This is a genomic window from Aeromicrobium sp. Leaf291 (assembly GCF_001423365.1).
In the GTDB taxonomy this organism is placed as follows: Bacteria; Actinomycetota; Actinomycetes; order Propionibacteriales; family Nocardioidaceae; genus Aeromicrobium.
On sequence record NZ_LMNM01000001.1, the window covers coordinates 1,629,470 to 1,684,226 of the forward strand.

The following is a 54,757-nucleotide window of genomic DNA, read 5'->3' on the forward strand; positions in this document are numbered from 1 at the left end:
ACCTGCCCGGCGCGCAGCCGGAGAAGTACGCCGAGGAGATCGCCGGCATCATCGGCGGCGACCCCGACGACGTGCTCCGGGTCTCGGCCAAGACCGGGCAGGGCGTCGAGGCCCTCCTCAACCTCATCGTCGACGAGGTGCCGCCGCCCGTCGGTGACGCCGACGGCCCCCCGCGTGCCCTGATCTTCGACTCCGTCTACGACACGTACCGCGGCGTCATCACCTACGTCCGCGTGGTCGACGGCAAGCTCAGCCACCGCGACAAGATCAAGATGATGTCCACCGGCGCGGTGCACGAGATGCTCGAGGTGGGCGTCATCAGCCCCGAGGCCGTGAAGGCCGACCACCTCGGCGTCGGCGAGGTCGGCTACCTCATCACGGGCGTGAAGGAGGTCCGGCAGTCGCGGGTGGGCGACACCGTGACGTCGAACACCCACGGTGCCGAGGAGCCCCTCGGTGGCTACGCACACCCGAACCCCATGGTCTTCTCGGGTCTGTACCCGATCGACGGCGACGACTTCTCGACGTTGCGCGAGGCCCTCGAGAAGCTGCAGCTCAACGACGCCGCGCTCGTGTACGAGCCGGAGTCCTCGGGTGCGCTCGGCTTCGGGTTCCGCATCGGCTTCCTCGGCCTGCTGCACCTGGAGATCGTCCGCGAGCGCCTGGAGCGCGAGTTCGACCTCGACCTGATCTCGACGGCCCCCAACGTTGTCTACCGCGTGGTGATGGAGGACGGTCGCGAGATCGTCGTGACCAACCCGAGCGAGTACCCGGCGGACGGCAAGATCGCGTCGGTGCACGAGCCGGTGGTCTCGGCCACGATCCTGGCGCCGAGCGAGTACATCGGCGTCATCATGGAGCTGTGCCAGGCCCGTCGCGGCCAGCTCGGCGGCATGGACTACCTGTCCGAGGACCGCGTGGAGATCCGCTACACGCTGCCCATGGGCGAGATCATGTTCGACTTCTTCGACGCCCTCAAGAGCCGCACGAAGGGCTACGCGTCGCTGAACTACGAGGTGTCCGGCGAGCAGAAGGCCGACCTCGTGAAGGTCGACATCATGCTGCAGGGCGAGATCGTCGACGCCTTCAGCGCGATCGTCCACCGCGACTCCGCCTACGCGTACGGCGTGATGCTGGCCGGCAAGCTCAAGGAGCTCATCCCGCGCCAGCAGTTCGAGGTGCCCATCCAGGCCGCGATCGGCGCCCGCATCATCGCCCGCGAGAACATCCGCGCCATGCGCAAGGACGTGCTCGCCAAGTGCTACGGCGGCGACATCAGCCGCAAGCGCAAGCTGCTGGAGAAGCAGAAGGAGGGCAAGAAGCGGATGAAGAACATCGGCCGCGTCGAGGTCCCCCAGGAGGCGTTCATCGCCGCCCTCTCCACCGGTGACTCCACCCCGAAGTAGTCCGCCGCTCCCTTCGGATCAGCGCGCGCCGAGGGCCGCGGCCACCTCGTCGGCGGCTCGCGTGCCCGAGGTCAGCGCCCCTTGGATGGAGGGTGTCTCGCGGTGGTCGCCGCAGACGAAGACGCCGCCGCCGACGTCGGCGGGTCGCCGCAGCTGCAGGGGCGCGAGGGCCCTCGGCAGCGCCCGGCCGATGTCGTGGCGCACCAGCAGGTCCCACGCGCCGACGTCGGTGCGCCACAGGCGGGCCGCCTGCGTCAGCGCCGCTGCGTCGGAGAGACCGGCCCCGGCGAGCGCGGTCACCTGCACCAGGTCGCGCCCCGGCGGGGCGTAGCCGGGGGCGGCCGCCGAGACGACGGCCGTGTTGACCACGGGCCCGCGGTCGCCGTCGACGACCAGCAGACGGTCCTGGGGCATGCCGGTGGGCGCACCGAACCACCACGTCACGAGCCCGCCCACGGGAGGCACCTCGGGCACCGCTTCCAGACCGGCCGCGTCGTGGACGTCGGTGGCGACGACGGCGGCGCGGGCCTCGATGGACCCGGACCCCGTGCGGACCGTGGTGCCCTGCGGGCTGCGGTCGACGCCCACCACCCGCACGCCCGTCTCGGCCGGACGTTGCAGTCCGGCGGCGAGCTGGGCGGGCAGGGCGCGCATGCCGTCGCCCGGCACGGCGGGGGTGCCGAGCAGGAACCACCGGACCAGCAGCCGTGCGTACCGGGACGAGGTGGCGCCGGTGTCGTCGGCCAGGACACCGGCCAGGAAGGGCTCCAGCACCTGTCGGCGCAGAGGCCCGCGCACCCCGGCGGAGTCGAGGGACTCCGCCAGGGTGTCGTCGGCCCGGCTCATGATGCGCTTCTCGCCGCCCAGGATCGGGGCCGCCCAGCGCGCGAGGGCCGCCAGCTCTCGCGGACGCAGCAGACCACTGCGCAGCGTGGAGGGGAGGAGGCCGGGCTCGCGACGCGGGTCGCCGATGGTCGCCACCGAGGCTCCGCGGCGTACTCGCACCCCGGCTGCGAACGGCTTCAGGTCCAGCGCCTCGAGGTCGACCAGGTCGCGCAGAGCAGGGTAGGCCGGGTTGAGCAGCTGGAAGCCGACGTCGCAGAGGTGGCCGTCGACGACGTCGGTGCGCACGCGGCCGCCCACGTCGTCCGCGGCCTCCAGCAGACGCGCATCGATGCCCATGCGCTGCAGCCGCGTCGCGCACGCCAGCCCGGCAAGCCCTGCTCCCACCACCACCACGTCGGTCCGCTCTGCCATGGACCCACGATCCCATCCCTGCTCGGGTCCGGCAGGGTTCGTCGCCTGGCCCGCTCTGCCGCTAGCCTCCCTCCCGTGGCAGCGCACCTCCTGTCGGTCAACGTGGGCCGGGTCGTCGACGTCCCGTGGGGGAAGCTCGGGCGGTCGGGGATCGACAAGCGTCCCGTCGCCGGACCGGTCCAGGTCCACCGCCTCGGCCTCGAGGGTGACGAGATCGCCGACACCAAGCACCACGGCGGTCCGGACCAGGCGGTCTACGCCTACGCCGCCGAGGACCTCGAGCGCTGGTCCGATCTGGCCGGTTGCACGTTCGTGGCCGGACAGTTCGGCGAGAACCTCACCACGCGCGGGCTCGACGTGCAGGACGCGCGGCTGGGGGAGCGGTGGGCGGTCGGCTCGACGCTCCTCGAGGTGTGCGACGTGCGCATCCCCTGTGCGGTCTTCCAGGGGTTCGTCGACGAGCCTCGTTGGGTGAGGCGCTTCGCCGAGCACGGGGTCGTCGGTGCGTACCTCAGGGTCGTGCAGGAGGGCGTCGTCCAGGCGGGCGACCCGGTGCGGGTCGTCGAACGTCGCGACCACGACCTCACCGTCGGGGCGGCCTTCCGTGCCCTCACGACGGATCGGGCGAGACTGCCGTCGTTCCAGGCCGAACCGAGGGTCTCGGCCAAGATCGCGCGGCAGATCGATGAGGTGCGCAACCACTCGTCCGGTGCCCCGAGAAGCGACCGACCAGTAGGTTAGGGTGAGCGGCACCACATTCCCCCGGAACGTCGTGTGAGGACATCCATGCCTGTGACCGCCACCCCCGAGCAGCTCAAGATCGTCGAGGACCGTGCGCCCAACGTGGCCCGCATGTTCTACGACCGTGTGGAGCAGACCCCGAACCGGGAGGCCTACCGCTACCCCGACGAGAACGAGGTCTGGCACTCGCTGACCTGGGCCCAGACCGGCGAGCAGGTGACGGCGCTCGCGGCCGGCCTGCTGGCACTCGGCATCGGCCCGGAGGAGCGCGTGGCCATCGCGTCCGGCACCCGTGTGGAGTGGATCTTCTCCGACCTCGCCGTGCTGGCTGCCGGTGCCGCCACCACCACCGTGTACCCGACCACGATGGCCAGCGACGTCGCCTACATCCTGGCCGACTCCGACAGCCGCATCGTCTTCGCCGAGGACGACGAGCAGGTCGCCAAGCTGCGCGAGAAGCACTCCGAGCTCCCCTCCGTCACGAAGGTCGTCGTCTACGACGGCACGCCCGACGGCGACTGGGTCATCGGCTTCGACGACCTCGAGCAGCTCGGCCGCGACCACCTCGCCGCCAACCCGGACGCCGTCAAGGACCGGGTCGCGGCCATCACGCCGCAGTCGCTCGCGACGCTCATCTACACGTCCGGCACGACCGGCCGTCCGAAGGGCGTGCGTCTCCTGCACGACGGCTGGACCTACGAGGGCGCGTGCATCGCCGCAGGCGGCTACCTGACCGCCGACGACCTGCAGTTCCTCTGGCTGCCGATGGCGCACTCCTTCGGCAAGGTGCTCCTCTCGACCCAGCTGCAGATCGGCTTCGCCACGGCCATCGACGGGCGCGTGCCGAAGATCGTCGACAACCTGGCGATCGTCAAGCCGACGTTCATGGGTGCGGCGCCCCGCATCTTCGAGAAGGCCTACGGCCGCATCGTCGGCATGACCGAGGCCGAGGGCGGCGCGAAGCTCAAGATCTTCAAGTGGGCCGAGAAGGTGGGCATCGAGCACTCGCGCGCGGTGCGCGCCGGCAAGCCGATTTCGCCGGTCCTCAAGGCCAAGCACGGTGTGGCCGACAAGCTCGTGTTCTCGAAGGTGCGCGACCGCTTCGGCGGCCGCGTGCGGTTCTTCATCTCCGGTGCCGCGGCGCTCTCGCCCGACATCGCCGAGTGGTTCCACGCCGCCGGCGTCCTCATCCTCGAGGGCTACGGGCTCACCGAGAACTCCGCCGGCGCCACGGTCAACCACCCGACCGACTTCAAGCTCGGCTCGGTCGGCATCCCGATGCCCGGCAGCGAGATCCGCATCGCCGAGGACGGCGAGGTCCTCGTCAAGGGCCCGCACGTCATGCAGGGCTACCACAACCTCGACTCCGAGAGCGCCTCGTCGCTCACCGAGGACGGGTGGCTGCACACCGGCGACGAGGGCCGTCTCGACGAGGACGGCTTCCTCTACATCACGGGCCGCAAGAAGGAGCTCTTCAAGACCTCCGGCGGCAAGTACGTGGCTCCGCCGCACATCGAGGGCATCTTCAAGGGCATCAGCTCGCTGACCAGCCAGATCGTGGTGCACGGCAACGAGCGCAACTTCTGCTCCGCGCTCATCACGCTCGATCCCGACGCGGTCGCCGAGTGGGCCACGGCGCACGGTATGGAGGGCAAGTCCTACTCCGAGGTCGTCTCCTCGCCGCAGATGCACGAGGTGATCTCCGGCCAGATCGACGAGCTCAACTCCAAGATCAACCGCTGGGAGACGATCAAGAAGTTCGCCATCCTGGACCACGACCTGTCGATCGAGTCCGGCGAGATCACGCCGAGCATGAAGGTCAAGCGCAACGTGGTGGAGTCGAACTACAAGCACATCCTGGACGGCTTCTACGCTTAGTCCATGACCTCGACCGAACGGCCCGCTCCCGACACCGGGGGCGGGCCGTTCGGCGTGCCCGCGACGGCAGCCGGATTCGGTGTGTACGTCCACGTCCCGTTCTGCTCGGTTCGCTGCGGCTACTGCGACTTCAACACCTACACCGCCGACGAGCTCGGCGAGGGTGCCACCCGCGCGACGTACGCCTCCTCGGCGCTGCAGGAGGTGCGGCGCATGGCCGAGGCCGTCGGGCCCCGGCCGGTCGAGACGGTCTTCTTCGGGGGAGGCACCCCCACCCAGCTCCCCGCCGACGACCTCGTCGGCGTGCTCCGGTCGATCGACGAGCACCTCGGGCTGCGCCCGGGTGCCGAGGTGACCACGGAGGCCAACCCAGACAGCGTCACGCCGGCGTCGCTGGCACGCCTGCGCGAGGGCGGCTTCACCCGCATCTCCTTCGGGGTGCAGTCCGCCGTGCCGCACGTGCTCGCCACGCTGGACCGGACGCACGACCCCGCCCGCGTCCCCGACGCGGTGCGCTGGGCCCGGGAGGCCGGGTTCGAGCAGGTGAGCCTCGACCTCATCTACGGCACCCCGGGTGAGTCGATGGACGACTGGCGGACCAGCCTGGACCAGGCGGTCTCCCTCGAGCCCGACCACGTCAGCGCCTACGCGCTCATCGTGGAGGACGGGACGGCCTTCGCGCGCAAGGTCCGGCGCGGCGAGGTGGTCATGCCCGACGACGACGAGACCGCCGACAAGTACCTGCTCGCCGACGCGACCCTCACCGCAGCGGGCCTGGGTTGGTACGAGCTGTCGAACTGGGCCCGCGACGAGGCCGCGCAGTGCCGCCACAACCTGCTGTACTGGCACGGCGCCGAGTGGTGGGGCGTGGGTCCGGGCGCGCACTCCTACGTCGACCGGCGGCGCTGGTGGAACGTCAAGCATCCTGCCGCCTACGCACAGCGACTGGCTGCGGGCGAGCCTGTCGAGGCCGACGGTGAGGACATCGACGCCCCCACGGCCGCTCTCGAACGGATCATGCTGGAGATCCGGCTGAGGTCCGGTCTGCCCCTGGCGGCGCTCGACCCCTCGGTGGGGGCGCAGGTGCCGGTGCTCGCCGCACGCGGTCTGCTCGACATCGTGGACGAGCGTCTCGTGCTCACCCTGGAGGGCCGCCTGCTCGCCGACGCCGTGGTCCGGGACCTCACGGACTAGGACGCCCGCCCCAGTCCGAAGGGACTTTCGTCATTCGGATGGCATGACCTAGGACACAGTCCTACGGTGCTCCTGGGAGCAAGGAACGACTCGGGGGAGTTGGCGAGGGAGCAATGCGCATCGCGCATTGGCCAGCTCTGATCAGCATGCTGATCGGCATGGCCATCATCAGTGTGCCGACGTCTGCGGACGCGGCACCACGCACCGTGCTGTGCACGGGGTACAAGCAGTGCGCCGCCAAGGGGTACACCCACGGCGGCTACGCGTCGGTCCGGTCGCGGTCGTACTGGAACATGACGCCCGGTCGCAGCTGCACGAACTACGTCGCGTACCGACTCACCAAGAACCGACTGGTCGCGCGACCGCCCGGCACCGACGCCGCCCTCACGTGGGGCGCGGCCGCGCGAGCCGCCGGACTGCGGGTCAGCACGTCGGCACCACGCCGCGGCGACGTGGCCTGGTGGAAGGCCAACCGAGCACTCGCCGGCAAGAAGGGGCACGTCGCCGTCGTGGAGCGGGTTCGTGCGGACGGTTCCATCGTCGTCTCCGAGGACAACATGGACCGGACCTTCATGTGGCGCACCGTGCGACGAGGCTCGGGGTGGCCGTCCGGCTTCATCCGCTACCCCACGTCAGACGGGTCGCCGTCGGGCGTCCTGGAGTCGCTCGAGGCGACGGACGGCATGGTGGCGGTGCGCGGTGCGGCGAGCGAGCCCGACCGGTGGGGGCGTCCGGTCGCCTACACGGTCGCGCTGGGGGCGCCGCTGGACCGGGCGCCGACGGAGACCTTCACGTTCTCCTCCGCCTACTTCCGGTTCTCGTGGCGACGCACCGTCCAGGTGCGCGGCGAGCTGCGCGCCTACCTGTACGCCCACAACGCCTCAGGCACCAGGGGCAAGGACGTGCTGCTCGGCGTGGCCGACCTGGAGGTGCGGGACGACGGAACCACCCGGGGCGTCGCCGTTCCACGAGCGGACTGGCTCGACGACGTGGTCGCCCCGGTGCTCGGGCCGGGCTGACGGTCCCCGTCGGTGGGCCTCGCGAGACGACCAGCGCTCAGGGAGCGGTGACGAAGTCGATGAGCTCCTCGACGCGGCCCAGGAACTCCGGCTCCAGGTCGGTCCACGACCGGACGCGCGAGAGGATGTGCTGCCACGCGCGAGCGATGTCGGCCTGCTCGGCGTGCGGCCATCCGAAGGCCGCGCAGATCCCACGCTTCCACTCGATGCTGCGCGGGACCACGGGCCAGGCGTCCACGCCGAGACGACCCGGCTTCACGGCCTGCCACACGTCGACGTAGGGGTGCCCGACGACGAGCACGTGGTCGCGGTCCGAGAGCCTCGCGGCGATGCGCGACTCCTTGGACCCCGGGACGAGGTGGTCGACGAGGATGCCGAGGCGACGGTCGGGACCGGGGTCGAAGTCGTCGACGACCCCGACGAGGTCGTCGACGCCGTGCAGCATCTCCACGGCCACGCCCTCCACCCGCAGGTCGTCACCCCACACCTTCTCGACGAGCTCGGCGTCGTGCTTGCCCTCGACGAGGATCCGGCTGGGCAGGGCGACCCGCGCACGCTGTCCGGTGACCGCACGCGACCCGGACGCGGTGCGGGCCACGGCCTTGGGTGCCGCCGCGACCGGAGCGACGAGGACGACCGGCTTTCCCTCCAGGAGGAAGCCCGGACCGAGCGGGAACGACTTGCGGCGCAGGTGGCGGTCCTCCAGCATCACCATGCCGAGGTCGCGCTCCACGCGGACGACCTCGCCGACCCACCCCGAGGTGACCTCCTCGACCACGATGCCGAGGTCGGCGGGGGCCTCGGTGGAGCGACCGCGCGGGGGAGCCTTCCAGTCGCCGGCCAGCACGTCCTGTCCGTAGCGCCCCGGGTGCCTGGCCTCAGCCATGCAGCACCCCGAGCAGCGTCTGGTGGAAGTCCTCCAGGTCCTCGCGGGTGATGGGTCCGCTGCTGGTGAGGATGCGGGTCGACGGGCGGGTGAGCCCGACGGCGAGGTCCACGGCGGCCGGCCAGCTGGGCGTGACGGCCGACGGGACCGCGTCGAGCGGGGGGACGAGGTCCCCGAGCGCCACCACGTCGCCGTCGGGGACGACCAGCACCAGCTCGCCGCCCAGGGGGCCGTGGCCCAGGTGCACCACCTCGACGAACAGGTCGCCGAGGTCGGCGGCCCAGACCGAGCTGAGGGTGCCGCCGCGCGACTCGTGCATGAGGAAGGTGCCGTCGGAGAGGGTGACCCGACGAGGTCGGTAGGTGAGGGTACGCGTGGTGCCCGTGACCGAGACGACCTCTCCCTCGCTCCCGATTGCTCCCACCTCGTTAGACTGGCACTTGCCCTGGGTGAGTGCCAAAGCGCCACGCCGCGTCGTCGTGCCCCGTCTGCGCGCCCCGGGGCCGTCGCGACCCAGCAGGCCCGATCAGCAGAGAGGAGACCGCCGTGCCGGAGGACCGAAGACTCGCCTCTGACGACCGTCGCCTCGAGGTGCTGCGCGCCATCGTCGAGGACTACGTCGAGACCCAGGAGCCCGTGGGCTCCCGGGCGCTCGTGGAGCGGCACCAGCTCGGTGTCTCGCCGGCGACCATCCGCAACGACATGGCGGCCCTGGAGGACGAGGGCTACATCGCGCAGCCGCACACGAGCGCGGGCCGGGTGCCCACCGACAAGGGCTACCGGCTGTTCGTCGACCGGCTGTCCCAGGTGAAGGCGCTCTCGACGCCCGAGCGACGCGCCATCGAGACCTTCCTCGGGGGAGCGGTCGACGTCGACGACGTCGTGCAGCGCAGCGTCAAGGTGCTGGCCCAGCTGACCAACCAGGTCGCGATCGTGCAGTACCCGTCGCTGACCCGCTCCACCGTGCGCCACGTCGAGGTCGTCGCGCTCGAGCACGCACGCGTGCTGCTCGTGGTGATCACCAGCAGCGGCCGGGTGGAGCAGCGCGTCGTCGAGCTCGAGTCCACGCCGGGCGACGTGCTGCTGTCCGACGTGCGCTCACGCATCATGACCGCCACCATCGGGCAGCGGCTGCCCGAGGCGTCGCTGCGCCTGGCCGAGGTGATCGGCACGTTCGCCGAGACCGACCGGCCTCTCGTCACGTCGGTGGTCACCACGCTCACGCACGTGTTCTCCGACGAGCGGTCCGACGAGCGCATCGCCGTCGGCGGCACCGCCAACCTGGCGCGCTTCGGCCGCGACTTCGACTCCTCGATCCGCCCCGTCCTCGAGGCGCTCGAGGAGCAGGTCGTGCTCCTGAAGCTCCTCGGCGAGGCGACCACCGACCCCACCGTGCGCATCGGCCTCGAGACCGGTAGTGAGGGACTGGCGGGCACCGCCGTCGTCTCCTCGGCGTACGGCACCCCCGAGCAGGCGCTCGCCACGTTGGGCACGCTCGGACCCACCCGCATGGACTATCCAGGAACCATGGCCGCCGTCGGCGCGGTCGCCCGCTACGTCGGGCGACAGCTGGCGGACGGCTGAACAGGACGAGGACCAATGGCACAGGACTACTACGAGCTGCTGGGCGTGTCCCGGTCGGCGACGCCCGAGGAGCTCAAGAAGGCGTACCGCCGGCTCGCGCGCCAGCTGCACCCCGACGTGAACGACGCACCCGACGCGGCCGACCGTTTCAAGGAGGTCACCACCGCCTACGAGGTGCTCTCCGACCCGCAGAAGAAGTCGGTCTACGACCGCGGCGGCAACCCGCTCGGCGGCGGGGGCGGCGCGGGCGGCTTCGCCGGCGGCGGCTTCAGCTTCGACGACATCATGGACGCGTTCTTCGGCGGCGGGGGCAACACCCGCGGGCCGCGATCGCGCGTCCAGCGCGGGCAGGACGCCCTGCTGCGCCTGCAGGTCGACCTCGCGGAGGCCGCGTTCGGCGTCACCCACGACATCAAGGTCGACACGGCGGTCGTGTGCACGCGCTGCGACGGCAGCGGGGCCGAGGACGACTCCGAGGCCGTCACCTGCGGCACGTGCCACGGGCACGGCGAGGTGCAGCACGTGCAGCGCACGCCGCTGGGCAGCGTCCGGACCGCCCGCCCGTGCCCGACCTGCCACGGGTTCGGCTCGGTCATCCCCGACCCGTGCCACGAGTGCAACGGCGACGGCCGGGTCCGGTCGCGTCGCTCGCTGACCGTCTCGATCCCTGCCGGCGTCGACCAGGGCACCCGCATCCAGCTGGCCGGCGAGGGCGAGGTCGGCCCCGGCGGAGGACCCCCCGGCGACCTCTACATCGAGGTCGAGGTGGCCCGTCACCCCGTCTTCACCCGCAAGGGCGACCAGCTGCGCTGCCAGGTCACCCTGCCGATGACCGCTGCGGCCCTCGGCACGCACGTCGACCTGCCGACGCTCGAGGCCGACCTGGCCGACCAGGACGGGCCCGACACCGTGGGCCTGGAGGTGCCGGCCGGAACGCAGTCCGGCGAGACCCTGACGCTGCGTGGCCAGGGCGTGCCGCGGCTGCGCGGCCCCGGTCGCGGCGACCTCGTGGTCGAGATGGTCGTCGAGACCCCGGACCGGCTCGACGACGAGCAGCGCGAGCTGCTCAAGCAGCTGGCCGAGCTGCGCGGCGAGGACCGTCCCGAGGCACAGATGGGCTCGACGCACCGGCACGGCATGTTCGGGCGCATCAAGGACGCCTTCCGCTGAGGTGCGGTAGGAAGGGACCATGAGCCAAGACGACTGCCTGTTCTGCGCGATCGTCGCCGGTCGGGTTCCCGCCGACGTGGTGGCCGAGGACGAGCACGCGCTCGCGTTCCGCGACATCAGCCCGCAGGCGCCCACCCACGTGCTGGTGATCCCGCGGGTCCACCAGCCCGACGTCGGCAGCCTCGCCGAGGCCGAGCCGGAGGCGGCGGTCGGGCTGCTGCGGCTCGCGCGTCGCGTGGCGCAGGAGGCGGGCGGCTCCTACCGACTCGTGTTCAACACCGGCGCCGACGCCCACCAGACCGTCTTCCACTGCCACGGTCACGTCCTCGCCGGGCGTGCGCTGGGCTGGCCCCCAGGCTGACGTCCCCGGGTTCCGGGTCCTCGTCGGCCACGGGACGAGCCCGCGACGCCGGTCGTGGGTTGCGCGCGTGTCGCCTGCCCCCCGTACGATGGTGGACAGACATGACTTCTGACTTGCCCGGGGACCAGCGACCCCACACCTTCACCGTCCCGACCAGCATCGACACCGTCGCCCTCTACGGTCCGGCCGACGCGTTCCTGCGCATCGTCGAGGACGCCTTCGACGCCACCGTGCACGCGCGCGGCAACGTCGTGACCGTCACCGGCGAGCCCGGCGAGGTGGCCCTCGTGGAGCGGCTGCTCGACGAGCTCGTCGCCATCGTGCGCACCGGCCAGGGCCTCACGGCCGAGACGGTCGAGCGCAGCATCTCGATGCTCCGCACCGAGACGCAGGAGCGCCCGGCCGAGGTGCTCAGCCTGAACATCCTGAGCAACCGTGGCCGCACCATCCGGCCCAAGACGCTCAACCAGAAGAAGTACGTCGACGCGATCGACAAGCACACGATCGTCTTCGGCATCGGCCCGGCCGGCACCGGCAAGACCTACCTCGCCATGGCCAAGGCCGTGCAGGCGCTGCAGGCCAAGGAGATCACCCGCATCATCCTCACGCGGCCCGCGGTCGAGGCGGGGGAGCGGCTGGGATACCTGCCCGGCACGCTCAGCGAGAAGATCGATCCGTACCTGCGTCCGCTCTACGACGCGCTGCACGACATGCTCGATCCCGAGACGATCCCCAAGCTGCTCACCAGCGGGACCATCGAGATCGCGCCGCTGGCGTACATGCGCGGCCGCACCCTGCAGGACGCGTTCATCATCCTCGACGAGGCGCAGAACACCACCCCCGAGCAGATGAAGATGTTCCTCACCCGGCTCGGCTTCGGCTCCCAGATCGTCGTCACCGGCGACGTCAGCCAGGTCGACCTGCCGTCGGGCCAGAAGAGCGGTCTGCGCGTCGTGCGCGACATCCTCGCCGACGTCAAGGACATCCACTTCTCCACGCTCACGTCGCAGGACGTCGTCCGCCACAAGCTGGTCGGTCGCATCGTCGCCGCCTACGACGCCTTCGAGTCGGCGTCGGGCCCGGGGCAGGTGGACCATGAACGTCGACGTCCTCGATGAGTCGGGGCAGGGCGTCGACGTCGTCGCCCTCACCCGGCTCTGCCGGTTCGTCATGCGCCGCATGCGGCTGCACCCGGCCACCGAGCTGACCGTCCGCCTGGTCGACACCGACACCATCGCCGTGCTCAACGAGCAGTGGATGGGCAAGAAGGGCCCCACCGACGTGCTCTCCTTCCCCATGGACGAGCTCTCGCCGGGCCGGCAGGACCGCGAGCCCGAGGAGGAGCCCGAGGGCTACCTCGGCGACATCGCGCTCTGCCCCCAGGTGGCGGCGCAGCAGGCTCCGGCGGCCGGGCACGATCCGTCCGACGAGATCGAGCTGCTCACCGTCCACGGCATCCTCCACCTGCTGGGCTACGACCACGCCACCGCCGAGGAGCACGCCGAGATGTTCGGCATCCAGGGACGTCTGCTCCTGGAGTGGCAGCGAGCGGCTGCCGGCACGGACGTCGAGGAGGGCTCCCTGGCCACCGGGTCCGGAGCCGTCGAGCCGAAGGACACGCCCCGATGACCGTGGCGATCGTCGCGTCGATCGTCCTGGCGATCCTCGCCGGTCTGTTCGCGAGCATCGACGCCGCTCTGTCCTCGTTCTCGCGCGCACGGGCGGCCGAGCTCGGCGACGAGGGTCGCGGTGGTGCGGCGGCGCTCAGCCGCATCCTCGAGGACCCCGCCCCGGCCCTGAACGCCGTGCTGCTGCTGCGGGTCGTGTGCGAGACGGCGGCCATCGTCCTGGTCGCCCTCGTGGTCGACGACTACGTCGACGGACTGTGGTGGCAGATCGGCGTGGCCGTGGCGATCATGGTCGTCGTCTCCTACGTCCTCATCGGCGTCGGACCCCGCACTCTCGGGCGTCAGCACAGCGAGTCGGTCGCGCTCGCGTCCGCCGGGCCCGTGCGCCTCATCACGGCCCTCCTGGGGCCGGTTCCGCGCCTGCTGATCGTCGTCGGCAACGCCCTGACGCCCGGACGTGGCTTCCGCGAGGGCCCGTTCGCCTCGGAGGTCGAGGTCCGCGAGCTGGTCGACCTGGCGGCGGCGAGCAGCGTCATCGAGTCCGACGAGTCCAAGATGATCCAGTCGGTCTTCGAGCTGGGAGACACGATCGTGCGCGAGGTGATGGTGCCGCGCCCCGACCTCGTGTTCATCGAGCACTCCAAGACGCTGCGCCAGGCCATGTCCCTCAGCCTGCGCAGCGGGTACTCGAGGGTGCCCGTGATCGGCGAGAACCTCGACGACGTCCTGGGGATGGCCTACCTGAAGGACGTCACCAAGCGCGTCTTCGACAACCACGTGGCCGAGTCCACCGAGAAGGTCGACTCGATCATGCGACCGTGCCTGTTCGTCCCCGACACCAAGCCGGCCGACGACCTCCTGAAGGAGATGCAGGCGCAGCGCACCCACGTCGCGATCGTCGTCGACGAGTTCGGCGGCACGTCGGGCATGGTCACCATCGAGGACATCCTCGAGGAGATCGTCGGCGAGATCACCGACGAGTACGACACCGAGCCCGACGAGCTCGAGGCGTTGTCGGACGGGTCCTACCGGGTGAGCGCACGCTACGACGTCGACGACCTGGGCGAGCTGTTCGACATCGACCTCGACGACGAGGACGTCGACTCGGTCGGCGGCCTGGTCGCCAAGCACCTCGGCAAGGTGCCGATCCCCGGCAGCACGGTCGAGATCGACGGTCTGAAGCTCGTGGCCGAGGCACCCAGCGGACGCCGCAACCGCATCGGACGCGTGCACGTGTCGCGCCTGGAGCCCGAGCCCGTGTCCGAGCCGAGCAACGGAGGATCCCGTGACTGACCGACCCGACAGCGACCCGGTGACCCTCGCCCCGGAGGACGCCAAGCTGGTGACCCTCGCACGAGCCACGCGAGCACGGACGCAGGCTCCCGCGGGGGCCGCCGTGCGTGACCTCGACGGGCGCACCTACGCGGCCGCCCAGGTCGACCTCCCGTCGTTCCGGGTCGGGGCGCTCGAGCTGGCCGTGGCCATGGCGGTGTCGTCGGGCGCGCGCGGCCTCGAGGCCGCCCTGGTGGTCGCCGACGACCTGCCCGACGTCGCGCCCGTGCGCGACCTCGCCGGCGACGGGGTGCCGGTGCTCCTGGCCGACCCGGCCGGTCGGGTCGTCGACAGGACGACCACATGAGCTTCCGGTCCGGCTTCGCCTGCTTCGTCGGTCGCCCCAACGCCGGCAAGTCCACGCTCACGAACGCGCTGGTGGGTGAGAAGGTCGCCATCACGTCGTCCAAGCCGCAGACCACGCGGCACGCCATCCGTGGGCTCGTGCACCGCCCCGACGCCCAGCTCGTGCTGGTCGACACGCCCGGTCTGCACCGTCCGCGGAACACGCTGGGACAACGCCTCAACGACATCGTCCGCACCACCTGGGCCGAGGTCGACACGATCGCGATGTGCTTCCCCGCCGACCAGAAGATCGGCCCCGGGGACCGCTTCCTCGTCGCCGAGCTGGCCAGGATCCGGCGGGCGCCCGTGCTGGCCGTGGTCACCAAGACCGACCTGGTGGCACCCGAGCGGGTCGGGGAGCAGCTGATGGCGGTGCAGGAGGCCGGTCGTGCCGCTGGTCTGGAGTGGCGCGAGATCGTGCCCGTCTCGGCCGTCAGCGGCGACCAGGTCGGCCTGTTGTCGGACCTGCTGGTGGCGACGCTGCCCGAGGGCCCGGCCCTGTACCCCGAGGGTCAGCTCACCGACGAGCCCGAGACGACGCTGGTCGCCGAGATCGTCCGCGAGGCCGCCCTGGAGGGTGTGCACGACGAGCTGCCGCACTCCATCGCCGTCGTGGTCGACGAGATGACCCCGCGCGAGGACCGTCCGGCCGACCGTCCGCTGCTCGACGTGCGGGTCAACGTGTACGTCGAGCGCGACAGCCAGAAGGGCATCGTGATCGGTCGCAAGGGTGCGCGACTCAAGGAGATCGGCACGACCTCCCGCGGCCAGATCGAGCGCCTCCTCGGCACGCCGGTGCACCTCGACCTGCACGTGAAGGTGGCCAAGGACTGGCAGCGCGACCCCAAGCAGCTGCGCAAGCTCGGCTTCTGAGCCGGGTCGGGGTCAGACGGTCCTGAAGCCCGACTCGCCCTGCGGGACCTCGTCGGTGACGACCACCTCGGTCACCGAGGCGCGCGGAGGCCCGCCACGGCACCAGGCGACCATCCGGTCGACGGCGGCCGGCTCACCCTCGAAGGCCGCCTCGACCGTGCCGTCGGGTCGGTTGGTGACCCAGCCGGCCAGGCCGAGGCGGCCCGCCTCCTGCTCGCACGAGGCGCGGAAGAAGACCCCCTGCACCCGACCGTGGACGACGACGCGACGGCGGACCATGGGAGGACCGTACCCGTGCACTGGCGGCGCCTCGGCGACCGCGACACGATGGCGTCATGGACCCCGTGTCGGCGCTCGACGAGATCGGCTTCTGGCTGGAGCGTTCCCGTGGGTCGACCTACCGGGTCGAGGCCTTCCGCAGGGCCGCCCGCACGCTCGCCTCGCGTGACGACGTCGAGCAGCTGGCCTCCGCGGGTCGGTTGCGGACGGTCGACGGCATCGGTGAGCGGACGGCCGGTGTCGTCGTCGAGGCGCTGCAGGGGAGGGTGCCCGCCTACCTCGTCGAGCTGCGGGAGCAGGGGGAGGGTCCGCTCGTCCCGGGCGGTGAGCAGGTGCGGGCGATGTTGCGTGGCGACCTGCACGCCCACACGGACTGGTCCGACGGCGGTTCACCGCTCGAGCTGATGGCTCGAACCGCGGCTCGGCTCGGGCATGAGTACCTCGCGATCACCGACCACTCGCCACGCCTGACGATCGCGAACGGGCTGACGGCCGACCGGCTCGAGGCGCAGCTGGAGCTCCTCGCCGAGGTGGACGCCGAGGTCGACGGCGTCAGGGTCCTCTCGGGCATCGAGGTCGACATCCTCAAGGACGGGTCGCTGGACCAGGACGACGTCCTGCTCGACCGGCTCGACGTCGTGGTGGCGAGCGTGCACTCGGACCTCCGGGCGGACAGCATCGCGATGACCCGGCGCATGCTCGGCGCGGTGCGGCACCCGGCCACGGACGTGCTCGGCCACTGCACCGGCCGGCTCGTGGAGGGCTCGCGGGGGAAGCGGCCGCAGAGCAGGTTCGACGCGAAGCGGGTCTTCGCGGCGTGCGCCGAGCACGGCGTGGCCGTCGAGATCAACGCCCGTCCCGAACGGGCGGACCCACCGGACGACCTGGTGGCCCTGGCGCTCGACGCGGGCTGCCTGTTCAGCATCGACTCCGACGCGCACGCCCCTGGTCAGCTCGACTTCCTGGACCACGGGTGCGCCCGCGCCGCCGCTCTGGGCGTGCCCACCGATCGCATCGTCAACACGTGGCCGGTCGACGACCTGCTCGCCTGGACGTCGCGCCGCGCCTGAACCCACCGCAGCCCGAGGGGCGAGCGGCACTAGGTCGCGGGGGAGCCCGCGGCCTCGCACACGTCGGCTGTGGCCGCCAGCGTCCTCAGGTAGTCGGCGTGCACGTCGGCGGCCTCGGTGCCGGTCGGGGTCGTCGCCACTGCGGCAGCCGCACGGGCCAGCGGTCGGAGCTCGGCGGCGTCGGACGTCGACAGGGTGTCGGCCTCCGCCGTGAGGGCGTCGGCGAACGTGCGCATCGCTGCGACGTCGTCCCGTGCGACGTCGCGGTCCACGTGCTCCTCGACGAGGTCGCACCCCGCTGCGAGGGGGTCGGCGCCACCGGCCGCATTCCTGTCAGCGCCCGCCGAGCACCCTGCCAGCAGCACCACGACCGCGAGGGTGGCCCACGCCCTGGACGTCATCGTCGTCGTGAGCCAGGGCTCACAGGTGGGCGGCGAGGGTGCGGGCGTCGCGTGGCGAGACGGGGTCGGGGACGCGGCCGGTGACCTCGTCGTAGACGTCGATCAGCTCGCCGAGGTCGCGGACCATGCGACGAGCACGGGCCTGGCCGTCGGCGCAGTCGGCGCGGCACTCGCCGGCAGCCACGCGGTGAGCGATGGCGAGCGTCGCGAGGGACCACGCCTCGGGTGCGGTCAGGTCGGGGGCCGCGGCGAACGCCATGATCCGCGATGCGTTGCGATGGTGGTCGGCGTGGTCCTCGTCGAGGTCGCCCTCGCGGCTCGGGGTCGTCCGCGCGACCTCCCAGGCCTCGGCCACCTGCTCGACGTCCGTGCTGTCGTGGAGGTCGTCATCGTGGGCGTCGAGCAGCGCGAGCGTGCGGTCCGCGTAGCCCTGGGCGCCGGCCCGTGCTGTGGGATCGACCAGACGCAGAACCTGGCGGGCCTGGGCCAGCCGCAGGAGGGTCCGCAGCTCAACCGAGTCCTCGCTCGTGCCGAAGAGGCGTCCGACGAGCGGGACCAGGCGGTGGCGGTCGGCGTCGCTGGAGAGGTCGTTCGCGACCCTCGCCTCGTGCGCGAGCAGCGGGTGGGTGCACTCCGGGCGGTCGCTCCACGGCTCGCCGGCCAGCACGGAGACGTACTCCATGACGCACGCCTCGCCGGCCTCGGCGTCGTGGGCGCCGGCCGTGAGCGTGGGCAGACCGGTGGGGAGCGTCATGCGTCCATGATCCCAGGAGAGGCAAGGGTCGGCGCGTCGTCCTTCTGCTGCGCTGCTCCGGCTGGGTCTCGACCTGCGGCTGCGTCGCTTCGGCTCGGTCTCGACCTGCTGCTGCGTTGCTCCGGATGGGTCGTGCCTTGCTGCTGCGTCGCTGTGGCTCGTCGTCGACCTGCGCTCCGAAAGGGCCTCGACCGGCGGCGGGGTCCGTGCTCGGGTTGGGTTCTCGGAGCGCGGCTCGGGGGGACGCAAGGTTCTGCGTTCGTGCGTGAGGGGTCGAAGGATGCTGCGTTCGTGGTCGGATCCCGTCGTGAACGCAGCATCGTTCGGGGTTCTGCACGCGAAGGCAGAATCTTGCGTCCGACGGGGCGACTCGCGCGGCGGGGGGGCAGGGATTCTCCCTTCTCTGCGTGAGGGGTCGAAGGATGCTGCGTTCGTGGTCGGATCCCGTCGTGAACGCAGCATCGTTCGGGGTTCTGCACGCGAAGGCAGAATCTTGCGTCCGCGGGGCCGGTTCGCGCGTCGGGTGGGCAGGGATTCTCCCTTTGCGTCGGACGGTCCACGAGAAGGGAGAATCACTGCCCGTACGGGCACCTTTTCGTCGCCACGATGCTTCCTTCGCGTGGCACGGTCCACGCGAAGGAAGAACCGTGCGTAGATCACGCGCAGAGGAAGAATCGTGGCCGCGCCCCGCAGACCCAACCGGGTCGAGACCCCCTGCTCCGGTCGAGGCCTTTCGGAGAGCACGCCCACTCGCAGCCACAGCGACGCAGCAGCAAGGCCAGACCCCCTGCAGCGACGCAGCAGCGAGGACAGACCCAGCCGGGCGACGTCGCAGCACGGGGAGAGGTCAGCGAGCAGCGCAGCAGCGAGCAGACGCCCACGAAGGGGTCGGGATCGCGTCAGTCGCTGAGCAGGGCGGCGAGCGTCGCGCCCACCTCGTACGCGGCGGCCAGGTGGTCGTCGCCGACGTCGCCCAGGACCTGCAGGGGCTCGGCGGCCTGGCGCCAGGGGAGTGCCTCGGCGATGGAGCGCAGCGAGCGCACGGCACCCTCCGTGTCGTAGCGGCCGTGCACGACGAGGGCGTAGGGCAGGCGGCCCGAGGCGGGCGCGCCCCCACCGTCGTCGGAGAGTGCCCCGCCGATGTCGAGGAACGTCCGGTCGAACAGGTCCTTGACGAGCCCCGACATGTAGCCGAAGTTCGCCGGGCACAGCACCACGATGCCGTCGGCGGCGAGCACGTCCGCGGCCGACGTCTGGTCTGGAGGCAGCGCCCGCACCTCGACACCCTCGATCGCGTCGTCGTGCGCACCCGAGACGAGGGCGTCGCCGAGGGCCGCGGTGCCACGGGTGGGGGTGTGGCGCACCACCAGGAGCGTGGTCACGGCGTCACGTCCGTCCGGATCGAGGGTCGCAGCGCATCGCCCCAGTCTTGCCCGCTCGGCTGTCCTGCGCCACCGCCCGGCACGTGCACGCAGGACCGGTGACCCACGTCATAGCGCCCCGTGCGTGACGAATCACCCTTTCGACCCCACTCATCCATGTCCACCCAACCCCGCGACGACTGGAGACCTCCCATGGCTCGACCCAAGCGCAACGCCTTCGCCCTGCTCGGCTGGATCGTCTGGAAGCTGCTCGCGCTCGTCGGGCTGCCGATGGCCAAGCGCAGGCTCGAGGAGAGCAACCGCAACCGGAACCGGAGCCTGAGCCACCGACGTCGCGGCCGTCGCTGACAGCCCCACCACCGACGCACCAACGAGAGGAGCTGCCGTGAGCAGCACGACCCCGCCCACCACCGCCCAACGCCTCGGCGCCGAAGGTCTCGGCACCTTCTGGCTCGTCCTCGGCGGCTGCGGCACCGCCGTCCTCGCCGGCAAGGAGGTCGGGACCGTCGGCGTCGCGCTGGCGTTCGGCCTGACCGTCCTGACCGGCGCCTACGCCTTCGGCCCCGTCTCCGGCGGCCACTTCAACCCGGCGGTGTCCGTCGGGCTGGCGGCGGCGCGCCGGTTCGCATGGAAGGACGTCCCTGCCTACGTCGCGGCCCAGGTCGTCGGTGCCACCGTGGCCGGTGCCGTCCTGCTGGCCATCGCGCACGGCAAGCCCGGCTTCGACGCCGTGGCGTCGGGCTTCGCGACCAACGGCTTCGGTGACCGCTCGCCCGGCGGCTACGGCCTGTGGGCCGTGGTGGCCACCGAGGTCGTGCTCACCGCCTTCTTCCTCTTCGTGATCCTCGGTGCGTCGGCCAAGCGGGCCGCGGTCGGCTTCTCCGGCGTGGCGATCGGCCTCGCGCTGACCCTCATCCACCTGGTGAGCATCCCGGTGAGCAACACGTCGGTGAACCCCGCCCGGTCCCTCGGCGTCGCCTGGTTCGCGGGTGGTGACGCCCTCACGCAGGTGTGGGTGTTCGTCCTGGCGCCCGTCGTGGGTGCCGTCGTCGCGGGCATCGCGCACGCCGCGCTGCTCGGCGACGAGGAGGCCTGACCGACGCGAAGGGCGGCGGCCGCGCCTCGATCGACCCGGGCGGAAACTCTTCGCTCCTGTGCGCCGTTGAGCCTTGCAGGGGATGATGGTGCCGTCCCGAGAACCCGACCGAGGGAGTCCCATGGACGACGCCCGCGCCGCCGCCCGTCGCGTGCTGGCCAACATCGAGTCCGTCGTCGACGGCAAGCCCGACGCCGTCGAGGCCGCCCTCGTGGTGCTGCTCGCCGAGGGACACCTGCTGATCGAGGACGTCCCCGGCGTCGGCAAGACGGTCCTCGCCCGAGCCCTCGCACGCAGCGTCGACGGATCCGTCCGGCGCATCCAGTTCACCCCCGACCTGCTGCCCTCCGACATCACCGGCGTCTCGGCCTACAACCAGCAGCGCGGGGAGTTCGAGTTCAAGCCCGGTGCCGTCTTCGCGAACATCGTCATCGGCGACGAGATCAACCGGGCGTCGCCCAAGACCCAGTCGGCGCTGCTCGAGGCGATGGAGGAGCGTCAGGTCACGGTCGACGGCCACACCCACCCCCTCGCCACGCCGTTCAGCGTGATCGCCACGCAGAACCCGTACGAGATGGAGGGGACGTACGCCCTCCCCGAGGCCCAGCGCGACCGGTTCACCGCACGCATCTCCATGGGCTACCCCGACGCCGCCGCGGAGCTGGAGATGGTGCGCGACCGCGACGTCGACAACCCGCTCGACCGGCTGCGTCCCGTGGTCACGATCGACGAGGTGCGCGAGATGATCGTCCGCACCCGCGCGGTGTTCGTCTCCGAGGCCGTGGAGCGCTACTGCGTCGACCTGGCGCGGGCCACGCGCGACGACGCCGCCCTGCGGCTCGGCGCCAGCCCACGCGCCACGCTGCAGCTGGTCCGGGCGGCCAAGGCGCGCGCCTTCGTCCACGACCGCGAGTACGTGCTTCCCGACGACGTCGACGCGCTCACGGGCCTGGTGCTGCCGCACCGGCTCGTCCCGGCCCGTGGGTCGGCGCCCGCCGAGGAGACCGTGCAGCGGATCGTCGCCGCCACCCCGGTGCCGCAGGGGGCGGTCGAGCCCCGATGAGCCCGTGCCGCTCGAGGACGCCGTGAGGCGCACGTCGCTGCGCAGCTGGTCCTCCGTCCGCCTCACGCCGCGGGGGATCGGCTTCCTGGTGGCAGCCGGCGTGCTGCTGGTCGCCGCGCCCGCCCTGTCCCTTCCCGCCCTGCTCAGCGTCTCGGCCATGCTGCTGGGCCTGGTGGTCATGGCCGCCGTCTTCGTGGTCGCGGGGCAGTCGAAGGTCGCGATCGAGCGCACCTTCTCGCCCGAGGTCGTGTCGCCGGGGGCGATGACGACGGCGACCGTCCGGGTCTCGAACCTGTCGGTCCTCCCGGCGCTCGAGGCGCGCTGGGTCGACACGGTCCCGAACGGGCTGAGCGCCGAGGCCAGCGGTGTGCTCCCGGCCCTCGGAGGCAGCCGCACGCGCCGGTCCCAGGTCAGGTTCCGGTACTCCGTGCAGGGTCTGCGACGTGGCCGGCACGCGATCGGCCCGCTGCGCGTCGAGGTGGTCGATCCGTTCGGCCTGGTGCTGCGGCGCCACTCCTTCGGTGGTGCGCAGGACCTCGTGGTGCTGCCGCGCCGGCACACGTTGTGGCCGTTGGCCCCGCACGGTGCCGACCACGACGGCGCCAGCCGCGCCGCGCCCCAGAACGCCGGCATCGGTGAGGACGACGTGGTCGCCCGCTCCTACATGCCCGGCGACGCCCTCAAGCGCATGCACTGGAAGGCCACCGCCCATCGAGGCGAGCTGATGGTGCGCCAGGAGGAGCAGCAGGTGAACCCGCGCGCCGGCCTGGTCCTCGAGACGCGTGCCGGGTCCCACGCGACCGGGCGGGACGGCGGCGACTGGGTGTACTCCCCGGAGCTGGAGTGGGCGGTGAGCGCCACCGCGTCCGTGCTCGGGCACCTGGTCCGGGTCGGCTACGCCGTCGCGGTCCGCGCCACGGGGAGCGCCGTCGACCGCGTGCTCGACGACGGGGACGTGCTCGACGACGCGCTCGTCGACCTCGCCGTGCTCGAGCCGTCCACCGCTCCGACCCTCGACGGGATCGACCCGGGGGAGCGGACCGTCTTCGCCGTGCTCGGTCGGCCCGACACCGATCGCGCGGCCGAGTGGGTCGACGCGCTCTCGCACGCCACCACGGTGCTGGCGCTCGTCGGAGCCGGCACGCGTGACGCCGCCCTCGACGTGCTGTCGGCCGCCGGGTGGCGCTACGTCACCTACACCGCCCAGGACGACGTCGCCGAGCTCTGGTCGGACCTGGGGGTGAGCCGGTCCCGTGCTGCGTCCTGAACCCTCCACCCGACGGGCCGTGACCGCGGCCCGTCGACGACCGTGGCTCGAGCACCTGCTGGTGCTCGGCGCGCTCGGCGCGCTGCTCCTCGGCTACACGACGGTCGTCGAGGGACGCGACTGGTGGGTCACCACCACGCTCGTCGCCGGGCTCGTCGCCCTGGTGTGCGGGGTGCTCGGGTCGGTGGCGCCACGGCTGGCGGTCCCGGTCGGGGCCGTCGTGCTCGTGCTGGTGCTGGGGTGGGTGTTCGTGCCGGAGACCTTCGCCGGTCTCGTGCCCACCTGGTCGACCCTGACGGGGCTGTGGTCGTCGCTCGAGCGCGCCCAGGTGCTGGTCATGGAGGAGGCCGCCCCTGCCGCGGCCGCCCGGCCCATCGTCCTGCTGCTCGCCGTGGCGTTCGGCGGACTGGTCCTGCTGGTGGAGCTGCTGCTGCGACTGCGCCACGGTGCCCTGCTCGTCGGCGCGATCCTGGTCTCGGTGTACGCGGCACCCGCGCTGGTGTCGGGCGAGACGCCCTCGGTGTGGCTCTTCGTCGTCCCGGCCGCCCTGTGGCTCGTGCTGCTGCGGGTCCGCACGCAGAGCGCGGCCCGCGGCTGGTCCACGGTGGTCCCAGCCCTCGGGCTCGGAGGGTCGGCCCTGCTCGTCGGTGTGCTGCTCCCGCCGGTCATGCCCGACGTCACGGCCGTGGCCAAGCCCTGGGGCGAGCCGCCGCCGCAGGTGTTCGGGCGCGGCATCAACCCGATGCTCCAGCTCGGGCAGAACCTGCGTCGCAACAGCTCGGCGGTCGCCGCCACGTACACCACCACGCTCGACAGCCCGCCCTACCTGAAGGTCGCCGTGCTCCGCGACTTCGAGGGACGCACCTGGCGTCCTGCCCGGTCGCAGGCGGGCGATGCGTTCGAGAGCCGCATCGCCATCGACGACGACATCCCCACGACCGAGGCGACGACCCGCGTGCGCATCGACGAGCTGCGCAGCACCATGCTGCCCGTGCCGTACCCGGCACTCGACATCGACGGGCTGCGGGGGGCGTGGACGTACCAGAGGGCCGGGCTGACGGTCACCTCCCGCTCCGCCACCACCGTCGGCCAGGACTACTCCGTCACCAGCCTGGACCGACAGCCGACGGCCGAGCAGATGCGCGCCCTGTCCACCGGCACCGGCGTCGGGGCGTCGCTGCAGACGTACCTCAGCCTGCCCGGCGACGTGCCGGCCGTGGTGGGCGACACCGCGCGGGAGGTCACCGCCGACGCCACCAACGACTACGACCGGGCGGTCGCGGTCCAGGACTACCTGCGCGACAACTTCGTCTACTCCGAGACCGCCCCGGTGGCCGAGGACTACGACGGCAACGGCGTGCGCGTCCTGGAGACGTTCCTGGAGGAGAAGGCCGGGTACTGCGTGCACTTCTCCTCCGCCATGGCCGTCATGGCCCGCGAGCTGGGCATCCCCTCGCGCATCGCGGTCGGGTACGCGCCGGGCCAGGCGGTCGGCAACGACGACGACGGCGACGCGGTGTACGAGGTCACGTCCGACGACCTGCACGCATGGCCCGAGCTGTACTTCGACGGCGTGGGCTGGGTGGGCTTCGAGCCGACGCCCGGGGTCGGCGCGCGCACGGGATTCGAGGAGCCCGACGCCCCCGAGTCCGACACGAGCGACGACACGACGGACGAGTCGACGCCTCAGCGGCAGGCGGACGCGGCCGACCGCGGTGGGTCCGTGACGCAGGAGGCCGTCGGGGTGGACGACGCCGCCCCGACGGCCCCGCGCACGGCAGCCACGGTGGGTCTCGGGCTGCTCGTCGCCGCGCTGCTGCCCGGTGCGCTGCGCTACGTCCAGCGACGTCGGCGGCTGGGTGGCTCCGCGCCCGACCCGTGGTGGCGCGAGGTCGAGGCGTCCGCGCTCGACGTGGGCCTGGCGGTCCCGGCGGCCGGCACCCCGCGGGGCCTGGCCGACGTGGTCGCTCCCCGGGTCGACCCCGACGACCTGCGTCGCGTGGTCACCGCGGTGGAGCGGTCGCGGTACGCCCGTCCCGGTACGGACGTCTCCGACGAGCGCGAGAGCGTGCGCCGGGTGGTCGACCAGGTCCGGGAGTCCGGGTCCCGCCTCGAGCGGCTGCGAGCGCGCTTCCTCCCGCGCTCGCTCTGGCGACGCGGCTAGCCGGGCGAGAGGTAGGTGGCCCGCGGAACGGCCGGGTGGGAGGTAGGCAGCGCGCGGAATCGAGGCCCGTATCCGCGTCCCGCCTACCTCCGCCCAGCGGATGACGCGCGCCACCTACCTCTGACGGCCCGGTCCGGCGCGCACACGTCAGGCAGGTGCGCCGCCGCCCGCGCCCGCGGCCGTGTCGAGCAGGGACTTCTTCTGCACCTTGCCCATCGCGTTGCGCGGGAGCGTCTCGACGAACCGGACCTCCCGCGGTCGCTTGTGCCAGGCCAGGTCGTCGGCCACGTGGTCCACCAGGCGGGCCGCCAGCTCGTCGGTCCCGTGCCCCGGGGCCACCACCGTGTAGGCGACGATGCGCTGGCCGAGGTCCTCGTCCGGGAGGCCCAGGACCGCGACCTCCAGCACCTCCGGCACGGCGAGCAGCGAGGTCTCGATCTCTCCCGCCCCGATGCGGTAGCCGCCTGACTTGATCAGGTCGACCGACTCGCGACCGACGATGCGGTGGAGGCCGTGGGCGTCCTTCGTCGCGAGGTCGCCGGTCGAGAACCAGCCGTCGGGGGCGAGCACCTCGGCGGTGACCTCGGGCAGGTTCAGGTAGCCGTCGAAGAGCATCGGACCGCTCACCTCGAGCCGGCCGACGGTCTCACCGTCCGCGGGCACGTCCTGCCCGTCCTCGCCCCGCACCCGCGTCCGAGCGCCCGTCACGGGGACGCCGACCCAGCCGGGACGACGCTCGCCGTCGGCGCGCGTGCTGAGCGTGATCATGGTCTCCGTCATGCCGTACCGCTCGACGAGCGCGTGGCCGGTCAGCTCGCGCAGCCGCTCGAACACGGGGACCGGCAGGGCCGCGCTGCCCGAGACCAGCAGACGTGCCGGGGCGAGGGCCCGCGCGGCGTCGGGGTCGCGGGCGATCCGCGTCCACACGGTGGGCACGCCGAAGTACATCGTCCCGCCGGCGGCGGCGTAGGCGGCAGGGGTGGGCCGCCCGGTGTGCACCACGCGGGACCCGACGTGCAGCGACCCGAGGATGCCGAGCACCAGCCCGTGCGTGTGGAACAGGGGGAGTCCGTGGGCGACCACGTCGGCATCGGTCCAGTCCCAGGCGTCGGCGAGTCCCTCGATGCCGGTCCGCAGCGCACGGTGGCTCATGACCACGCCCTTGGGAGCGCCGGTGGTGCCGGAGGTGTAGAGGATGATCGCCGTCGCGTCGTCCTCGGCCGGCCTCGGCAGCGCGCCGTCGGACCCCGCCTCGCCGTCGGGCAGGGCGAGGACGGGAAGCTCCACCCCGTCGCGTGGCGGCCCGACCCAGCAGGTGGCGGCGGAGTCGGCGACCACGTGGGCGATCTCGGCCGACCCTGCGTCGGGGGGCACCGGGACCACGGGCACGCCGGCGGCGAGGCACCCGACCACCGCCACGACCGTGTCGAGGGTCGGCTCGGCGCAGACCGCGACCGGTCCGTCGTCGGGAAGGTCCCGCGCGAGTGCGGCCGCGGCACGGCGCAGCTCGGACCAGGAGGCGGTCCGGTCGCCCACGCGCACCGCGTCGGGACGGTCGGGTCGCCGCGTGTCGCGGAAGGCGGCGAGGAACGTGGTCGCGTCGGTCATGAGAGCACCATCCCAGGCAGGATCAGGGTGAGGGTCAGGGCGACCGGGCCGATGACCACCATGGACAGCCCCCACCGGGTCAGCAGGCTGGTCATCCGGGGCCGCTCGTCGGGGTCGACGGTCGTGGCGACGTAGGTCGCGCCCACGGTGGAGAACGGTGAGACGTCGACGATCGACGCACACACGCCGATCGCGCAGATCATGGCCCAACCGGGGATGCCGCCGTCGGCGATGAGCGGGAGGGCGAGCGGGACCAGCGCGGCGAGCATGCCGGTGGTCGACGCGAAGGCGGAGATCAGACCGGCGGCGGCGCACAGGAGCAGGGCGGCGACGACGGGGGACCCGACGTCGGCCGCGCGCTCGCCGAGCAGGTCGATGACACCCATCTGGGTGAGCACGCCGACGTAGGTGATGATGCCGCCCACGAGCAGGACCGAGCCCCAGTCGATGCGGGTCATCGCGGCCTTGCCCGCGGCGGGGTCGACGAGCGCGAGGACGGCGCCGAGCCCGAAGCCGATCACCCCGATGTCGGGCTCCAGCCCGCCCAGCGCCATCACGACGACGGCGACGACGAGCGCGACCATGCAGACCATGGTCAGCACCTGGTGGGGCTTCGGTCGACCGGGGTCGCGGGGCGCGTCGTCGGAGGAGCCGGCAGGACCGTCCAGGGAGAGCGACGACTGCCCGTACTCGGGCAGTGCCGATCCGCGGGCGACGAGCGTGCGCTCCAGGCGTGACTCCCCGCGCACGCCGCGGCGACGTCCGAACAGCAGGTGCGCAACGGCCAGCAGCACGAGGTTGACGACGACGGCCACGGCGAACAGCAGGAGGGGGCTGAGGTCGATGCCCGCGCTGTCGGCCGTGCCCCACGTGATGATGCCGAACAGGCTGGTGGGCGCGAAGGCGCCCGCGCTCAGTCCGCAGCCCATCGACAGGGCCATCAGCATGGGATCGATCCCGCGCTTGCGGGCGATGCTCATGCCCATGGGCGCCATCACCAGGCCGCCGAGAGGTGCGCCCATGGCGGAGACGGCGGCGGTCAGCAGGAAGAACGTCGTCGGGAGCACCGCGTCGCGGTCCCCGACCTTCGCCAGCGAGGTGTCGATGAGCCAGTCGATGGTGCCGTTGCTGTGGGCGATGCCGAAGAAGTAGGTCACGCCGACGAGCAGGACGAGGATGCTGAGCGGGAACCCGGCGACCACCTCCTCGAGCGTCATGTCGGCGAGCCAGAGGCCGACCACCGCGGCGACGGGGAACAGGACGATGCCGATGTTCACGTTGCGGGCGGCGGCGATGCCGAAGACGACGACGAAGATGCCGAGCGCGACCAGCTGACCGGTCATGGTTCCTCCAGGGTCGGTGGGGGACGAGGCGGCCTGGTCCGTCTGATGGACCGACGTGCCGCCTGTCGGAACGAGCGTGTAACGTAGACCACACGGCGACGAGGAGCAAGCGGGACGGGGAGGCGACATGACGACGGCCAGCGTGGTCACGGCCTTCGCCGTGCTCGAGCACGTCGCGGAGCACCAGCCCGTCGGGCTGTCGGACCTGGCGCGCGCGGCCGGCCTCCCGAAGAGCACGGTGCAGCGGTGCCTGCTCACGCTGCAGGAGATCGGGTGGGTCGAGAGCTCGGGTGCGGCGCCGACTCGGTGGTCGATGTCGCTGCGCGCGCTGTCGGTCTGCGGGAGCGCCGGGGCCCGCGAGAGCCTGCGCGACCTGGCGCTGCCGATCATGAGCGACCTCCAGCTCGTGACGACCGAGACGGTGCACCTCTGCGCGCCGGACGGCGACGTGCTCGTCCTGCTGGAGCGGCTGGACACGTCGCACGCGCTGAGGGCCTTCCTGCCGCTCGGCGAGCGCATCCCCCTGCACGCGTCCGCCACCGGCCTGGCCTACCTGTCGGCCTGCGACGACGCCACCGTCGAGCGGTACCTCGCGGGCCCGCTCGAGCCCCGCACCCCCAGCTCGCTGGTCGATCCCGACGCGATCCGCGCCGAGCTGGCGCGCATCCGCGAGCGCGGCTACTCCGTCAACGAGAACGGTCTGTCGAGCGGCATCAGCTCGGTCGGCGCCGCCGTGCTCTCCCGGTCCGGCGTCGTGGGAGCCCTGTCCGTGTCGGGCCCGTCGATCCGCATCGAGCCCTCGAGGTTCACCGAGCTGGGCACCCAGGTGGTCGAGTCGGCGAGACGGCTGAGCCGCCTCCTCTGAGAGGTCAGGCCGGGGGAGTCCCGTCGCCGAACGGGGAGCCGCCCAGCTCCTCGCGGTGGTGCGCCGTGGTCCACCCGGACAGGTCCGGACCCTTCGGCACGATGCTCGTGGGGTTGATGTCGGTCTGCACCACGTAGTAGTGCTGCTTGATCTGCTCGAAGTCGGTCGCGTCACCGAAGCCGGGCGTCTGGTAGAGGTCGCGTGCGTAGCCCCAGAGGGCCGGCATCGTCGCGAGCGTCTGGCGGTTGGCCTTGAAGTGCCCGTGGTAGACCGCGTCGAAGCGGGCCAGCGTCGTGAACAGGCGCACGTCGGCCTCGGTGATCGAGTCGCCCATGAGGAAGCGACGCGTCGTCAGGCGTTCCTCGAGCCAGTCCAGTGTCGTCCAGAGCCGGTCGTAGGCGGAGTCGTACGCCTCCTGCGACCCGGCGAAGCCGCAGCGGTACACGCCGTTGTTCACCTCGGTGAAGACGCGGTGCATCACGTCCTCCATCTCGTCGCGCGTGGCCTCGGGCCAGAGGTCGGGAGCGCCGTCGCGGTGGTGGTCGTTCCACTCGAAGAAGAAGTCGTGGGTGATCCACGGGAAGTCGTTCGTGACCACCTGGCCGCTGGCGACCTCCACCACCGCGGGCACGGTGATGCCGCGCGGGTAGTCGGGGTAGCGCGCGAAGAAGGCGTCCTGCAGGCGGGGGATCCCCAGCACCGGGTCGACGCCGTCGGGGTCGAGGTCGAACGTCCAGCTGCGCTTGTCGTGGGTGGGTCCGGCCAGGCCGAGCGAGATCGCGTCCTCGAGCCCGAGCAGACGTCGCACGATGACCGTGCGGGTGGCCCACGGACACGCCAGCGCGGCGACGAGGCGGTAGCGGCCGGCCTCGACGGGCCACAGGGGAGCGTCCTCGGCCGGGGGCTTGCCCGTGCCGGCCCCACGGTCGTCCACCGGCTCGCCGCCGGTGCGCGTGATCCGGTCGGGGATGTAGTTCATGTCGCGGTCGAACTCCTGGCCGCTGGTCACGTAGGAGCCGGTCGTGGACTGGTCGCTGCTCATGACCCCAGTCTGGCGGACCTCGTGGAAGGGTGCAGTGCGGTGGGGGAGTCTGGGCGGTGGGGGAGTCCGGGCGGTGGGGTAGGCTGGTCAGCGATGTACGCGAGCCGACTCCTTCTCTGCCGCGTCGAGGTCCACTAGGTCGGGCCCCTCGGCGCGGAGTTCGTCATGCACCGGCCGCACGATGACCCAGACGAACACCCCGAGGAAGAGCCCATCATGACCGATCCCACCCGCTCCCAGCCCGGCCACCACGGCCTGGCGAACAACGTCGTCTCGCCGCAGAAGACGTCGCCCATGCCGTTCGGCCGCTACCGGCCGTTCGCGCCGATCGACCTGCCCGACCGCACGTGGCCCGCGCAGACCATCACGCAGGCGCCGCGCTGGCTGTCCACCGACCTGCGCGACGGCAACCAGGCCCTCATCGACCCCATGACCCCGGTGCGCAAGCGCCGGATGTTCGAGCTGCTCGTGCGCATGGGCTACCAGGAGATCGAGGTCGGGTTCCCGTCCGCGAGCGAGACCGACTTCCAGTTCGTCCGCTCGCTCATCGAGGACGACGTCATCCCCGACGACGTGACGATCTCGGTGCTGACCCAGGCTCGCGAGGACCTGATCGAGCGCACCACGCAGTCGCTGGCCGGCGCGCGACGAGCCAACATCCACCTGTACAACGCCGTCGCGCCGCTGTTCCGACGCGTCGTGTTCAACGCCTCGCGCGACGAGGTGCGGGCCATCGCCACGCGCGGCACGGAGCTGGTCATGAAGCACGCCGAGCAGAACATGGCCGGCACCGCGTTCGGCTACCAGTACAGCCCCGAGATCTTCACCGGCGCCGAGCTCGAGTTCAGCGTCGAGGTCTGCAACGCCGTCATGGACGTCTGGCAGCCCGAGGCCGGCCGCGAGATCATCCTCAACCTGCCCGCCACGGTCGAGATGGCCACGCCCAACACCTACGCCGACCAGATCGAGTGGTTCGGCCGCAACGTCCAGCACCGCGAGAACGTGGCCATCAGCCTGCACCCGCACAACGACCGCGGCACGGCCGTCGCTGCCACCGAGCTGGCCATGATGGCCGGCGCCGACCGCGTCGAGGGCTGCCTGTTCGGCCACGGCGAGCGCACCGGCAACGTCGACCTCGTCACCGTCGGCATGAACCTGTTCAGCCAGGGCATCGACCCGCAGATCGACTTCACCGCCGGTGGCATCGGAATCGACGAGGTCCGACGCACGGTCGAGTACTGCACGAGCCTGCCGGTGCACCCGCGCCACCCGTACGCGGGCGACCTGGTCTACACCGCCTTCTCCGGCTCCCACCAGGACGCCATCAAGAAGGGGCTGGAGGACCTCGACCGCATCGCCGCCGAGCAGGGCGTCGACGTCTCCGAGGTGCCGTGGGAGGCGCCCTACCTGCCGATCGACCCGCACGACGTCGGCCGCACGTACGAGGCCGTCATCCGGGTCAACAGCCAGTCCGGCAAGGGTGGCGTGTCCTACCTGCTGAAGACCGAGCACCAGCTCGACCTGCCGCGGCGTCTGCAGATCGAGTTCAGCCGGGTCGTGCAGACGCTGACCGAGGGCGAGGCGGGCGAGATCACCGCCGACGGCATCTGGGCGGCGTTCAGCGGCGAGTACCTCGAGCGCGAGGAGCCGTACTCTCTCGTCACCTTCAGCTCCACCACGTCGGCCGACGGTCACGACCAGCAGGTCGTCGACCTCGTCGTGCGGGGCCAGGAGCGCTCGTTCAAGGGCGAGGGCAACGGCCCGGTCGACGCGTTCGTCGACGGCATGCGTCAGGCCGGGTCCGACATCCGGGTGCTCGACTACACCGAGCACGCGCTGTCGTCCGGTGGTGACGCGCTCGCCGCGGCCTACGTGGAGTGCGAGATCGCCGGCGAGATCGTGTGGGGCGTGGGCATCCACGCCAACATCGTCATGGCCTCCCTGCGCGCGGTCGTGTCGGCCGCCAACCGGGCCGAGGCCACCACGATCCCCACCGCCTGACCGGTTCGTCCGGTCGGCACGGTGCACGTCGACGAGCACGGTGGCGGGACGCCGGGTCCACGAGATCCCCGGCCCCGCCGCCGTCCTCGACGACGTCGACCGTGACGGACGTGGCGGCTTCACCCAATCGTCACCACTGCACCGTCCGGTCGGTACAGACACGGGCCCTCCTGCTGGCTAGCATCGGTGTGACGCCGACCACCCCTCGGTGTCTTCCGTACGCGACGTGACCCGTCGCCGGCCGCAGGAGGTCCCGTGTCCCGATCCATCAACACCGTCGCGGTGTTCGGACTGGGGAAGGTCGGCGAGCTCGTCGCCGACCTCCTGGTCCGCGCCCAGTTCTCCGTCGTCGGGTACGACGCAGCGCCGCGCGACGACCTGCACTTCGCGTCGCACGCCGTCGACGGCTCCGACACCACGGCCGTGCGCAAGGCCCTCACCGACGTCGACGCCGTCGTCTCCTGCCTGCCCTACCACCTCAACATCGCCGTGGCCGAGGCCGCGTACGACACCGGGACCCACTACTTCGACCTCACCGAGGACGTGCCCACCACCAACCGGGTGGTCGAGCTGAGCGCCAAGCGTCCGGAGTCGGCGTTCGTGCCGCAGTGCGGCCTCGCCCCCGGTCTCATCGGCATCGTCGGTGCCTCGCTCGCCGAGGGCTTCGAGCAGATCCGCAACATCGAGCTCAAGGTCGGCGCCCTGCCGCAGAACCCCACGGGGCTGCTCGGCTACGCCTTCAACTGGTCGGCCGAGGGCGTGGTGAACGAGTACCTCAACGACTGCGAGGTGCTGCGCTCGGGCCGTCGCCAGATGGTGCCCGCGATGACCGAGAAGGAGCGCGTGTTCATCGCCGGCATCGAGCTGGAGGCGGCGCTCACCTCTGGTGGTCTCGGCACCATGTGCCAGACCTACGAGGGGCGCGTGAGCCGCCTCGACTACAAGACGCTGCGCTACCCCGGCCACTTCCGCCAGATGCACTTCCTGTTCGACGAGCTCAACCTGCGCGAGCGTCGCGAGGAGGTCGGCCGCATCCTCGTCGACGCCAAGCCGCCGGTGAACGACGACATCGTCTACCTGCACGCCGCGGTCGAGGGCACCAAGTCCGGTCAACCCTTCCGCGAGAACTACGTCCGCGGCTACCTGCCCATCGAGATCGACGGCCGCACCTGGCGTGCCATCAGCTGGACCACGGCCGCCTCCGCGGTCTCGGTGGTCGAGCTCGTCGCCGACGGCGTGCTGCCGCACGCCGGCTTCGTCGCCCAGGAGGACATCCGCCTGGCCGACCTCTTCGCCACCACCTCCGGCCAGCTCTTCGCCTCCCACGGAAAGGTCTCCCCGGCATGACCGACGTCAGCACGCGTGCCCTCGACATCCTCCAGCGCCTCGGCGCCGGTGATCCCTTCGACGCCGCGGGTGGCCTGTCGGCGACGTCGCCGATCGACGGTCACGAGATGGGTCGGCTCGCCGCTCACTCCGCCGCCGACGTGGCCGACGCGGTGGGTCGTGCCCACGAGGCGTTCCTGCAGTGGCGCACGGTGCCCGCACCGGTGCGTGGCGCGTTCGTCCGTGAGCTGGGCGAGCTGCTCCGTGAGCACAAGGACGACCTCGGCGCCCTGGTGAGCATCGAGGCCGGGAAGATCCTGAGCGAGGGCCTGGGCGAGGTGCAGGAGATGATCGACATCTGCGACCTCGCGGTCGGGCTGTCCCGCCAGCTGCACGGCCTGACGATCGCGACGGAGCGTCCGGGTCACCGGATGATGGAGCAGTGGCACCCGCTGGGCGTCGTCGGCGTCATCAGCGCCTTCAACTTCCCGGTGGCGGTCTGGTCGTGGAACGCGGCGCTCGCGTTCGTGTGCGGTGACGCCGTGGTGTGGAAGCCCTCGGAGAAGACCTTGCTGACGGCGCTCGCGTGCCAGGCGCTGGCCGCCGAGGCCGCGCGTCGCACGGGTGCGCCGGAGCACCTGTCGCAGGTCGTCCTCGGTGCCCGGGAGGTGGGGGAGGCGCTCGTGGACGACCCGCGCGTGCCGCTCGTCTCGGCCACCGGTTCCACCCGCATGGGCAAGGAGGTCGCACCGCGGGTCGCCGCGCGCCTGGGCCGCACGCTGCTCGAGCTCGGCGGCAACAACGCCGCGATCGTCGCGCCCAGCGCCGACCTCGACCTCGCCGTGCGTGGGATCGTGTTCTCCGCCGTCGGCACGGCCGGCCAGCGGTGCACGTCGCTGCGCCGCGTGATCGTGCACCACAGCATCAAGGACGAGCTCGTCGAGCGCCTCGCCAAGGCCTACGGCACGCTGCCGATCGGGTCGCCGCTGGAGCCGTCGACGCTCGTCGGGCCGCTCGTGGACGAGACGTCGTTCCGTGCGTTCGGCGACGCGATCTCCCGCGCCCAGGGTGACGGAGGCACCCTCGTGACCGGTGGTGGGCAGGACGTCGCGGCCAGCGACGCGACCGGAGGTGGCTACTACGTGCAGCCCGCGATCGTCGACATGCCGGCCCAGAGCGACGTGGTGAAGGAGGAGACGTTCGCGCCGATCCTCTACGTCCTGGGCTACGAGACCCTCGAGGAGGCGCTGGTCCTGCACAACGACGTCACCCAGGGGTTGTCGTCGTCGATCTTCACCCTCGACGTCCGCGAGGCCGAGACGTTCCTCTCGGTTGTCGGGTCCGACTGCGGCATCGCCAACGTCAACATCGGGCCCTCCGGCGCCGAGATCGGTGGCGCCTTCGGAGGCGAGAAGGACACCGGCGGCGGCCGCGAGTCCGGCTCGGACGCGTGGCGCGCCTACATGCGCCGCGCGACGAACACGGTCAACTACTCCACCGAGCTCCCGCTCGCCCAGGGCGTGGAGTTCGTGTGAGTGGGGTGGGTCCCACCGAGCTGCGAGCGTGGTTCGCCCGGTCCCTCTCGGAGCTCTACGGCTCGGAGGTGCCCGCGTACACGACGTTGGTCGAGGCCTGCGAGCAGGTGAACGCCGAGGTGCTCGAGCGTCGGGGTGAGGACGCCGAGCGGCTCGGCTCCATCCAGCGCGTCACGGCCGAGCGGCACGGCGCCATCCGGGTGGGCACGGCCGCCGAGCTCGCCCAGGTGGGCCGGGTCTTCGGCGCGTGCGGCATGTACCCCGTGGGGTTCTACGACCTGCGCGAGGCCACCCCGCCGATCCCCGTCGTGAGCACCGCGTTTCGTCCCACCTCGCGCCTCGAGCTCGCGGAGAACCCTTTCCGCGTGTTCACCTCGGTGCTGGTGGTCGACGACCGGCGCTTCTTCGACGAGCGCACCGAGGCGCAGCTGCGGGAGTTCCTCGACGCGCGCACGCTGTTCCCCGACGAGCTGCTCGACCTCGCCGACCGCATGGAGAGCGAGCACGAGCTGTCCCACGACCAGGCCGACCGCTTCCTCGAGCTGGCCACCGCGTCCTTCGCGCTGTCGGACGAGCCGGTCGACCGCACCTGGTACGAGCACCTCGAGTCGATCTCGAGCGTCGCGGCCGACATCGGCGGGGTCACGTCCACCCACATCAACCACCTCACCCCGCGCGTGCTCGACATCGACGCGCTCTACGCGCGCATGGGCGAGCTGGGCGTCGAGATGATCGACCGCATCCAGGGCCCGCCGAGGGTGGAGTCGGGGCGGGGCGTCGACGTGCTGCTGCGTCAGACGTCGTTCCGGGCGCTCGACGAGCCGCGGCGCTTCCGCGAGGCCGACGGCTCGGTGGTGGAGGGACGACTGCGCGTCAGGTTCGGCGAGGTCGAGGCGCGCGGCGTGGCCCTGACGCCTGCCGGCCGCAACCTCTACGACGGGAGGGGCTTCCGGGCCTTCCCGACCACGGACGAGGACCTCCACCGCGCCGGTCTGGCCTACTACACGCGCAACCACGCGGGCCGGCTCCAGCCGATCGTCTACGAAGACTTCCTGCCGAAGTCCGCCGCCGGCATCTTCGCCTCCAACCTGACGTCCGACGGCACGGCCGACGCACGCCGCCGCGCCTCGCTGCGTGACGCCGCCTGGATGCAGGAGGCGCTCGGCCGCGAGCTGCACGACCCCTACGCGCTCTACGAGCGCGAGAGGGCGGAGGCCGGGGCAGCTACTCGACGCGCTCCATGACGGACTTGTAGCCGGTCGCGGTCTGGGTGAACGAGTCCTCGCTGCACGTGTACTGCACGGGGCCGCTGCCGGGCTGCAGCTCCTGCTCGCTCTCCTTGCCGTCGGCCAGGCGCACCGTGAGGCTGCCGTCGACGTCGCCGAGCACGAAGCTCATCGTGTCGCCGCTCGTGCTCACGTCGTAGGTGACGGTGCCCTCGAAGATCGCCTCGCCGCCCGCGGCCTCCAGGGCGAGCGTGGCGGGCGTGCCGTCGTAGGTGACCGTCTCGGTGCCGTCCTCGGTGATCTCGAGCGTGCGCTTCACGTCGGAGATGGTGAACTTCCCCTGCTCGGTGTCGACCGTCTCGGTGTGCTCGGTGGTGCGCCAGGTGCCGACGAGGCACGCGTCGAGGCCGCCGGTCGCTGCGTCCTGGTCCGCCGGTGCCTCGCTCGAGGGGGCGGACCCGCCGGCTGCGGAGGGTGTCGTGGCGGTGTCGCCGTCGGACGAGCGCCCGAACGCGAACCCCGCGGCCACGGCGCCTCCGATCACCAGGACGGCGCCGAGCGTGAGGGCCACGACGACCCACGTCCGTGGTGGTTGCTTCGGTCCGCCCTGCGGCTCCGGCTGCGGAATCACCTGGGTGTCGTCGTCCATCGATGCCCTCCCGAGACGTGGTCCTGCGGCGTGCTCGCAGACACCCTCGCACGGATCGATGGCCGCGTCGACGTCTCCGTCCCCGACTCGTGCTCGCCCCTGCGTCCTGACGCCTTCGCGTCGGTCCTGGCGTCGTCGATCGACACGAAGGGGTCAGAACGCGGAACGGGGCGGGTCAGACCCAGATGGGGGCGCCGTCGGCGGGGTCCTCGGGGAGGCGCAGAGCCGTGCCGCGGGCGATGCGGCGTGCCGTCCACGCGGCGGCGCCGGCGTCGAGCACGTCGTCGAGGGCGGCTCCGCGTGGCGGGCTCGTGGGGAGCTCGATGCCCTCGGAGCGCAGGAGTGCGCGACGTCGGGCCGCCCCCTCGGCGAGCTTCTTGCGCTCCACCAGCGGCTCGCCCGCCAGCTCGGCGAAGCTCGACTCCGGGTGCACCTCGTGCACGGGGACGTCGGGATCGGTGGCCAGCCAGTCGCGCACGTCGCGGATGGCGGGGAAGAGGCCGAACGACTGGCGGCTCAGGCCCAGGCCCGTGGCCTCGCGGTTCAGCCGGTTCGCCTCGGCGTACTCCGTGGCGTCGACGGCGGAGGCCGCCGGGGAGTTGAACACCGTGGACGCCCGACCTGGCAGACGTCGGCGTGCCTCCCGCTCCGCTGCGCGCCCCTCCGTCTCGGGCAGCTCCAGCGGGATGTCGATCCCCACGACGTCGACCGGTCCCGCCGCGCCGACCAGCTCGCCGATCGTGGGCGCGACGAGGACCAGCACGACGTCGTCGTCGCTCCAGCGCACCCCGATCCAGCCGCCTCGGCAGCCGTCGACCCCCAGGACCTCCACGTCGGCATCGTGGCACCGTCCGTGGACCGTGTCGGTGGGCGGGGGCATGCTCGAGCCATGAGCCGAGACGTGCAGGTCACCATCGACTGTGCCGGGCCGGGTGCCCTCGCCGTCTTCTGGGCCGAGGTGCTCGGCTACCAGGTGCAGCCCCCACCACCGCCCTTCGCGTCGTGGGAGCAGGCCCTCGACGCGTTCGGCGTGCCGGAGTCCGAGCGCGACTCGCGGTCCGCGGTGGTCGACCCCGCCGGCATCGGTCCGCGGGTCTTCTTCCAGAGGGTCCCGGAGGGCAAGGCGGTCAAGAACCGCGTCCACCTCGACGTCAGGGCCGCGCCGGGTCTGGAGGGCGAGGAGCGGATGGCCGCGCTGCAGGCCGAGTCGAAGCGCCTGCAGGGTCTCGGCGCCCGCGAGCTCTACCGCGTCGAGCCCGACGGCGGCATGGAGGCCGGGTTCATCACGATGGCCGACCCCGAGGGCAACGAGTTCTGCCTGGACTGACGGCCTCGCCGGCCCCGAACCGTCGGCACGGCCAGGCATGATGGTGCAGTGAGCCTCTATCGCGACCAGGGTGTGGTGCTGCGCACCCACAAGCTGGGCGAGGCCGATCGCATCATCACGCTGCTCACCCGTCAGCGCGGTCTCGTCCGCGCGGCCGCCCGGGGGGTGCGCAAGACGTCGTCGCGGTTCGGCGGCCGGCTCGAGCCGTTCATGCACGTCGACCTCCAGCTCGCGGAGGGGCGCACCCTCGACACGATCGTGCAGGTCGAGACGCTCGGTGCCTACGCCCGCGACCTCGGTCTCGACTACCCGGCCTACACGGCGGGCACGGCGATCCTCGAGACCGCCGAGCGGCTCGTCACGCACGACGGTGAGCCGGCCGTGCAGCAGTACCAGCTGCTCGTCGGCGCGCTGGCCGCTCTCTCGACGCGGCGTCAGCCGCCGAGCACGCTGCTCGACTCCTACCAGCTGCGGGCGCTCGCGGTGGCCGGCTACGCCCCCAGCTTCTCCGGCTGCGCCCGGTGCGGGCTCGAGGGACCGCACCGCAACCTGCACGTCCCCTCCGGCGGCATGCTGTGCGACGGCTGCCGCCTGCCCGGGTCGTCGGCACCCTCGCCCTTCGCCGTCACGCTCCTGGCCGCGCTGCTCGCGGGTGACTGGCCGGTGGTCGCCGAGGCCGACGACCGCACCCGCCGCGAGGCCGCCGGTATCGTCAACGCGTACCTGTCGTGGCACCTGGAGCGCGGACTGCGCTCCATGGGGCACGTCGACCGTTGAGCCACCCCGAACCCGGCCAGGAGTCATGAGCCCCGCACCCGCCCGTCCTGCCCGCGGCCGCCCCGAGCCGCGCGCGCCGGAACCGCACCCGTCGGGTGCCCGCCCGCCCCAGCTCGAGCCGCACCAGGTGCCCCGCCACGTCGCGGTGGTCATGGACGGCAACGGGCGGTGGGCCAAGGAACGCGGCCTGCCGCGCACGGAGGGTCACAAGCGTGGCGAGTTCGCCCTGCTCGACGTCGTCAAGGGCGCGATCGAGGTCGGGATCGAGGCCGTGAGCGTCTACGCCTTCTCCACCGAGAACTGGAAGCGCTCGCCCGAGGAGGTCCGCTTCCTCATGGGGTTCAACCGCGACGTGGTGCACCGTCGCCGCGACGAGATGCACGCCCTGGGGGTGCGGGTCCGCTGGGCGGGTCGTCCTCGCCGGCTGTGGCGCAGCGTCATCAACGAGCTCGAGACGGCCGAGCGCCTCACGCGGCACAACGACGTCCTGAGCCTCACCATGTGCGTCAACTACGGCGGCCGGGCCGAGATCGCCGACGCCGCCGCGGCACTCGCCCGCGACGTCAAGGCGGGCAAGGTCGACCCCGACCGCGTCACCGAGCGCACCTTCGCCCGCTACCTCGACGAGCCGGACCTGCCCGACGTCGACCTGTTCTGGCGCACGTCGGGCGAGCAGCGCACGAGCAACTTCCTGCCGTGGCAGTCGGCCTACGCCGAGCTGGTGTTCTCCGACATCGCCTGGCCCGACGTCGACCGGCTGGCCCTGTGGGCCGCGGTCGAGGAGTACGCAGGTCGCCAGCGTCGGTTCGGTTCGGCATGAGCACGGACGGCATGGAGAGGGGCGGCATGGAGACGGGCGGCACGAGCATGGGCGGGGGCACACCCGTGCGCGGACCCAAGGCACCACCTCGGCGCCTGCTCACGGACTGGACCACCACGGCCGGCGTGGCCGGCGACGGGCTCGCGGCCCTGGTGGCCGCGGACGACGCGGTGGCCGAGGCCATCCATCTCGCGACGCTGGGCTACGAGGTGTTCGTGCTCGACACCGTCACGCCCGACGACTTCACGCCGCCGCGGGTGCACGTGGTGCCGATCTCCGCGGCCGACGTCCCGGAGGTCTGGCACGACCGGTTCGCTCTGGTCGTGGCCGACGTCGCGTCGTCGGCAGCGGTCGTGCCGTGCGTGGCCGAGGCCGGTCTCCTCGTCGTCATCGGCGAGGCGCCGGTGCCGTCCGACCTCGCGCCCGGCCTGGTCGAGGTGCGTGTGGAGGTGGGCCCCGATCCGGACTCCCCGGTCGTGGAGCGGTTCCGGGCGGTCCACGCCCGGCTGTGAGCGTTCTCTACGATCCCTGCATGCGCCTGCGTCGAACCGCCGTCCTGCTCGCCGTCGTCCCGCTGCTGGGTCTCGCCGCCTGCGGCGACGACTCGGACTCCTCGGACGCTGCCTCCGACGAGGGGTGCTCGTGGGTCGAGACCGGTGGTGCGGCCAAGCAGGTCGACCCGCCGGCCGACGACGCGGAGCCGGCGGGCTCGGTCGTCATCACCATCAACGGGCAGGACGTGCCGGTCGAGCTGCTCCCCGAGCCGGTGTGCGCGACCACGTCGTTCACGTCGCTCGCCGAGCAGGGCTACTTCGACGACGCCCCCTGCAGCCGCGTCAGCGACCCGACGGCCGTGCCCTACGGCATCATCCAGTGCGGCGACCCGACCGGCACCGGGACCGGTGGGCCGGGATACTCCTTCGCCGACGAGCTGACGGGGGAGGAGGCCTATCCGGCGGGCAGCGTCGCGATGGCCAACGCCGGGCCCGACACGAACGGCTCGCAGTTCTTCCTGAACTTCGCCGACTCGGACTTCCCGCCGGACTACACGGTCTTCGGCACGATCTCGGCGGACGGCCTGGCCGCGCTCGAGGACGTCGCCTCGGTCGGCGCCGAGGGTGGCGCCCCCGACGGACCGCCGGCCGAGCCGATCGTCATCGACTCGGTCCGTCCGGTCGAGTAGCGCCTGCCCCGGCTCGGTAGGGTCGAGGCATGCGTGTAGCCAGGTTCGCCGGGGACGACGATCCCCGTTTCGGAGTGGTCGGTGACGAGGACGGCACCCCCACGATCGCGGTGCTGAAGGGTGACCCGCTGTACGCGGGCTACGAGCTCACGGGCCAGAAGGTCGCGATCGACGACGTGCGCCTGCTGGCGCCGGTGATCCCCCGCAGCAAGGTGGTGGGCATCGGCAGGAACTATGCCGCGCACGCGGCCGAGCTGGGCAACGACGTGCCCGAGAGGCCGCTCGTCTTCCTCAAGCCCAACACCAGCGTGGTCGGTCCCGGTGACCCGATCGTCTACCCGGCTCAGAGCTCGGACGTGCACTTCGAGGGCGAGCTGGCCGTGGTGATCGGGCGCATCTGCAAGGACGTGCCCGCCGAGGACGTCGACAAGGTGATCTTCGGCTACACGGTGGCCAACGACGTCACCGCACGAGACCTGCAGCGCACGGACGGCCAGTGGGCCCGCGCCAAGGGCTTCGACAGCTTCTGCCCGCTCGGCCCGTGGATCGAGACCAACCTCGATCCCGCCGACCTCCGCGTCACCACCGAGCTCGGCGGCGAGGTCAAGCAGGACGGCCGCACCAGCGACATGGTGTTCTCCGTCGCCGACATCGTCGCCTACGTCTCCTCGTTCATGACGCTGCTGCCCGGCGACGTCATCCTCACCGGCACCCCCGACGGCGTCGGACCGATGCAGGTCGGCGACTCGGTGAGCGTCACCGTCGAGGGCATCGGCACCCTCACCAACCAGGTGGTCTCCCATGACTGACGTCAGCCCCGAGACGACCAGCACCGCTTCCGTCCCGACCGTGGGCGACGACGTGCCGGTGGTCGCCCGCTTCTGCCCCTCGCCGACCGGCAACCCGCACGTCGGCATGGCGCGCACGGCGCTGTTCAGCTGGGCGTACGCACGCCACCGCGGTGGCCGCTTCGTGTTCCGCATCGAGGACACCGACGCGAGCCGCGACAGCGAGGAGTCCTACGACCTGCTGATCGACGTGATGCGGTGGCTCGGCCTCGACTGGGACGAGGGCGTCGAGGTGGGCGGCCCGAACGGGCCGTACCGCCAGAGCCAGCGGATGGACGTGTACGCCGACGTCGCGCAGCGCCTTCTCGACGCCGGACTGGCGTACAAGGCCTACGACACCGCCGAGGAGCTGGAGCAGCGTCGTGACGCGGCGCGGGCCGCCGGTCGGCCCAGCGGCTACGACGGACTGCACCGTGACCTCACGCCCGAGCAGCGGGCCGCCTACGAGGCCGAGGGCCGGCAGCCGGTCATCCGGTTCAAGATGCCGCAGAAGGACTGGACCTTCGACGACCTGGTCCGCGGACCGATCACGTTCGGCGCCGAGAACGTGCAGGACTTCGTCATCGTGCGCGCCAACGGTCAACCGCTGTACACGCTGACGAACCCCGCCGACGACGCGCTCATGGGCATCACCCACGTGCTGCGCGGCGAGGACATCCTCAGCTCCACGCCCCGCCAGATCGCGATGTACGAGGCGTTCGCGCAGATCGGCCTCGGTCACGGCATGGTCCCGCGCTTCGGCCACCTGCCCTACGTCACGGGCCAGGGCAACAAGAAGCTGTCGAAGCGCGACCCCGAGTCCAACCTCCTCGGCTACCGGGAGCAGGGCTTCCTGCCCGAGGGGCTGCTCAACTACCTCGCCCTGCTGGGCTGGTCGCTCCCCGCGGTCGACGGCGTCGAGCGCGACGTGTTCACGCTCGAGGAGATGGTCGAGGCCTTCGAGATCTCCCGCGTCAACCCCAACCCGGCCCGCTTCGACCTCAAGAAGTGCGAGGCGATCAACGGCGACCACGTGCGGCTGCTCTCCGACGAGGACCTCCGCGCCCGGCTCGTGCCGCGGTTCGCGTCCGAGGGCCTCGTGCAGGATCCGCCCACGGAGGCGCAGAGCGCCATGCTGGCGGCCGCGGTGCCCCTCGTCCACGAGCGGATGGGGCTGCTCACCGAGGCCGTCTCGATGCTGCGGTTCCTGTTCGTCGACGAGGCGGACTTCACGATCGACCCGGACGACCGTGCGAAGCAGCTCGACGAGAAGGGCCTGGAGGTGGTGCAGGCCGCCCTCACGGCGCTGGAGGCCATCGGCTCGACCGTCGAGTGGTCGACGCCCACGATCGAGGGCGCGCTGCGCGCTGCGCTGGTCGACGACCTGGGGCTCAAGCCGCGACTGGCCTTCGGGCCGGTGCGGGTGGCCGTGACCGGCAGCCGCATCTCGCCGCCCCTGTTCGAGTCGATCGAGCTGCTGGGTCGGACCCGCACGCTGGAGCGTCTGCGCGCGGCACTCTGACCGACCCGGACGTCGAGGCGGAGGGCCGCACCCGGTTTGGGGGAGCGCATCGGCGTCGGGTAAGGTTTCTCCCTGGTTCGGACGCCGTTCGCAAGGACGGTGCTCGATACCCCCATGGGGTATGGTGTAATTGGCAACACAGCGGTTTCTGGTACCGTCGTTCTAGGTTCGAGTCCTAGTACCCCAGCGAAGACCGGGTCTGTGATCCGGTCCGCGCCCCGTTGGTCTAGCGGTTATGACGCCGCCCTCTCAAGGCGGAGATCGCCGGTTCGAATCCGGTACGGGGTACGAAAGGGTGCTGTACGTGCCGCAGGCACGACCAGCCTCTTTCACACGGCTCCTCGGGGCCGGGGCCCCGTTGTGTAGCGGCCTAGCACGTCGCCCTCTCAAGGCGGTAGCGCGGGTTCGAATCCCGTCGGGGCTACCACGCACCACCGCAGACCCCTCGACCCCTGGTCGGGGGGTCTTGTGCGTTCCTGCGACCGCATCGTGGTGCGTCGCTCGGCTCGGCGGCGTTCCTGCGGCTAGGTCGGCTCGGGTGGTCCGTCGCTTGCGGCTGCACTGCCGCCGCTGGGTCTTTCCTCGGTGCTGCGCTGCTCCTGCTGGGTCTCGACCTGCGGCTGCGTCGCTGTGGCTGCGAGTCGACCTGCGCTCCGAAAGGGCCTCGACCGGCGGACGGGTCCGGGCTCGGGCGAGCTCTCGGAGCGTGGCTCGGAGGGACGCAAGGTTCTGCGTTCGTGCGTGAGAGGGCGAAGGATGCTGCGTTCGCTACGGGATCCCGTCACCAACGCAGCATCCTTCGGGTTTTTGCACGCGAAGGCAGAATCGTGCGTCCGCCGGGGCCCCTCGTGCGGCGGGTGGGCAGGGATTCTCCCTTCTCGCGGACCGTTCCACGACGATGGAGAATCCCTGCCCCTACGGGGCCAAAGTCGCCGCCACGATGCTTCCTTCGCGTGGCACGGTCCACGCGAAGGGAGAATCGTGCGTGGATCCCGCGTAGAGGGAGAATCGTGGCCGCGCCCCGCAGACCCAGCCGACCCGAGACCCCCGGTCCGGTCGAGGCCCTCTCGGAGACCGACCCGTCTTGGAGCCACAGCGACGCAGCAGCAGGCGAGTGCACAGCAGCGCCTCGCAGACCCAGCCGGGCCAAGTCCCACCGCTCCGGTCGAGGCCCTCTCGGAGACCAACCCGTCTTGGAGCCACAGCGACGCAGCATCAGGTGAAGACGTAGCCACACCGACGCAGCAGCGCGGGAACGCCCATCCGAGCGACAAAGCAGCAGGCCGGGACCTCGGCAGCCGAGGAGCGGCGAGGGGAGTGGCGGGAGGCGTGAGCCGGCGCCCCTAGGGTGGACCCATGCCTCCTGCTCGCATCGCCGTGCTCATCGACGCCGACAACGCTCCTGCCTCCAAGATCGGCGCGATCCTCTCGCAGGTCGCGAAGTCCGGGAACGCGCACGTGCGTCGCGCCTACGGCGACTGGAAGAACTCCCACCTCAAGGGCTGGGAGGGCCGGCTGCAGGAGTTCGCGATCGCCCCCGTGCAGCAGTTCGCCTACACGAAGGGCAAGAACGCCTCCGACATCGCCATGGTCATCGACGCCATGGACCTCCTGCACGCGGGCGTGGCCGACGGCTTCGCCATCGTCTCGAGCGACGCCGACTTCACGCCCCTCGTCATGCGCCTGCGACAGTCCGGCGCCGAGGTCCTCGGCTTCGGCGGGGAGAAGGCGCCCAAGGCGTTCCAGAACGCGTGCTCGACCTTCTACAAGCTGGAGACGCTGCGCGAGGACGACGACACCGAGGACGACACCGAGGACGACGCGGACGAAGCCCCGGACGACGCTCCGGCCGCCTCCAACGGCCGGGCTCGTCCCGCCTCGCAGCGCGCCTCCCAGCGCGTGGACGGCGCCAAGCTGCGCAGCGACCGACAGCTCGTGCGCATGCTCCGCACGGCCGTCGACGAGGCCGCCGACGACGACGGCTGGGCCCAGCTCTCCAAGGTGAGCGACCAGATCCGCAACCAGTCCTCGATCCAGCCCGGCAACTACGGCTACGCGAAGTTCAGCGGGCTCATCGAGGCGATCGACCTGTTCGAGGTCAAGCGCGCCGACGGCAAGTCGGTGATGGTGCGGCGGAAGAAGCGCGGCGGACGCTGACCCAGCGACGGAACGGCACGGCACGGCCGTGTCCGATTCCCGCCAGACGTACTTGCCCCCACGGGGCACGATGGTCGGCATGGAGGACTTCGACGAGCGCTACCGCGCGGTGAGCTCGCGCGACGAGCGCTTCGACGGGATGTTCTTCACCGCGGTGCGCACCACGCGCATCTACTGTCGTCCCTCCTGCCCGGCGACGACCCCGCTCGCCCGGAACGTGGAGTTCCACCGCACGGCCGCGGCGGCGGAGGCGGCCGGCTTCCGCGCGTGCCGACGGTGCCGTCCGGACAGCTCGCCCGGGTCGCCGGAGTGGGACGTCCGAGCCGACGCCGTGGGGCGTGCGGTCCGGCTGGTGCGCGACGGCGTCGTCGAGCGCGAGGGCGTTCCGGGGTTGGCGCAGCGGCTGGGCTACAGCGAACGGCACCTGAACCGCATGATCACCCAGGAGCTCGGTGTGGGACCTCTTGCGCTGGCCCAGTCGCAGCGCGCTCGCACCGCGCGGCTGCTGGTGGAGACGACCGACATGCCCATGTCCGACGTCGCCTTCGCGGCGGGCTTCGCGTCGGTCCGCCAGTTCAACGACGCCTTCCAGCGCGCGTACGACCGCTCGCCCCGCGAGATGCGCCGACGCGGCGCCGGCGGCTCGGCGGCGGGGGAGTGCCTGCGACTGCGGCTCGCGCTCCGGCGCCCCTTCGACGCCGACGCGCTCGGGGGCTTCCTCGCCGACCACGCCGTGCCCGGGCTCGAGGTCGGTGAGGGACGCAGGTTCGCCCGGGTGCTCTCGTTGCCGCACGGCAGCGCCGTCGCCGAGCTCGTCCTGCACGACGACCACGTGTCGTGCCGGGTGCAGCTGCAGGACCCGCGCGACCTCACGGCGGCCGTCGCCCGGCTGAGGCACCTGCTCGACCTCGACGCCGACCCGGTCGCGATCGATCGAGCGCTGGGCGGCGAGGAGGGTGGGGCCGGGGACGGCGGTGCCAGCGATGGTGGGGCCGGGGACCTCGGCGCCCTGGTGCAGGAGCGACCTGGGCTGCGCGTCCCCGGCACGGTCGACGCGTTCGAGACGGCCGTGCGCACGGTCGTCGGGCAGCAGGTGTCGGTGAGCGGCGCGCGGACCGTCATCGGTCGGCTCGTCGCGGCCTCCGGGGAGACGGTCGAGCTGCCCCTCGCCCAGGAGCTCGGACTCACCCACGCGTTCCCGACCGCCTCGGCGCTGGCCGCCGTCGATCCCGAGACCCTGCCGATGCCCCGGTCCCGCGGGCGCACCGTCGTCGCCCTGGCCCGTGCGGTCGACGTCGGTGACCTCGTGCTGGACGGCGGCGTCGACCGCGACGCCGTCAGCCGCGCGCTGCTCGCCGTGCCCGGCATCGGCCCGTGGACCGTGGGCTACGTGCGCATGCGCGGGCTGGGCGATCCGGACGTGCTCCTCGAGACGGACCTGGTGCTCCGGCGGATCCTCCACGCCCGCGGGACCACCGACGCCGACGTCAGGCGGTGGGCGCCCTGGCGCTCGTACGCCGGGATGCACCTCTGGACCGAGCACCTGGCACGGCAGGCCTTGACCACGACGAGAGGATCGAGAGCATGAGCACCCGTTGGATGGACTCACCGATCGGCGGACTGCGCCTCCACAGCTCCGCGGGCCTCCTGACCGCGATCGAGTTCGGGGCCGAGCCGCACGGCCGTCCCGCCCCGGACCCGCTGCTGGACGACGCCCAGCAGCAGCTGCAGGAGTACTTCACGGGCGACCGCCGGAGCTTCGACCTGCCGCTCGCGAACGACGGCACCGAGTTCCAGCGCAAGGTGTGGGGCGAGCTGCGCCGGATCCCGTTCGGGGAGACGGCCAGCTACGGCGAGATCGCCCGACGTCTCGGCTACGAGCCCGTGATCTCGAGGGCCGTCGGCGCCGCCAACGGCGCCAACCCGCTGCCGATCGTCGTCCCGTGCCACCGGGTGGTGGGCTCGGACGGCTCCCTCACCGGCTACGCCGGGGGAGTGGAGCGCAAGAGGGTCCTGCTCGAGCTGGAGCGTCCGGGGCTCTTCTGAGGACTCAGACCTCGGAGGCGAAGACGACCCGGTTCTCGGTGTACCGGCCGATCCCGCGGTCGTAGGGTCCCGTGCAGGTGATGAGGCGGACCTGCGACCCCGCCGCCCTGCCGTAGACGTCCTCGGTGGGAAAGCGGCTGTCCTGCGGCACGTCGCGCACCTCGGTGACCTCGTAGGTGCGGCGCTGTCCGCGAGCGTCGAGGACGCTCAGCTGCTCGCCGACCTCCAGCTCGGTCAGCCGCGCGAACACGGCCGGCCCGGTGCGGGAGTCCTTGTGGCCCACGATGACGGTGGGGTAGGTCTCGCCCGGCTTGCCGCCGCCCGTGAACCAGCCGACGCGGGCCGGATCCTCGGGCACCTCGAGCTCGCCGGTCCCCGCATCGATGCCCAGGCCGACGAGCGACTCGTCCAGACCCAAGGGCGGGATCGTCACGCGGATCGGAGCTGCAGCGGCCCGCGGGGCCTGGCTCGTCGGCGCGGCCGTCGTGGTCGTCTCCGCCGGTCGCGGGGCAGGGGCCCGGTCCTGCCCGCCACACCCTGCGAGGAGCGTGACGAGCAGGACCAGGCCGGCCAGTCGGCGAATCTCAGGCACCCTGACGACGACGTGCGGCGACGGCGCCCGCAGCAGCGAGTCCGACGAGCGTCAGGGCGACGTAGGGAGCGGCCGGGGTGGAGCCGGCGGTTCCGCCCTCCCCGGTGTCGACCCCGTTGCGCGGGACCACGCGATCCTCGTCGTCGGCGTTCTCCTCACCGGCGTCCTCGTCATCGGTCCCGCCGCTCTGCGGACCGCCGGCACCGTTGGCCTCGTCCAGGAGCTCCTGGCTGAAGGCCAGCTGACCGCGCACGGCGCCGGGGACGTTGGCGGCCGTGTGGGTGTCGGCCGAGAAGCCGGCGGGGTTCGCCTCGATCTGGTCGAGGGTGAAGCCCGTGCCGGTGTCCTGGCCTTCCGCGCTCAGGCCGGTCGTGAACGGTCCTTCGGAGCAGCCGCTGCTGTTGCGGATGTCGGAGTCCTCCGGGCCGGGGTTCGGGAACGACAGGCGCGGGGGCCCGTTCTGGCCGGCCGGCGTCTGGTGGATGTGCGTGGCGGTGCGGGCGGCGCTCTGGTACGGCGGGTCGACGCCCTCGGTGGTGATGTCCCAGCAGATGATCTCCTCGTCGGAGTTGATCAGGAAGATGAACGTGCCGGAGCCGTCCTCCTGGCCCACGCCGACCGTGCCGTCGGGTCCGACGACCTGGTCGCCGGTCGCCTCGGCGACGAACGCGCTGGTGAAGGTCTCCGGGCGCTCGACCTGCTCCGTGGTGTCGGCTGTCGCGGTCGAGGCGAGTCCGCCGAGTGCCAGGGGCAGTGCGGCGGCGAGGCCGGCCGCTGCGGTCCATCGAGTCGATCGGGTCATGGTCGTCCCTTCGTCGTGTGGCGTCCGGCGACGCCGGTCGTGTCGGGATACGAGGCGGAGCGCCGGTGCGTTCACGAGGACGGCGAGGAATCTTCGCGAGAACGTTCGCGGCCGACGCGGCGTACACCTCTCCATGACCGCTTCCGTGACCGTGTTGCCGTGCCCCGGCGCGCCGACGGGCCTACCGTGGAGCAACCTCGCGAGAAGGGCGGTCCGGATGACGGCTGAGGGCTTCGACGTGCGCTCCGCGTACGCCGAGCACGGCCGTGACCTCCTGGGCTTCGCCGTGAACGCCGTGGGCGACCGGGGCCTCGCCGAGGAGTGCGTGCAGGAGACCTTCACCCGCGCCTGGCAGGCGCGCGAGCGCTTCGACGCCGCCCGGGCGTCGTCGAGGACGTGGCTGTTCGCGATCGCCCGCAACGTCGTGATCGACGCCCTGCGCCGCCGTGGGCGCCGCCCGATGACGCTGGTGCCGGACGTCCGGGAGCCGCGTGAGGTCCGACCGCCGGAGAGCGACCAGGTGGACGACCACGTCGGCCTGGTGTGGGCGCTGGCCCAGATCTCCGCGGACCAGCGCCGCGTGATCGTGGCGGTGCGCCTGGAGGGACTCACCTACGATCAGCTGTCCGAACGTGACGGGGTGCCCGTCGCGACGCTGCGCACCCGGATGTTCCACGGCCTGCGCGCCCTGCGCGCGCTGCTCGACGAGGAGGGAGCCTCATGACCACGCCCCAGGAGCGCATCGACCAGCTGCTCGCGGCCGCTGCCACGGGCGACCTCGACGAGGCCGAGGCCGCCGAGCTGGAGGCGTTGGTCGCCGAACGTCCCGAGCTGCGCGCCGAGCTCGACGCGCTGCGCAGCGCCGTGGGGACGCTCGACGAGTGGGCCCTCGCGGGCGGTGCGTGGAGCGACGTGCCGCCCTCGACCGCGCTCGACGCGGCGATCGGCCGGATCGGGGCCACCGGAGCAGCGCCCGTCGGGCCTGCGCCCCGTCCCCGGTCCGCTCGTCGTCGGCTGGGGCTGGTCGCCGCCGCCGTGGCGCTCGTCGCGGCCGGCTCGGCGACCACGCTCGGCGTCCAGGCCGTCCTGGGCGACGGCACCGTCGAGGGCCCGCCCGGCACGCTCGGCGCCGTCGAGCGGCTCGCTCCCTCGGTCAGCGACGACAGCCCGCTGCCCGGGCGCGTCGACGCGGCGTTCGTCGCCCACACCTGGGGCACGGAGGCCGTGCTCGACGTCGCCGGCACCCGGCCCGGGGAGGTCTACGTCGTCTACGTCGTGGACGAGCAGGGGCGCGACGTGGAGGCGGGCGCCTTCCTGGGCTCGGCGGTGGAGGTCCACTGCCGCATGAACGCCGCCGTGCTGCGCGAGGACGTCGCGGGCCTGCGCGTCGCGGACGCCTCCGGCGTCACGGTGGCGACCGCCACGGCACCCACGCTGTGAGCCGGAGCAGGGGTCCGTGCAGGTTCACCTCCGCGTCACCTCCGTCTGCCATGATTCGGCCGAGTCCGACCATGCGAGGAGCGAGATGGCCAAGGTGAAGAAGTCCGAGAAGGCGTCCGGCGGCGCGAAGAAGTCCTCGAAGAAGGGCGGCCCGAGCAGCGCGAAGGAGCTGGCCAAGGCGCAGGGGCAGGTCGAGAAGCTGCGTGGCTCGGTGGATCAGCTCGAGCGCAAGCTCGAGAAGGCCAAGGGCAAGGCGGCGCAGTGGAAGGCCGAGGCTCGGCAGGAGCGTTCCAAGGCGGCCAAGCTCGAGGCCAGGCTCCGTCGCGCCACCCGTGACGCCCCTGTCGACCACGCTCCGCCCGCGGAGCGCGGAGACCTGCCCGTCGAGGAGTCGCCCGTCCCCGACGAGTCCTGGACCGTGGTGCGGCTGCGCGCGGCGGCCCGCGAGAAGCAGGTCCCCGGTGCGTCCCGGATGACGAAGGGCGCCTTGCTCGAGGCCCTGCGCGGGTAGACGGAGGTCAGCCGGCGCGGCGCAGGCTCTGGCTGAGCCGTTCCGCGGCGGCGGCCACGGCAGGTGCGTGCATGCGACCCGGCTGCCGGGTCAGGCGTTCCAGGGGACCGGAGACCGACACGGCGGCGACCACCTTGCCGGAGGGGGAGCGGACCGGGGCGGAGACCGACCCGACACCCGGCTCGCGCTCGCCGACGCTCTGCGCCCATCCGCGGCGACGCACGGCGGACAGCTCGGCGGCCGAGAAGGTGGCCTTGAGCAGCCCCTTGTTCATGCGCTCGGGGTCCTCCCACGCCAGCAGGATCTGGGCAGCGGACCCGGCTGCCATGGTGAGCTGGCCTCCGACGGGGATCGAGTCGCGCAGACCGGTCGGCCGGTCCGCCGCCGCCACGCACACCCGGAAGTCGCCCTGTCGGCGGTACAGCTGCGCCGACTCGCCGGTGATGTCGCGCAGACGTGCGAGCACCGGACCCGCGGCGGCCAGCAGGCGGTCCTCGCCGGCGGCGGCGGCGAGCTCGCCGAGCCGCGGTCCGAGCACGAAGCGTCCCTGCATGTCGCGGGAGACGAGCCGGTGGTGCTCGAGCGCCACGGCGAGCCGGTGGGCCGTCGGCCGCGCGAGGCCGGTCGCGGCGACCAGCCCGGCGAGGGTGGCGGGTCCGGGCTCGAGGGCCGAGAGCACGAGAGCGGCCTTGTCGAGCACACCCACTCCACTGGCGTTGTCCATGCCTTGATACTGCCGTATCGTATGGTGAGACGCAAGTGCTAGGCTGACGCCGCACTGACGACGACGCAGAGGAGAGATGATCGCGATGGGCAGGACGCTCGCGGAGAAGATCTGGGACGACCACGTCGTCCGCACGGCCGAGGGCGAGCCCGACCTGCTCTACATCGACCTCCACCTCATCCACGAGGTCACGAGCCCGCAGGCGTTCGACGGCCTGCGGCTGTCCGGCCGTCCCGTCCGCCGGCCCGACCTGACCCTCGCCACCGAGGACCACAACATCCCGACGACGGACCTCGACAAGCCGATCGCCGACCCCGTCTCCCGCACCCAGGTCGAGACGCTGCGTCGCAACGCCGAGGAGTTCGGCGTCCGCCTGCACCCGATGGGCGACATCGACCAGGGCATCGTCCACGTGGTCGGACCGCAGCTGGGCCTCACCCAGCCGGGCATGACCATCGTGTGCGGCGACTCCCACACCTCCACCCACGGCGCCTTCGGGTCGATCGCCTTCGGCATCGGCACGAGCGAGGTCGAGCACGTGCTCGCCACCCAGTCGCTGTCGCAGGCCAAGCCGAAGATGATGGCCGTCGACGTCGACGGCACGCTGCCTCCCGGGTCGACCGCCAAGGACCTGATCCTCGCGCTCATCACCCAGGAGACGACCGGTGGCGGCCAGGGCTACATCGTCGAGTACCGCGGCGAGGCGATCCGTGCGCTCTCCATGGAGGAGCGCATGACGATCTGCAACATGAGCATCGAGTGGGGAGCGAAGGCCGGGCTCATCGCTCCGGACGAGACCACCTTCGAGTACATCCAGGGCCGCCCGCACGCTCCGCAGGGCGAGGCGTGGGACGAGGCCGTGGCGTACTGGACGAGCCTCACCACCGACGACGACGCCCACTTCGACAAGGTGATCCGGATCGACGCGTCCGAGATCACGCCCTTCGTCACCTGGGGGACGAACCCCGGCCAGGGCGCCCCGCTCTCGGGCACGGTGCCGGATCCGGAGAGCTTCGAGGAGCCGACCGAGCGCGAGGCCGCCGCGAACGCGCTCGCCTACATGGGTCTGGAGGCCGGCACGCCGCTGCGTGACATCAGCGTCGACACCGTGTTCGTCGGCTCGTGCACGAACGGCCGGATCTCCGACCTGCGCCGCGCCGCCGAGCTCATCGAGGGCCGCACGGTGGCCGAGGGCACGCGCATGCTCGTCGTGCCCGGCTCGGTGAGGGTTCGGCTGCAGGCCCAGGAGGAGGGTCTCGACCGGATCTTCACCGACGCCGGCGCGGAGTGGCGCGGAGCGGGATGCTCCATGTGCCTCGGCATGAACCCCGACCAGCTGACCCCGGGGGAGCGCAGCGCCTCCACGTCCAACCGCAACTTCGAGGGACGCCAGGGCAAGGGCGGCCGCACCCACCTCGTCTCGCCCGACGTCGCCGTGGCCACGGCCGTGCTGGGCCACCTGGCCAGCCCGGCCGACCTCGAGCCCGTCCCCGCGACCGCAGGAGCCTGATCACGATGGAGAAGTTCACCTCGCACACCGGCGTCGGCGCCCCGCTGCGGCGCAGCAACGTCGACACCGACCAGATCATCCCCGCCGTCTACCTCAAGCGCGTCACGCGCACCGGCTTCGAGGACGGACTGTTCGCGGCCTGGCGCAACGACCCCGAGTTCGTCCTGAACCGCGACGCCTTCCGTGACGCGACCGTGCTGGTGGCCGGTCCGGACTTCGGCACCGGCTCGTCGCGCGAGCACGCCGTCTGGGCCCTGCAGAACTACGGCTTCAAGGCCGTGATCAGCTCACGGTTCGGTGACATCTTCCGTGGCAACTCCGGCAAGGCCGGGCTGCTTGCCGCCCAGGTGGACGACAAGGTCGTGCAGCGCCTGTGGGACCACCTCGACGCGAACCCGGGCGCGACCGTCACGGTCGACCTCGAGTCGCGCACGGTGCGTGCCGGTGAGGGTCCCGACGCCATCGAGGACTCGTTCACGATCGACGACTACACGCGCTGGCGCCTGCTCGAGGGTCTCGACGACATCGCCATCACGCTCTCGCACGACGACGACATCGCCACCTACGAGAGCCGGCGCCCCGCGTTCAAGCCCGCCACGCTCTGACGGAACGCCCCGAGCGGCACCGGGGCGCTACTCTCCGTCCATGACGACGGGGGTGGTCCGGAGCAGGACCAGGCGTGCTGCCACGACGGTCCTGGCAGGTCTCGTGGCCGCGGCGGTGCTGACGGGCTGTGGCGTCGACGACGACGACGTGGCCGCGCTCGAGGAGCTCGCCGGCGTCGAGCGAGCGAGCTCCAGCTGCGAGCTGGGGCGCTGCAGCGTCCGCGTGGAAGTCCGCCCGACCATCCGCGCTTCGCAGCTCACCACGGTGTTCGGCGAGGCTCGCGACACGGGCGCCACCACCGTGGAGGTCCTCGAGGGAGAGGCCGACGACGCTGCGTCGTCCGAGCCGCGTGGCTCCGACCCCCGCGTCTCGGTGTCGCTCGACGAGGACAGCGAACGATCCGCGGACGCGGCCACGGCGCGCCTCGCCGTGGCCAGCTTCGAGCTCGCCGGTGTCTCGTCGTGGGGCCTGACGCGTGCCGCCGACCGCAGCACGCTCACCGCGTCGGTGCAGGAGTCGCCCGATCTGCAGTGGCCGACGGGCCGTGGACTCTGGGACGGCGTCGCGACGCTCCCGAGCCCGGGCATGGTCCTCACGACCCGGCCGGAGAACCGTTCCGGGGCCAGCCGGCTCGTGGTCTCCGAGGAGTACCCCGAGCGTGCCGTCGCGTTCACGGTGGCGGTGGCCGCGGAGTTCGGGGCGTCCCGGCTCACCGGCGTGAGCATCGGGTCCCGGCCCGAGGACGAGGAGCAGGACGGCACGGGCGTGCTCCTCGGGGTCCGGTCCGCCTCCGACGCGACGGCGCTGGAGGCCCTCCTCGACGACGCTCGTGGCGGGGACGGCCTCGACGTGGCCGTCGTCGTGGCTGACAACGTGCTCGCCGCCCGTCCCGACCCGACGCAGGATCCCGACGGCGGCGACACCGGCACGGAGGCCGACCGCCGCGCCCTGCTCAGCAGCCTCGAGGACGAGCCCGCCGTGAGCGCCTCGGTCCAGGCCAACACGCTCCGGGTGCGTGCCCTGGGTCCGCTCGACGAGGTACGTGCGGCCCTCGAGCGCGCCCGCCGTGCGCACCCCGACTCCTACGCGCGCGTGCCGGTCACGGTCGAGCCCGACACCGTGCTGTCCGGTACCGGTTCGGGCGACCCGGAGGAGCAGGAGATCGACC

The 54,757-nt window shown here is 72.1% G+C and carries 55 protein-coding genes and 3 tRNA genes (2 of these 58 cut by a window edge); 43 read left to right on the forward strand and 15 right to left on the reverse strand.

Annotated features, from left to right (window positions below; all coding sequences use genetic code 11):
* On the forward strand, positions 1-1,406 hold the 3' portion of the coding sequence (gene lepA, locus ASF35_RS08055; RefSeq protein ID WP_055965263.1) for a translation elongation factor 4. 463 nt of this gene lie to the left of the window's left edge; only the last 1,406 of its 1,869 coding nucleotides appear in the window; the start codon falls outside the window, past its left edge; its stop codon occupies positions 1,404-1,406.
* Positions 1,407-1,424: 18 nt separating this feature from the next.
* Here lepA and ASF35_RS08060 read toward each other — a convergent pair whose 3' ends face one another.
* Positions 1,425-2,663, reverse strand: a complete 1,239-nt coding sequence (locus tag ASF35_RS08060; RefSeq protein ID WP_055965266.1) for an NAD(P)/FAD-dependent oxidoreductase — start codon at positions 2,661-2,663, stop codon at positions 1,425-1,427.
* 75 nt (positions 2,664-2,738) lie between these two features.
* Between ASF35_RS08060 and ASF35_RS08065 the strand changes: the two genes are divergently transcribed.
* From ASF35_RS08065 to ASF35_RS08080, 4 genes are all read left to right on the forward strand, one after another.
* Positions 2,739-3,404, forward strand: a complete 666-nt coding sequence (locus ASF35_RS08065; protein WP_055965269.1) for an MOSC domain-containing protein — start codon at positions 2,739-2,741, stop codon at positions 3,402-3,404.
* Positions 3,405-3,449: 45 nt separating this feature from the next.
* Positions 3,450-5,282 (forward strand): long-chain fatty acid--CoA ligase, encoded by a 1,833-nt coding sequence (locus tag ASF35_RS08070; RefSeq protein WP_055965272.1) that lies wholly within the window; start codon positions 3,450-3,452, stop codon positions 5,280-5,282.
* A 3-nt stretch (positions 5,283-5,285) separates the two neighbouring features.
* Positions 5,286-6,476 carry a radical SAM family heme chaperone HemW gene (gene hemW / locus ASF35_RS08075; RefSeq protein WP_055965275.1) on the forward strand — a complete coding sequence of 397 codons (1,191 nt, stop codon included), beginning with the start codon at positions 5,286-5,288 and terminating at the stop codon, positions 6,474-6,476.
* Positions 6,477-6,634: 158 nt separating this feature from the next.
* Positions 6,635-7,495: a CHAP domain-containing protein gene (locus tag ASF35_RS08080; RefSeq protein ID WP_162239302.1), complete on the forward strand. Its 861-nt coding sequence runs from the start codon at positions 6,635-6,637 to the stop codon at positions 7,493-7,495.
* Between the two features lie 37 nt (positions 7,496-7,532).
* Here ASF35_RS08080 and ASF35_RS08085 read toward each other — a convergent pair whose 3' ends face one another.
* Positions 7,533-8,381 carry a DUF3097 domain-containing protein gene (locus ASF35_RS08085; RefSeq protein WP_055965283.1) on the reverse strand — a complete coding sequence of 283 codons (849 nt, stop codon included), beginning with the start codon at positions 8,379-8,381 and terminating at the stop codon, positions 7,533-7,535.
* Positions 8,374-8,805: a hypothetical protein gene (locus ASF35_RS08090; RefSeq protein WP_055965286.1), complete on the reverse strand. Its 432-nt coding sequence runs from the start codon at positions 8,803-8,805 to the stop codon at positions 8,374-8,376. Before ASF35_RS08090 ends, ASF35_RS08085 begins: the two co-directional genes overlap by 8 nt.
* Before the next feature lie 122 nt (positions 8,806-8,927).
* On the opposite strand from ASF35_RS08090, the gene hrcA reads away from it, so the two are divergent.
* The 8 genes from hrcA (at position 8,928) to era (ending at position 15,674) form a co-directional block, all read left to right on the forward strand.
* Positions 8,928-9,965 carry a heat-inducible transcriptional repressor HrcA gene (gene hrcA / locus ASF35_RS08095; RefSeq protein ID WP_055965289.1) on the forward strand — a complete coding sequence of 346 codons (1,038 nt, stop codon included), beginning with the start codon at positions 8,928-8,930 and terminating at the stop codon, positions 9,963-9,965.
* 15 nt (positions 9,966-9,980) lie between these two features.
* Positions 9,981-11,135 (forward strand): molecular chaperone DnaJ, encoded by a 1,155-nt coding sequence (gene dnaJ, locus ASF35_RS08100; protein WP_055965294.1) that lies wholly within the window; start codon positions 9,981-9,983, stop codon positions 11,133-11,135.
* 19 nt (positions 11,136-11,154) lie between these two features.
* A complete protein-coding gene (locus ASF35_RS08105; protein ID WP_055965297.1) occupies positions 11,155-11,496 on the forward strand; it encodes a histidine triad nucleotide-binding protein in 342 nt (113 codons plus the stop codon).
* 101 nt (positions 11,497-11,597) lie between these two features.
* Positions 11,598-12,614, forward strand: a complete 1,017-nt coding sequence (locus tag ASF35_RS08110) for a PhoH family protein (protein WP_055965301.1) — start codon at positions 11,598-11,600, stop codon at positions 12,612-12,614.
* A complete protein-coding gene (gene ybeY, locus ASF35_RS08115) occupies positions 12,592-13,125 on the forward strand; it encodes an rRNA maturation RNase YbeY (protein WP_055965304.1) in 534 nt (177 codons plus the stop codon). Before ASF35_RS08110 ends, ybeY begins: the two co-directional genes overlap by 23 nt.
* Positions 13,122-14,417 (forward strand): hemolysin family protein, encoded by a 1,296-nt coding sequence (locus ASF35_RS08120; RefSeq protein WP_055965307.1) that lies wholly within the window; start codon positions 13,122-13,124, stop codon positions 14,415-14,417. The genes ybeY and ASF35_RS08120 overlap by 4 nt, the downstream gene beginning before the upstream one ends.
* Complete coding sequence (locus ASF35_RS08125) at positions 14,410-14,763, forward strand: cytidine deaminase (protein ID WP_055965309.1); 354 nt, start codon at positions 14,410-14,412, stop codon at positions 14,761-14,763. Before ASF35_RS08120 ends, ASF35_RS08125 begins: the two co-directional genes overlap by 8 nt.
* The gene (gene era / locus ASF35_RS08130; RefSeq protein ID WP_055965312.1) at positions 14,760-15,674 is read left to right on the forward strand and encodes a GTPase Era; all 915 of its coding nucleotides are present in this window, start codon (positions 14,760-14,762) and stop codon (positions 15,672-15,674) included. Before ASF35_RS08125 ends, era begins: the two co-directional genes overlap by 4 nt.
* A 12-nt stretch (positions 15,675-15,686) precedes the next feature.
* Here the strand turns inward: era and ASF35_RS08135 are convergent, their stop codons facing one another.
* On the reverse strand, positions 15,687-15,953 hold the full coding sequence (locus ASF35_RS08135) for an acylphosphatase (RefSeq protein WP_055965315.1): 267 nt from the start codon (positions 15,951-15,953) through the stop codon (positions 15,687-15,689).
* 56 nt (positions 15,954-16,009) lie between these two features.
* On the opposite strand from ASF35_RS08135, the gene ASF35_RS08140 reads away from it, so the two are divergent.
* Positions 16,010-17,023, forward strand: coding sequence for a PHP domain-containing protein (locus ASF35_RS08140; RefSeq protein WP_055965318.1), 1,014 nt, complete (start codon positions 16,010-16,012; stop codon positions 17,021-17,023).
* A 29-nt stretch (positions 17,024-17,052) separates the two neighbouring features.
* Here ASF35_RS08140 and ASF35_RS08145 read toward each other — a convergent pair whose 3' ends face one another.
* The 3 genes from ASF35_RS08145 to ASF35_RS08155 form a co-directional block, all read right to left on the reverse strand.
* Positions 17,053-17,424 carry a hypothetical protein gene (locus ASF35_RS08145; RefSeq protein WP_055965321.1) on the reverse strand — a complete coding sequence of 124 codons (372 nt, stop codon included), beginning with the start codon at positions 17,422-17,424 and terminating at the stop codon, positions 17,053-17,055.
* A 19-nt stretch (positions 17,425-17,443) separates the two neighbouring features.
* On the reverse strand, positions 17,444-18,178 hold the full coding sequence (locus ASF35_RS08150; RefSeq protein WP_055965324.1) for a hypothetical protein: 735 nt from the start codon (positions 18,176-18,178) through the stop codon (positions 17,444-17,446).
* A gap of 899 nt (positions 18,179-19,077) precedes the next feature.
* Positions 19,078-19,560, reverse strand: a complete 483-nt coding sequence (locus ASF35_RS08155; RefSeq protein ID WP_055965328.1) for an NAD(P)H-dependent oxidoreductase — start codon at positions 19,558-19,560, stop codon at positions 19,078-19,080.
* A gap of 192 nt (positions 19,561-19,752) precedes the next feature.
* Here ASF35_RS08155 and ASF35_RS18015 point away from each other — a divergent pair, with 192 nt between their 5' ends.
* From ASF35_RS18015 to ASF35_RS08175, 5 genes are all read left to right on the forward strand, one after another.
* Complete coding sequence (locus tag ASF35_RS18015; protein WP_156364825.1) at positions 19,753-19,908, forward strand: hypothetical protein; 156 nt, start codon at positions 19,753-19,755, stop codon at positions 19,906-19,908.
* A gap of 37 nt (positions 19,909-19,945) precedes the next feature.
* Positions 19,946-20,656, forward strand: coding sequence for an aquaporin Z (aqpZ, locus tag ASF35_RS08160; RefSeq protein WP_055965332.1), 711 nt, complete (start codon positions 19,946-19,948; stop codon positions 20,654-20,656).
* A gap of 121 nt (positions 20,657-20,777) precedes the next feature.
* A complete protein-coding gene (locus ASF35_RS08165) occupies positions 20,778-21,719 on the forward strand; it encodes a MoxR family ATPase (protein ID WP_055965337.1) in 942 nt (313 codons plus the stop codon).
* A 4-nt stretch (positions 21,720-21,723) separates the two neighbouring features.
* Positions 21,724-22,986 (forward strand): DUF58 domain-containing protein, encoded by a 1,263-nt coding sequence (locus tag ASF35_RS08170; protein WP_055965340.1) that lies wholly within the window; start codon positions 21,724-21,726, stop codon positions 22,984-22,986.
* A 19-nt stretch (positions 22,987-23,005) separates the two neighbouring features.
* Entirely contained in the window at positions 23,006-25,150 is a 2,145-nt protein-coding gene (locus tag ASF35_RS08175; RefSeq protein ID WP_055965342.1) for a DUF3488 and transglutaminase-like domain-containing protein, read from the forward strand.
* 147 nt (positions 25,151-25,297) lie between these two features.
* On the opposite strand, the gene ASF35_RS08180 is transcribed toward ASF35_RS08175, so the two are convergent.
* Together ASF35_RS08180 and ASF35_RS08185 are read right to left on the reverse strand one after the other, a co-directional pair.
* On the reverse strand, positions 25,298-26,758 hold the full coding sequence (locus tag ASF35_RS08180; protein WP_055965345.1) for an AMP-binding protein: 1,461 nt from the start codon (positions 26,756-26,758) through the stop codon (positions 25,298-25,300).
* Positions 26,755-28,101: an SLC13 family permease gene (locus ASF35_RS08185; RefSeq protein WP_055965348.1), complete on the reverse strand. Its 1,347-nt coding sequence runs from the start codon at positions 28,099-28,101 to the stop codon at positions 26,755-26,757. Before ASF35_RS08185 ends, ASF35_RS08180 begins: the two co-directional genes overlap by 4 nt.
* Positions 28,102-28,228: 127 nt before the next feature.
* Here ASF35_RS08185 and ASF35_RS08190 point away from each other — a divergent pair, with 127 nt between their 5' ends.
* Entirely contained in the window at positions 28,229-28,966 is a 738-nt protein-coding gene (locus ASF35_RS08190) for an IclR family transcriptional regulator (RefSeq protein WP_055965351.1), read from the forward strand.
* A 4-nt stretch (positions 28,967-28,970) separates the two neighbouring features.
* Here the strand turns inward: ASF35_RS08190 and ASF35_RS08195 are convergent, their stop codons facing one another.
* Entirely contained in the window at positions 28,971-30,008 is a 1,038-nt protein-coding gene (locus ASF35_RS08195) for a glutathione S-transferase C-terminal domain-containing protein (protein ID WP_055965355.1), read from the reverse strand.
* 294 nt (positions 30,009-30,302) lie between these two features.
* Between ASF35_RS08195 and leuA the strand changes: the two genes are divergently transcribed.
* The 4 genes from leuA to ASF35_RS08215 all read left to right on the forward strand — a co-directional run bounded on the left by leuA (position 30,303) and on the right by ASF35_RS08215 (position 36,114).
* A complete protein-coding gene (gene leuA / locus ASF35_RS08200) occupies positions 30,303-32,009 on the forward strand; it encodes a 2-isopropylmalate synthase (protein WP_055966399.1) in 1,707 nt (568 codons plus the stop codon).
* Between the two features lie 255 nt (positions 32,010-32,264).
* Positions 32,265-33,356, forward strand: coding sequence for a saccharopine dehydrogenase C-terminal domain-containing protein (locus tag ASF35_RS08205; RefSeq protein ID WP_082495406.1), 1,092 nt, complete (start codon positions 32,265-32,267; stop codon positions 33,354-33,356).
* A complete protein-coding gene (locus ASF35_RS08210; RefSeq protein ID WP_055965356.1) occupies positions 33,353-34,870 on the forward strand; it encodes an aldehyde dehydrogenase family protein in 1,518 nt (505 codons plus the stop codon). Before ASF35_RS08205 ends, ASF35_RS08210 begins: the two co-directional genes overlap by 4 nt.
* Before the next feature lie 5 nt (positions 34,871-34,875).
* On the forward strand, positions 34,876-36,114 hold the full coding sequence (locus ASF35_RS08215; protein WP_055965357.1) for a VOC family protein: 1,239 nt from the start codon (positions 34,876-34,878) through the stop codon (positions 36,112-36,114).
* On the opposite strand, the gene ASF35_RS08220 is transcribed toward ASF35_RS08215, so the two are convergent.
* Positions 36,095-36,745, reverse strand: coding sequence for a hypothetical protein (locus ASF35_RS08220; RefSeq protein WP_055965360.1), 651 nt, complete (start codon positions 36,743-36,745; stop codon positions 36,095-36,097). The two genes, ASF35_RS08215 and ASF35_RS08220, sit on opposite strands and share 20 nt — an antisense overlap.
* 175 nt (positions 36,746-36,920) lie before the next feature.
* Positions 36,921-37,577, reverse strand: coding sequence for a DUF429 domain-containing protein (locus ASF35_RS08225; RefSeq protein WP_162239303.1), 657 nt, complete (start codon positions 37,575-37,577; stop codon positions 36,921-36,923).
* A 57-nt stretch (positions 37,578-37,634) separates the two neighbouring features.
* On the opposite strand from ASF35_RS08225, the gene ASF35_RS08230 reads away from it, so the two are divergent.
* The 13 genes from ASF35_RS08230 to ASF35_RS08290 all read left to right on the forward strand — a co-directional run bounded on the left by ASF35_RS08230 (position 37,635) and on the right by ASF35_RS08290 (position 47,404).
* Positions 37,635-38,072, forward strand: a complete 438-nt coding sequence (locus tag ASF35_RS08230; RefSeq protein WP_055965366.1) for a VOC family protein — start codon at positions 37,635-37,637, stop codon at positions 38,070-38,072.
* Between the two features lie 48 nt (positions 38,073-38,120).
* Positions 38,121-38,849 (forward strand): DNA repair protein RecO, encoded by a 729-nt coding sequence (gene recO, locus ASF35_RS08235; protein ID WP_055965369.1) that lies wholly within the window; start codon positions 38,121-38,123, stop codon positions 38,847-38,849.
* Positions 38,850-38,874: 25 nt separating this feature from the next.
* Positions 38,875-39,669 carry an isoprenyl transferase gene (locus tag ASF35_RS08240; protein ID WP_055965372.1) on the forward strand — a complete coding sequence of 265 codons (795 nt, stop codon included), beginning with the start codon at positions 38,875-38,877 and terminating at the stop codon, positions 39,667-39,669.
* Positions 39,666-40,181, forward strand: a complete 516-nt coding sequence (locus tag ASF35_RS08245) for a hypothetical protein (RefSeq protein ID WP_055965375.1) — start codon at positions 39,666-39,668, stop codon at positions 40,179-40,181. The genes ASF35_RS08240 and ASF35_RS08245 overlap by 4 nt, the downstream gene beginning before the upstream one ends.
* A gap of 20 nt (positions 40,182-40,201) precedes the next feature.
* A complete protein-coding gene (locus ASF35_RS08250; protein ID WP_055965377.1) occupies positions 40,202-40,852 on the forward strand; it encodes a peptidylprolyl isomerase in 651 nt (216 codons plus the stop codon).
* A gap of 29 nt (positions 40,853-40,881) precedes the next feature.
* Positions 40,882-41,661, forward strand: a complete 780-nt coding sequence (locus ASF35_RS08255) for a fumarylacetoacetate hydrolase family protein (protein ID WP_055965380.1) — start codon at positions 40,882-40,884, stop codon at positions 41,659-41,661.
* Positions 41,654-43,201: a glutamate--tRNA ligase gene (gene gltX / locus ASF35_RS08260; RefSeq protein WP_055965382.1), complete on the forward strand. Its 1,548-nt coding sequence runs from the start codon at positions 41,654-41,656 to the stop codon at positions 43,199-43,201. Before ASF35_RS08255 ends, gltX begins: the two co-directional genes overlap by 8 nt.
* 115 nt (positions 43,202-43,316) lie before the next feature.
* A tRNA-Gln gene (locus ASF35_RS08265) sits at positions 43,317-43,388 on the forward strand.
* 28 nt (positions 43,389-43,416) lie between these two features.
* A tRNA-Glu gene (locus ASF35_RS08270) sits at positions 43,417-43,489 on the forward strand.
* A 63-nt stretch (positions 43,490-43,552) separates the two neighbouring features.
* Positions 43,553-43,628, forward strand: a tRNA-Glu gene (locus ASF35_RS08275).
* A 929-nt stretch (positions 43,629-44,557) separates the two neighbouring features.
* Entirely contained in the window at positions 44,558-45,358 is an 801-nt protein-coding gene (locus ASF35_RS08280; protein ID WP_055965385.1) for an NYN domain-containing protein, read from the forward strand.
* 79 nt (positions 45,359-45,437) lie between these two features.
* The gene (locus tag ASF35_RS08285; RefSeq protein ID WP_156367985.1) at positions 45,438-46,946 is read left to right on the forward strand and encodes an Ada metal-binding domain-containing protein; all 1,509 of its coding nucleotides are present in this window, start codon (positions 45,438-45,440) and stop codon (positions 46,944-46,946) included.
* Positions 46,943-47,404, forward strand: a complete 462-nt coding sequence (locus ASF35_RS08290; RefSeq protein ID WP_055965391.1) for a methylated-DNA--[protein]-cysteine S-methyltransferase — start codon at positions 46,943-46,945, stop codon at positions 47,402-47,404. The genes ASF35_RS08285 and ASF35_RS08290 overlap by 4 nt, the downstream gene beginning before the upstream one ends.
* A gap of 4 nt (positions 47,405-47,408) precedes the next feature.
* Here ASF35_RS08290 and ASF35_RS08295 read toward each other — a convergent pair whose 3' ends face one another.
* Positions 47,409-47,837, reverse strand: a complete 429-nt coding sequence (locus ASF35_RS08295; RefSeq protein ID WP_235493007.1) for a class F sortase — start codon at positions 47,835-47,837, stop codon at positions 47,409-47,411.
* Positions 47,838-47,988: 151 nt separating this feature from the next.
* Positions 47,989-48,798 carry a CHRD domain-containing protein gene (locus tag ASF35_RS08300; protein ID WP_055965399.1) on the reverse strand — a complete coding sequence of 270 codons (810 nt, stop codon included), beginning with the start codon at positions 48,796-48,798 and terminating at the stop codon, positions 47,989-47,991.
* Between the two features lie 217 nt (positions 48,799-49,015).
* On the opposite strand from ASF35_RS08300, the gene ASF35_RS08305 reads away from it, so the two are divergent.
* The 3 genes from ASF35_RS08305 to ASF35_RS08315 all read left to right on the forward strand — a co-directional run bounded on the left by ASF35_RS08305 (position 49,016) and on the right by ASF35_RS08315 (position 50,749).
* Entirely contained in the window at positions 49,016-49,522 is a 507-nt protein-coding gene (locus ASF35_RS08305) for a sigma-70 family RNA polymerase sigma factor (protein ID WP_200914507.1), read from the forward strand.
* Positions 49,519-50,238, forward strand: a complete 720-nt coding sequence (locus tag ASF35_RS08310; RefSeq protein WP_055965405.1) for a hypothetical protein — start codon at positions 49,519-49,521, stop codon at positions 50,236-50,238. The genes ASF35_RS08305 and ASF35_RS08310 overlap by 4 nt, the downstream gene beginning before the upstream one ends.
* Positions 50,239-50,323: 85 nt before the next feature.
* Entirely contained in the window at positions 50,324-50,749 is a 426-nt protein-coding gene (locus tag ASF35_RS08315) for a hypothetical protein (RefSeq protein ID WP_055965408.1), read from the forward strand.
* A gap of 7 nt (positions 50,750-50,756) precedes the next feature.
* On the opposite strand, the gene ASF35_RS08320 is transcribed toward ASF35_RS08315, so the two are convergent.
* Positions 50,757-51,473, reverse strand: coding sequence for an IclR family transcriptional regulator (locus ASF35_RS08320; RefSeq protein ID WP_055965411.1), 717 nt, complete (start codon positions 51,471-51,473; stop codon positions 50,757-50,759).
* Positions 51,474-51,558: 85 nt separating this feature from the next.
* Between ASF35_RS08320 and leuC the strand changes: the two genes are divergently transcribed.
* The 3 genes in view from leuC to ASF35_RS08335 are tightly spaced (at most 40 nt apart) and all read left to right on the forward strand, a layout consistent with a single transcriptional unit that may run on beyond the window.
* Entirely contained in the window at positions 51,559-52,983 is a 1,425-nt protein-coding gene (gene leuC / locus ASF35_RS08325) for a 3-isopropylmalate dehydratase large subunit (RefSeq protein ID WP_055966407.1), read from the forward strand.
* Positions 52,984-52,988: 5 nt separating this feature from the next.
* Positions 52,989-53,588, forward strand: a complete 600-nt coding sequence (gene leuD, locus ASF35_RS08330; protein WP_055965413.1) for a 3-isopropylmalate dehydratase small subunit — start codon at positions 52,989-52,991, stop codon at positions 53,586-53,588.
* 40 nt (positions 53,589-53,628) lie between these two features.
* On the forward strand, positions 53,629-54,757 hold the 5' portion of the coding sequence (locus tag ASF35_RS08335) for a hypothetical protein (protein WP_156367986.1). The gene runs 395 nt beyond the window's last position; the window shows 1,129 of its 1,524 coding nt (coding positions 1-1,129); it begins with the start codon at positions 53,629-53,631; its stop codon lies beyond the right edge, outside the window.

Coding starts and splice junctions, on each gene's coding strand:
- ASF35_RS08060 (WP_055965266.1), bottom strand. CDS start 2,663: ATGGCAGAGCGGACCGACGTGGTGGTGGTGGGAGCAGGGCTTGCCGGG.
- ASF35_RS08070 (WP_055965272.1), top strand. CDS start 3,450: ATGCCTGTGACCGCCACCCCCGAGCAGCTCAAGATCGTCGAGGACCGT.
- hemW (WP_055965275.1), top strand. CDS start 5,286: ATGACCTCGACCGAACGGCCCGCTCCCGACACCGGGGGCGGGCCGTTC.
- ASF35_RS08080 (WP_162239302.1), top strand. CDS start 6,635: ATGGCCATCATCAGTGTGCCGACGTCTGCGGACGCGGCACCACGCACC.
- ASF35_RS08085 (WP_055965283.1), bottom strand. CDS start 8,381: ATGGCTGAGGCCAGGCACCCGGGGCGCTACGGACAGGACGTGCTGGCC.
- dnaJ (WP_055965294.1), top strand. CDS start 9,981: ATGGCACAGGACTACTACGAGCTGCTGGGCGTGTCCCGGTCGGCGACG.
- ASF35_RS08105 (WP_055965297.1), top strand. CDS start 11,155: ATGAGCCAAGACGACTGCCTGTTCTGCGCGATCGTCGCCGGTCGGGTT.
- ASF35_RS08110 (WP_055965301.1), top strand. CDS start 11,598: ATGACTTCTGACTTGCCCGGGGACCAGCGACCCCACACCTTCACCGTC.
- ybeY (WP_055965304.1), top strand. CDS start 12,592: ATGAACGTCGACGTCCTCGATGAGTCGGGGCAGGGCGTCGACGTCGTC.
- ASF35_RS08120 (WP_055965307.1), top strand. CDS start 13,122: ATGACCGTGGCGATCGTCGCGTCGATCGTCCTGGCGATCCTCGCCGGT.
- era (WP_055965312.1), top strand. CDS start 14,760: ATGAGCTTCCGGTCCGGCTTCGCCTGCTTCGTCGGTCGCCCCAACGCC.
- ASF35_RS08135 (WP_055965315.1), bottom strand. CDS start 15,953: ATGGTCCGCCGTCGCGTCGTCGTCCACGGTCGGGTGCAGGGGGTCTTC.
- ASF35_RS08140 (WP_055965318.1), top strand. CDS start 16,010: ATGGACCCCGTGTCGGCGCTCGACGAGATCGGCTTCTGGCTGGAGCGT.
- ASF35_RS08145 (WP_055965321.1), bottom strand. CDS start 17,424: ATGACGTCCAGGGCGTGGGCCACCCTCGCGGTCGTGGTGCTGCTGGCA.
- ASF35_RS08150 (WP_055965324.1), bottom strand. CDS start 18,178: ATGACGCTCCCCACCGGTCTGCCCACGCTCACGGCCGGCGCCCACGAC.
- ASF35_RS18015 (WP_156364825.1), top strand. CDS start 19,753: ATGGCTCGACCCAAGCGCAACGCCTTCGCCCTGCTCGGCTGGATCGTC.
- ASF35_RS08165 (WP_055965337.1), top strand. CDS start 20,778: ATGGACGACGCCCGCGCCGCCGCCCGTCGCGTGCTGGCCAACATCGAG.
- ASF35_RS08180 (WP_055965345.1), bottom strand. CDS start 26,758: ATGACCGACGCGACCACGTTCCTCGCCGCCTTCCGCGACACGCGGCGA.
- ASF35_RS08185 (WP_055965348.1), bottom strand. CDS start 28,101: ATGACCGGTCAGCTGGTCGCGCTCGGCATCTTCGTCGTCGTCTTCGGC.
- ASF35_RS08190 (WP_055965351.1), top strand. CDS start 28,229: ATGACGACGGCCAGCGTGGTCACGGCCTTCGCCGTGCTCGAGCACGTC.
- ASF35_RS08195 (WP_055965355.1), bottom strand. CDS start 30,008: ATGAGCAGCGACCAGTCCACGACCGGCTCCTACGTGACCAGCGGCCAG.
- leuA (WP_055966399.1), top strand. CDS start 30,303: ATGCCGTTCGGCCGCTACCGGCCGTTCGCGCCGATCGACCTGCCCGAC.
- ASF35_RS08210 (WP_055965356.1), top strand. CDS start 33,353: ATGACCGACGTCAGCACGCGTGCCCTCGACATCCTCCAGCGCCTCGGC.
- ASF35_RS08220 (WP_055965360.1), bottom strand. CDS start 36,745: ATGGACGACGACACCCAGGTGATTCCGCAGCCGGAGCCGCAGGGCGGA.
- ASF35_RS08230 (WP_055965366.1), top strand. CDS start 37,635: ATGAGCCGAGACGTGCAGGTCACCATCGACTGTGCCGGGCCGGGTGCC.
- ASF35_RS08240 (WP_055965372.1), top strand. CDS start 38,875: ATGAGCCCCGCACCCGCCCGTCCTGCCCGCGGCCGCCCCGAGCCGCGC.
- ASF35_RS08245 (WP_055965375.1), top strand. CDS start 39,666: ATGAGCACGGACGGCATGGAGAGGGGCGGCATGGAGACGGGCGGCACG.
- ASF35_RS08250 (WP_055965377.1), top strand. CDS start 40,202: ATGCGCCTGCGTCGAACCGCCGTCCTGCTCGCCGTCGTCCCGCTGCTG.
- ASF35_RS08255 (WP_055965380.1), top strand. CDS start 40,882: ATGCGTGTAGCCAGGTTCGCCGGGGACGACGATCCCCGTTTCGGAGTG.
- gltX (WP_055965382.1), top strand. CDS start 41,654: ATGACTGACGTCAGCCCCGAGACGACCAGCACCGCTTCCGTCCCGACC.
- ASF35_RS08280 (WP_055965385.1), top strand. CDS start 44,558: ATGCCTCCTGCTCGCATCGCCGTGCTCATCGACGCCGACAACGCTCCT.
- ASF35_RS08285 (WP_156367985.1), top strand. CDS start 45,438: ATGGAGGACTTCGACGAGCGCTACCGCGCGGTGAGCTCGCGCGACGAG.
- ASF35_RS08290 (WP_055965391.1), top strand. CDS start 46,943: ATGAGCACCCGTTGGATGGACTCACCGATCGGCGGACTGCGCCTCCAC.
- ASF35_RS08300 (WP_055965399.1), bottom strand. CDS start 48,798: ATGACCCGATCGACTCGATGGACCGCAGCGGCCGGCCTCGCCGCCGCA.
- ASF35_RS08305 (WP_200914507.1), top strand. CDS start 49,016: ATGACGGCTGAGGGCTTCGACGTGCGCTCCGCGTACGCCGAGCACGGC.
- ASF35_RS08310 (WP_055965405.1), top strand. CDS start 49,519: ATGACCACGCCCCAGGAGCGCATCGACCAGCTGCTCGCGGCCGCTGCC.
- ASF35_RS08315 (WP_055965408.1), top strand. CDS start 50,324: ATGGCCAAGGTGAAGAAGTCCGAGAAGGCGTCCGGCGGCGCGAAGAAG.
- ASF35_RS08320 (WP_055965411.1), bottom strand. CDS start 51,473: ATGGACAACGCCAGTGGAGTGGGTGTGCTCGACAAGGCCGCTCTCGTG.
- leuC (WP_055966407.1), top strand. CDS start 51,559: ATGGGCAGGACGCTCGCGGAGAAGATCTGGGACGACCACGTCGTCCGC.
- leuD (WP_055965413.1), top strand. CDS start 52,989: ATGGAGAAGTTCACCTCGCACACCGGCGTCGGCGCCCCGCTGCGGCGC.